This is a genomic window from Oerskovia sp. NPDC060287 (assembly GCF_042726775.1).
GTDB lineage: Bacteria > Actinomycetota > Actinomycetes > Actinomycetales > Cellulomonadaceae > Oerskovia > Oerskovia merdavium.
This window is the reverse complement of sequence record NZ_JBHXBO010000008.1, coordinates 1-42,414: the sequence shown is the minus strand read 5'-3', so window position 1 is coordinate 42,414 and position 42,414 is coordinate 1. Positions and strand designations below refer to the sequence as shown.

The following is a 42,414-nucleotide window of genomic DNA, read 5'->3' as shown; positions in this document are numbered from 1 at the left end:
GACCTCGAGGTCTCGGGTGCCGCCCTCCGAGGGATCAGGCCGCGCGGTCGGCGAGCGCCTGGGCGAACGAGACGAGCGCGTCCTTGACGGGGCCCGCCGGCAGGGGGTCGAGCTCGGTGATCGCTGCCCGGGCCCAGCCGACGGCGAGCGCCCGGGTCTCGGCCAGGACCTCGTGAGCACGGAGCGCGGCGACCGCCGACGCGAGCTCCTCGTCGCCGGACAGGTCCGAGTCGAGCAGGTCGACGATCGCGGCGTCCGCGGCGGTCCCCTTGCCGCTGCTCACGCGGGCGCGCAGCAGCAGCGCAGGCATGGTCGGGACCTTCTCCCGAAGGTCCGTCCCCGGCGTCTTCCCGGACTGCTCGCCCGAGGACGCGAGGTCGAGCACGTCGTCGGCGAGCTGGAACGCGACGCCCAGCTTCTCGCCGTACTCAGCGACGACCTCGACGACCGACGGGTCGCAGCCACCGAACATCGCGCCCAGGCGGGCCGAGGTCGACAGCAGCGACGCGGTCTTGTCCGCGAGGACCTCGAGGTAGTGCTCGACGGGGTCGTCGCTCTCCGAGGGGCCCGTCGTCTCGTGCAGCTGGCCGAGGCACAGCCGTTCGAACGTCCGCGCCTGGATGAGCACGGCATCGGGTCCCAGGGCGGCGACCGTCGACGCCGCACGGGCGAAGAGCAGGTCGCCGATGAGGATCGCGACGGAGTTGCCCCACACGGCGTGCGCCGAGGGAGCCCCGCGCCGCACGGGCGCGGAGTCCATGACGTCGTCGTGATAGAGCGAGGCCAGGTGGGTGAGCTCGACGACGACGGCCGCCTCCACCACCTCCGGCCGGGCGCCGTCGCCCAGCTCCGCGCACAGCAGTGCGAGGAGCGGGCGCAGGCGCTTTCCGCCGGCGTTCACGAGGTGGCGGGACGCGGTGTCCGCGAGCCCGTCGGAGTGCGCGACGGCGTCGCCCAGGCGCGCCTCGACGGTCGCGAGACGCGCGGTGAGCGTCGCCGAGAGCTCCGGATCGGTCAGGGGGATCGCCGTCGTTGAGACGGGTGGCACTGTGGTCACGGTCTGAACTTAGCCGCCTCGAGGGCCAGATCGAGAACCGAGGAGGGCAAAACGCCGAGAAGGATGACGCCTGTCACGCAGATCACGATCGCGACCGTGGTGAATCCTTCGGACCGGACGACCGTCACCCTGGCTGCGAGCGCGGCCGCGGCGGAGGTCCCCACGGGTCCCCCGGCCTCGTCCCCCTGGCTCCCCTGGGCGGCCCCGCCGGAGCCGCTCGAGGGCGACGGCGTGAAGAACATGAGCACGATGATCCGCACGTAGAAGAACACCGAGACCGCCGATGCCAGGACACCGATCAGGGCGAGCGGCCAGGCGCCCACCGCGACGGCGGCACCGAACGCCGTGAACTTCGCGATGAACCCCGCGGTCAGCGGGATGCCGGCCATCGAGAGCAGGAACAGCGCGAACGACCCGGCGAGCCACGGGCTGCGCCTGCCCAGCCCGGCCCACTCCGTCAGGTGCGTGGCCTCGCCGAGGATCGCTCCGCCGTCGGGCGTGGGCGCCTCCGCCGCTCCCCCACCTGCGGGCCCTGAGGCCCCCGCCGAGCCCGGCGCGCCACCCGAGCCCACCGCGGCGAGCACGGGGCTCTCCACGGCGGCCTGAGGCTGCGGCGACCGCTCGCGCACGAGCGTCACGACCGCGAAGGCCCCCACGGTCGCCAGACCGTAGGCGAGCAGGTAGAACACCACGGCCCGGACGCCGAAGCCGCTGAGCTCGCCGAAGCCGACCAGCGCCACCAGGAGGAAGCCCGCGTGCGCGATCGACGAGTACGCGAGAAGACGCTTCATGTCCGTCTGGATCACACCGATGACCGACCCGACGACCATGGTGAGGATCGCGACGACCCACAGCGCGACCACGAGCTTCTCCTGAAGGTCCGGCGGGAGCGCCGAGCCGATCAGGTAGAGCACACGCACCAGTGCGCCGAACGCCGCCGCCTTGGTGCAGGCCGCCATGAAGCCCGTGACGGGCGTGGGAGCCCCCTGGTAGACGTCGGGGGTCCACGAGTGGAACGGGGCCGCGCCGACCTTGAAGAGCAGGCCCGCGAGCACCATGACCAGGCCCAGGAGCACCAGGCCCGTCATCCCGTCGAGCCCGCCGCCGTCCAGCAGGGCCGCGCGCACCTCGGCGATCCGCACCGAGCCCGCGAAGCCGTACACGAGCGCCACGCCGAAGATGAAGATCGCCGACGCGAAGGCCCCCAGCAGGAAGTACTTGAACGAGGCCTCCTGCGACAGGAGCCGACGACGGCGCGCGAGCGCCGTGAGCACGTACAGCGGCAGGGAGAGCACCTCGAGCGCGACGAACATCGTCAGCAGGTCGCCCGTGGCGGGGAAGATCATCATGCCGCCCACCGCGAACAGCACGAGCGGGAAGACCTCGGTCTGCTCGAGACCACGGCGGCGCGCGAGGTCCTCGTAGGCCGAGCCGGGCACGGCCGCAGCCGTGGGCGCGAACGCGTCCTGCCCGGTCGAGGTGCGGTCGGCGATCACGAGCGTGGCCAGCAGCGCGAGGACCACGACGATCCCCTGGAGTGCCAGGCCGAACGGGTCGATCACGAGCGACCCGCCCAGCACCTGGATGCCGTTGAGCTCCTGCACGTCGCCCCAGAGCAGGACGATCGTCGTGAGGGCCCCGACGAGCGCGCCCAGGGCCAGGACGACCTGGACCGCCCGGCGGTGCCGGTCCGGCACGAAGGCTTCGACCAGGACGCCCAGGACACCGGCGCCCAGGACGACGATCACGGGGACGAGGTAGGCCCAGTCGATCGTGGGGGCCACGAAGGCGGCTGCGGTGCTCACGAGTCGCTCCCTTCAACGCTGAGGAGTTCGGGGTTCGGGGCAGGGTCCTCGAGACCGACGGCCGTCATGGTCGCCTGCGCGGGCTCGCGCACCAGGTCGAGCGCGGGCGCCGGGTAGAAGCCGAGGACCAGCAGGGCCACGATCAGGGGCGCGACGACCCACTTCTCGCGAGCTCCTAGGTCCGCGGTCCCCGTCAGGGCGTCCGGCGTCCTGCCCGTGAAGACCTTCTGGTAGGTCAGCAGCACGTACAGCGCCGCGAGGACCACGCCCAGGACCGCCACGAGCGCCGCCGGGTGGCTGCGCGAGAACGTCCCGACGAGGACCATGATCTCGGAGACGAACGTCGACAGGCCGGGCAGCGAGAGCGCCGAGAGACCCGCCACGAGGAACGTGCCCGCGAGGATCGGTGTCACCCGCTGCAGGCCGCCGTAGTCGGTCAGGCGCTGCGAGCGCGTCGGGTGCCGCGCGATCAGGAAGCCCGCCAGGAGGAAGAGCGCCCCGGTCGAGATGCCGTGGTTGAACATGTAGAACGACGCCCCGGAGATGCTGAGCGACGTGAACGAGAAGATCCCCAGCACGATGAACCCGAAGTGGGACACCGACGTGTAGGCGATGAGCCGCATGACGTCGGTCTGGCCGATCGCCATGAGCGCGCCGTAGAGGATCGAGACCACGGCCAGCACCACGATCACGGGGGCCGCCCACCGGCTCGCGTTCGGGAACAGCGGCAGGCACAGCGTCAGCATGCCGAACGTACCGACCTTGTCCAGGACGCCCACGAGCAGCGTCGAGGTACCCGCGGGGGCGTGCTCGGCGGCGTCGGGCAGCCAGGTGTGGACCGGGAAGAGCGGCGCCTTGATCGCGAAGGCGAGGAAGAACGCGAGGAACAGCAGCCGCTCGGTGCTCACGGGCAGCGGGTTCGCCGCCAGGTCGTCGACCAGGGTCTGGGTCAGGAAGCCCTGCTCGCCGCCCGGCCCGTTGAGGTAGAGCGCGATGACCCCGACGAGCATGACGAGCCCGCCCGCGAGCGAGAAGAGCAGGAACTTCACGGTCGCGTACCGCCGCTGCGCCCCGCCCCCGAAACCGCCGATCATGAAGTAGACCGGGATCAGCATGGCCTCGAACAGGACGTAGAAGAAGAACACGTCGCGCGCCACGAAGACCGCGACCATGAACGCCTCGAGGAGCAGCACCAGGCCCAGGTAGTGGCGGAGCTTGGAGAGGTCGCCGTCCTGCTCGCGCCACGCGGCGAGCACCACGAGCGGGACCAGCAGCACCGCGAGCCCGACCAGCAGGAGCGCGACGCCGTCTGCGCCGACCGCGTAGCTCACACCGAGCTGCGGGATCCACGCGTGCGTCTCGGTGAGCTGGAAGGTGCCTGCGTCCGCGGTGTCGAACGCGCTGATCGCGAGGCCGAGCAGCACGAGCTCGGCGAGCGCGAAGACGACCGCGACGGTCCGCAGGTGCTTGCGCGCGGAGGTCGCGCCCAGCCCCCAGACCGCCGCCGCGCCGACGAGCGGCAGGACGATCAGGAGTGTCAGCCAGGGAATCTCGGTGGTCATCGGTCCCTCAGCTCCCTGTTCCGGTGGTCACGGCGAGGACCACCGCGACGATCACGATCAGGCCAGCGAGCATCGTCGCCGCGTAGGACCTGACGAATCCGTTCTGCATGCCGCGCAACTTCTCCCCTGTCGCTCCGACGAGGCCGGCGAGGCCCATCCAGCCGCCGTCGACCATCTGCCGGTCCCCGTAGACCAGGGATCGTGTGAGGTACTGCCCGGGCCGCATGAAGACGGCCTCGTTGACGTCGTCCTGATACAGGTCCCGGCGCGCGGCCCGCGTGAGCGCCGAACCGTGCGGAGGCACGATCGGCACGCGGGACACCGCGTACTGGCGCCAGGCGAGCAGCACGCCCACCAGGACCAGCAGGAGGGTCAGCGTGATGAGCGCCCAGACCGGCAGGACCGGCTCCGCGTGCTCGGCGTGGCCCGTGACGGGCGAGAGCCAGTCGACGAACCCGTTGCCGATCGCGAGGAGCCCGCCGAGCGCGACGGACCCGACCGCGAGGACCACCATGGGGATCGTCATGAGCGCCGGGGACTCGTGCGGGTGCTGCACGGGGCCGTCGGTCGAGAGCGGCCCCGTGGGGCTGCCCGACCCGTCGTTCCAGCGCTTGTGCCCGTGGAACGTCATGAAGAACAGGCGCGACATGTAGAACGCGGTGATCCCCGCACCCAGCAGCGCCACGCCGCCGAAGACCCATGCACGCCACTCCTGGCCGTCGATCGGGACGAACGCGGCCTCGATGATCTTGTCCTTGGACCAGAACCCGGAGAACGGCGGGATACCCAGGATCGCGAGCCAGCCCAGACCGAACGTGACCCACGTGACCTTCATGTACCTCGACAGCGCGCCGAAGCGGCGCATGTCCACCCCGTCGTTCATGCCGTGCATGACCGAGCCGGCACCCAGGAACATCCCGGCCTTGAAGAAGCCGTGCGTCACGAGGTGGAAGATCGCGAACGCGTACCCGATGGGTCCCAGGCCCGCCGCGAGGATCATGTAGCCGATCTGCGACATGGTCGACGCCGCCAGGGCCTTCTTGATGTCGTCCTTGGCACAGCCGATGATCGCCCCGAACAGGAGCGTGACCGCACCGACGATGACCACCACGAGCTGCGCCGTCGGGGCCCCCTCGAACACCGGGGCCGAGCGGACCACCAGGTAGACGCCCGCGGTGACCATGGTCGCCGCGTGGATGAGGGCCGAGACCGGCGTGGGGCCCGCCATGGCGTCCCCGAGCCAGGCCTGGAGCGGGAACTGCGCCGACTTGCCGCACGCGGCGACCAGGAGCGCGAGGCCGATCGCCGTCAGCAGCGCGGTGCCCGCCGCGGGGGCGTCGGCGAAGACCGTCGCGAAGTCCACCGCGCCGAAGCCCGCGAACATGAGCATGAGCGCGACGATCAGGCCCAGGTCGCCCACGCGGTTCATGATGAACGCCTTCTTGGCCGCGACCGCGTTGGCCCGCTCGTGGTTCCAGAACCCGATGAGCAGGTACGAGGCCAGGCCCACGCCCTCCCACCCGACGAACAGCAGCAGGTAGGAGTCCGCGAGGACCAGGATCAGCATGGCTGCGACGAACAGGTTCAGGTAGGCGAAGAACCGGCGCTTGTCCGGGTCGTGCTCCATGTACGCGACCGCGTAGACGTGGATGAGCGTGCCGACGAACGTCACGAGCAGCACGAACGTCATGGACAGCGGGTCGATCCGCAGGCCCACGCCCACGTCCAGGCCGCCCGCGGCGATCCAGTCGAAGAGCCGGTGGTCGACCACCCGCTCGTCGGCCGGCAGGCCGAGCATCGAGAAGAAGACGACGAGGGCGACGACGAACGCGCCGCCCGACATCAGCACCCCGAACCACGCGCCCCAGCGGTCGCTGCGGCGCCCCGCGAGCAGCAGGATCGCGGCCCCCAGGAGGGGCAGCAGGATCAGCAGCGGGGCCAGCAGGAACGGGCCGGGCACGATCGTCGAGACGGGCACGATCTCCTGCGTCGGGAGGGCGGCCGGGAGCAGCGCGCCGAGCTCGCCGACGCGCGGGAGGGCTGAAAGCAGAGTCACCGTTGGCATGCCTGCCCTCTCAGTTCTTCAGCAGGTTGACGTCGTCGACCGAGGCCGAGCGGCGGGTACGGAAGATGGCCACGATGATCGCGAGCCCCACGACGACCTCGGCCGCGGCCACGACCATCACGAAGAACGCGATGACCTGCCCGTGGAGGTCTCCGTGCATGCGCGAGAACGTCACGAAGGTGAGGTTGGTCGCGTTGAGCATGAGCTCGATGCCCATGAACACGATGATCGCGTTGCGGCGCAGCAGCACCGTGGTCGCGCCGATCGCGAACAGGATCGCGGCGAGGATCAGGTAGTTGGTCAGCTCCATGTCAGCGTTCCTCGTCCTCGTCGGTGCCCGCGGCCAGCTCGGGGAACCTGCGGCCCGTGAGCTCCGGCTCGTGCTCGACCAGCACGTCGCGCTCGGCCGCGAGGATGCGGTCGGCCGACCTCTCCTGGCCGCGGATGCGCAGGATCCGCGAGACCGAGTGCTCGATGGGGCGACCCTGCGGGTCGAGCGCCGGGGTGTCCATGGCGTTGTTCTGCGCGTAGACGCCCGGGGCGGGCAGCGGCGTGAGGAGCCCGCCCTCGGCGAGGGCCGCGACCTTGGCGTCCGAGACCTGCCGCTGCCCGACGCGCGGCACGAGCCGGCGGCGGTGGGTCAGGACCAGGGCGGCGATGGCCGCGGTCACGAGCAGGATCCCGACGACCTCGAGGGCGAACACGTAGTCCGCGAAGAGGATGCGGGCGAGCGCCACGGGGTTGGTCTCGGCGTTCGCGGCCGTGAGCCCGACCGACGGCGGGAACGTCGCCTGCGCGATCACCCCGACCAGGACCGAGCCGAGCCCCAGGCCCAGCAGGATCCCGATGAAGCGCTGACCGCGGATGGTCTCGACGAGCGAGTCCGAGGCGTCGACGCCCACGAGCATGAGCACGAACAGGAAGAGCATCATCACGGCGCCCGTGTAGACCACGATCTGCACGACGCCGAGGAACGCGGCCTCCTGCGCGATGTAGAGGATCGCGAGGCTGATCATGACGAACACGACGCAGATCGCGGCGTGCACGGCCTTGCGGGCGAACAGCAGGCCGAGCGCGGCCAGGACCATGAGGGGGGCGAGGACCCAGAACAGGACGACCTCTCCCCCGCTGACGGTCACCGGACCACCTTGCGGACCTCGGGGCGCCGCGCGGCGGCGGGGTCCACGACGGGCGGCAGGGTCGGGTCGTCGGGCCGGTGCTCGCGCACCCAGTCGATCTGCTCGGGCACGGGCCCGGTCACCTCTCCCCGGTAGTAGTCGGTGTCGGTCGTGCCGGGCACCATGGGGTGCGGCGCGGCCAGCATGCCCTCGCGCAGCGGCGCGAGGAGGTCTTCCTTCTCCCAGATCAGCCCTTCACGGGTAGGTCCGGTGAGCTCGTACTCGTTGGTCATGGTGAGCGCCCGGGTGGGGCACGCCTCGATGCACAGCCCGCAGAAGATGCAGCGCAGGTAGTTGATCTGGTAGACGCTGCCGTAGCGCTCGCCGGGCGAGCGGTGCGCACCGTCGGGGAGCGCCGAGTTGTCCGCGCCCTCGACGTAGATCGCGTCCGCGGGGCACGCCCAGGCGCACAGCTCGCACCCGATGCACTTCTCGAGCCCGTCCTCGTACCGGTTGAGCTGGTGACGCCCGTGGTAGCGGGGCTTGGTCGGCACCTTCTCGAACGGGTACTGCTCGGTCACGGTCGGCTTGAACATCGAGGAGAACGTCACCCCGAACCCGGCGACGGGCGCGAGCAGCCCGCCGAGCCCCTTCCTCTGCGGGATCAACGACTCGTAGTCAGCCACGGGGGACCTCCTCGTCCTGGGCGTCGGGTGCTGCGGGACCGTCTCCCGCGGGCGGGCTGCCCTCGGGGACCAGGCGCCGCGCCCTGCGCGGTGCGCTGGGCAGGGTCTGTCCTGGCAGCGGCGGGACGGGGAAGCCGCCCGCGAAGGCGTCGAAGGGCTCGGGGGCCGCGGTGGCGCCCTTGCGGTAGGGCGAGGTGCCCGACGGCGCCGCTCGCCCGCCCGCGTCGGCGTCGGGCTGCTTCTTCTGCGGCCACAGGAAGATCGCGGCGATCGCGACCACCCCCAGGACGACGGCCGCCACGAGGATCGCGCGGTTGTCGACGTCACCGAAGCGGATCATGCCCTGGACGACCGAGAGCACGACGATCCAGGCGAGCGCGGCCGGGATGAGGACCTTCCACCCGAACTTCATGAACTGGTCGTAGCGCAGGCGCAGGAGCGTGCCGCGGACCCACACGAACACGAACATGAAGGCCCAGACCTTGACGAGGAACCAGAGGATGGGCCACCAGCCCTCGTTGAACATGCCGTCGTTGATCGCCGACAGGGGCCACGGCGCACGCCAGCCCCCCAGGAAGAGCGTGGTCGCGACGGCCGAGACGTTGATCATGTTGATGTACTCGGCAAGGAAGAACCACGCGAACTTCATGGACGAGTACTCGGTCATGTAGCCCGAGACCAGCTCGCCCTCGGCCTCGGGGAGGTCGAACGGCAGGCGGTTGGTCTCGCCGATCATCGCGATGATGTAGATCACGAAGCTCGGGATGAGGATGAGCGCCCACCAGACCTGGGTCTGGGAGTCGACGATCTGCGAGGTCGACATGGAGCCCGCCATGATGAAGACGCTCACGAGGGCCAGGCCCATCGCGAGCTCGTAGCTGATGACCTGGGCCGTCGAGCGGACCGCGCCGAGCAGCGGGTAGGTCGAGCCCGACGACCAGCCGCCGAGCACGATCCCGTACACGCCCACCGAGGCGCACGCCAGGATGTAGAGCACCGCGACGGGGAAGTCGGTGAGCTGTGCGGGCGTCGAGTAGTCGGTGAACGGGATCGTGACGTTCGGCCCGAACGGGATGACCGCGAACGTCAGGAGCGAGCAGAACACCGCGATCATGGGTGCGAGGATGTAGACGAACTTGTCCGCCGCCGTGACCGTGAGGTCCTCCTTGAGGAGCAGCTTCATGGCGTCCGCGAGCGACTGGAGCAGACCGAACGGCCCGTGCACGTTGGGTCCGGGACGGACCTGCATCCGGGCCACGACCTTGCGCTCGAACCAGATCGCGATGAGCACGCTCGTGAGCAGGAAGACGATGATCAGCACGGCCTTGACCAGGTAGGTCCAGCCGTTGTCCTGGGAGAAGTCGGCCGTGATCCCGGGCACGCCCGGGGTCTCGGTGACCGAGGCAGTGCCCAGGGCGAGGTTCAGCAGGCCGCTCATGATGCTCCCCCGTCGGTGGGCTGGACGCTCTGGCCGGGCCGCGAGGCTCCGGGAGCGGGCTCGATCCGTACGAGCGCTCCCTGAGCCACGCCGAGCTCACGATGGACCCGCGAGCCCTCGGAACCGAGCGGGAGCCAGACGACGTGCTCGACCATGTCGGTGATCACCACGGGCAGCTCGATCGAGCCGCGGTCGGTCGACACCCGGACCGCGTCCCCCTCGAACAGATCCGCGGCCGCCGCGGTCGTCGCCGACAGCCGGGCCACGGGCCGCTTGGCCGTGCCGGCGAGGAACCGCTCGCCGTCCTGGCCGCGGCCGCTGTCCAGCAGCAGGCGCCATCCCGCGAGCACCGCGGTGCCCGGGGCGACCGCGGGTGGTTCGGCCGCTGCGACCTCGGGGGCCGGCGGGCGGGTCCCGTCCCAGGTGCCGAGCTGGTCGATCTCCGCCCGGACCTCGTCCGTCGTGCGGGCCCCGAGCACGAAGCCCGCCGCGTCGGCGAGCGCGTCGAGCACGCGGTGGTCGGGCATCGCGGTCGTGGCGAGCGCGGCCTCGAAGGTCCGCGCGCGGCCCTCCCAGCTCACGAACGCGCCGGCCTTCTCGACCGGCGGCGCGACGGGCAGCACCACGTCCGCGAGCGCCGTGACGTCCGAGGCGCGTACCTCGAGCGAGACGACGAATCCTGCGGCCTCGAGAGCCCGGAGACTGTGCGCGGGGTCGGGCAGGTCGTCGGAGTGCAGGCCGCCCACGAGCACGCCGCCGAGCTGACCCACGGACAGCGCGTCGAGGATCTCTCCCGTGCTCCGGCCCGGCGTCCCCGGGAGGTGCTCGACGCCCCAGGCGACGGCCACGTCGACCCGGGCTGCGGCGTCGGTCACCGGGCGTCCGCCCGGGAGGAGGGCCGGCAGCGTGCCGGCCTCGACCGCCCCGCGCTCCCCCGCCCGGCGCGGGATCCACGCGAGGCGTGCTCCCGTGCTCGCGACGAGACGCACGAGCGCCGAGTACCCGCCGGGGACCCCGGCGAGCCGTTCGCCGACCAGAACCACGGCCCCGGGCTCGGCGAGCGCGTCGCGCAGTGCCGAGACCTCGGCCGGTTCCTCGACCGACTCGGGGGCGTCGGGGCCCACGGCCCCGTCGTGACCGAACAGCGTCTGGGTGCCCGTGGCGAGCACGTCGAGCCACTCGGCCTCGGTGCCCGGGGCCGCCCGCAGGAGCGTGCCGTCGAGGCGCTGCACGCCCCGGCTCGCGAACGGTGCGAGCGAGAAGACCCGCAGGCCGCGCTTCTGGACGCCCTTGCGCAGGCGCAGGAACGTCACGCCGGCCTCCTCCTCGGCCTCGAGGGCCACGAGGAGCACCGCGGGCGCGTGCTCGAGCTCGTCGAACGTCACGCCCAACCCGGTGCCGGCGACCGCGTGGGCGAGGAAGTCCGCCTCCTCGGTCGAGTGCGCGCGGGCGCGGTGGTCCACGTCGTTGGTCCCGAGGACGACGCGGGCGAACTTGCCGTACGCGTACGCGTCCTCGACCGTGAGGCGGCCTCCGGGGAGCACCCCGACGCCGCCCGCGGCACGGGCCTGCGCGAGGCCCGTCGCCGCGACCTCGAGGGCCTCGGCCCAGCTCGCGGGGCGCAGCTCGCCGCGCGTGACCCGACCCTCGGCGTCGACCTCGCGGTCGCGCACGAGCGGGTGCGTCAGGCGGTCCGGTGCGTCCTGCCACGCGAACGCGAAGCGGTCCTTGTCGGTGATCCACTCCTCGTTGACCTGGGGGTCCTCGCCCGACAGGCGACGCAGCACCACACCGCGGCGGTGGTCGATGCGGATCGCGGACCCGCACGCGTCGTGCTCGCCCACGCTCGGGGTCGAGACGAGGTCGAACGGCCTCGACCGGAACCGGTACGCGGCACCCGTCAGGGCTCCGACGGGGCAGATCTGCACGGTGTTGCCGCTGAAGTACGAGGCGAACGGGCGTCCCGACTCGTCCTCGAGCGCGGCCCCCACGGGAGCCTCGAACCCGGCCTGCGCGCCGTACGGCAGCGAGCCTGCGGGCGCTGCGGGCTCGGACTCGCCGTCGGCGAAGCCCAGGACGCGCGCGTCGAACCGGCCGATCTGCTGCTGCGCCCCACGCTTCTGCAGGTCGATGAACGCGTCGCCCGCGATCTCCGCGGAGAACCGGGTGCAGCGCTGGCACAGCACGCAGCGCTCGCGGTCGAGCAGGATCTCGGTCGAGATCGCGATGGGCTTGGGGAACGTGCGCTTGACGTCGACGAACCGGCTCGTCGCGCGCCCGTTGCTCATGGCCTGGTTCTGCAGGGGGCACTCGCCGCCCTTGTCGCAGACCGGGCAGTCGAGCGGGTGGTTGATGAGCAGGAGCTCCATGACCCCGTGCTGCGCCTTGTCCGCGACGGCCGACGTGTGCTGGGTCTTGACGACCATGCCGGGCGTGGCCTCGAGCGTGCAGGAGGCCTGCGGCTTGGGCATGGGGCGGACGTTGCCCTCGCGGTCGGGCGTCGCGACCTCGACGAGGCACTGGCGGCACGCACCGGCGGGGGCGAGCAGCGGGTGGTCGCAGAACCGCGGGATCTGGATGCCGACCTGCTCGGCAGCCCGGATCACCAGCGTGCCCTTGGGCACGGCCATCTCGATGCCGTCGATCGTGAACGTCACCTCGTCGCGGCGCGCGGGGGGCTGTGCGCCCCCTGCCGCCGCGGCGGGCGACGTGCCGGCGGACGTCGTGGTCGTCATCAGTGCGCTCCTGCCGTCAGGGCCTGCGGGGCACGCCGGGGCGTGTAGTCGAACAGTGCGGCGGCCGAGGGGTCGAACGGGCAGCCGCGGCCGGTGATATGCGCCTCGAACTCCTCGCGGAACAGCGCGATGCTGCTCGTGACGGGCGACGTCGCGCCGTCGCCGAGCGCGCAGAACGCGCGGCCGAGGATGTTGTCGCACGTGTCGAGCAGGACGTCGAGGTCGCTCTCGGTGCCCTCGCCGTGCTCGATGCGGCGCAGGATCTGCTTGAGCCAGTACGTCCCCTCGCGGCACGGCGTGCACTTGCCGCACGACTCGTGGGCGTAGAAGTCCATCCACCGGCTCACGGCCCGCACCACGCACGTGGTCTCGTCGAAGATCTGCAGGGCACGCGTGCCGAGCATCGAGCCCGCCGCGGCGACCGACTCGTAGTCGAGCGGTGTGTCGAGGTGGGCGTCGGTGAACAGGGGCGTCGAGGACCCGCCGGGCGTCCAGAACTTCAGCCGGTTGCCGCCACGGATCCCGCCGGCCATGTCGAGCAGCTCGCGCAGCGTGATGCCGAGCGGCGCCTCGTACTGGCCCGGGCGCACGACGTGCCCCGACAGCGAGAACAGCCCGTGGCCCGACGACCGCTCGGTCCCCATGGACCTGAACCAGTCCGAGCCCTCGTTGACGATCGCCGGGACGCTCGCGATCGACTCGACGTTGTTGACCACGGTGGGCCGTGCGTACAGGCCCGCGACCGCGGGGAACGGAGGCTTGAGACGCGGCTGGCCGCGCAGCCCCTCGAGCGAGTCGAGCAGCGCGGTCTCCTCGCCGCAGATGTAGGCGCCGGCGCCCGCGTGGACCGTGACGTCGAGGTCGAAGCCCGAGCCCTGGATGTTCTTGCCCAGGTACCCCGCCGCGTACGCCTCCTCGACCGCGCGCAGCAGGCGGCGGTACACGTGCAGCACCTCGCCGCGCACGTAGATGAACGCGTGGTCGCAGCCGATCGCGTAGGACGTGATGGCCACGCCCTCGATCAGGAGCTGCGGGCTCGCGAGCATGAGCGGGATGTCCTTGCACGTGCCGGGCTCGGACTCGTCGGCGTTGACGACGAGGTAGCGGGGCCCGCCGTCGGGCGCGGGCAGGAAGCCCCACTTCATGCCCGTGGGGAACCCGGCGCCGCCGCGGCCGCGCAGGCCCGAGTCCTTGACGACCTGCACGACGTCCGCGGGCGGCTGCGCGAGGGCCTTCGCGAGGCCCTTCCAGCCCCCCTGCGCGACGTAGGCGTCGAGCGTCCAGGAGCGCCGGGCGTCCCAGGTCTCGCTGAGGACCGGGGTCAGGGGGTCGATCGTCTGCTCGCTCACGGCTGCTTCCCCTTCGAGGCGTCGGGCGTGGCGCCCGTGGCGTCGGCGGGCGTGGTGGGCTTGCGCTCGGCCGAGGACTGCTCGTGCCCGACGGCGGAGGCGCCCTGAGCGGCCGCCTCGCCCGTGTCCGTGGCCGACCCGTCGACCTGGTCCGGAGCCGCGCCGCCCGGCGCGGTCCAGTCGTGCTCGCGCGCGAGCCGCAGCCCGGCGAGCGTGGGCTCCCCGGCACCGACCCCCTCGTCAGCGCGCCCGTCGGAGAACCCGGCGAGCACGCGGCTCATCTGCTTGAAGCTGCACACCGAGGCGGCACCGCGCGTGGGGGCGACCTGCTCGCCGGCCCGCAGGCGGTCCGCGAGCTGCGTGGCGCCCGCCGGGGTCTGGTTGTCGAAGAACTCCCAGTTGACCATCACGACGGGCGCGTAGTCGCACGCCGCGTTGCACTCGACACGCTCGAGCGTGATCGCCCCGTCCTCGGTCGTCTCGTCGTGCCCGACCCCCAGGTGCTCGGAGAGCTCGTCGAAGATCTCGTCGCCCCCCATGACCGCGCACAGCGTGTTGGTGCACACCCCCACGGTGTAGGTGCCGTTGGGGTGGCGCTTGTACTGCGTGTAGAAGGTCGCGACGGCCGACACCTCGGCCGCCGTGATGCCGAGCTGCTCGGCGCAGAACGCGATGCCGTCGCGCGAGACGTACCCGTCCTCCGACTGCACCAGGTGCAGCATGGGCAGCAGCGCCGAGCGCTTCTGCGGGTACCGGGCGACGATCGCCGCGGTGTCCTGCGCGAGGCGCGCGTACGTCGCCTCGTCGTATCCGGACCTGTGAGCCTCGAGCGTCATCGGTCCACCCCTCCCAGCACCGGGTCGAGCGAGGCGACCGCGACGACGACGTCGGCGACCTGGCCGCCCTCGCACATCACGGCGACCGCCTGCAGGTTGTTGAACGAAGGATCACGGAAGTGCGCCCGGTAGGGGCGCGTGCCGCCGTCGGACACCAGGTGCACGCCGAGCTCGCCGCGCGGGTGCTCGACCGACTGGAAGACCTGGCCCACGGGGACCCGGAAGCCCTCCGTGACGAGCTTGAAGTGGTGGATCAGGGCCTCCATCGAGGTGCCCATGATCTCCCTGATGTGGTCGAGCGAGTTGCCCATGCCGTCGCTGCCGATCGCGAGCTGGGCGGGCCACGCGATCTTCTTGTCGCCGACCATGACGGGCTGGCCCGCCGTGGCCTCGAGCCGCTCGAGGCACTGCTCGACGATCCGCAGCGACTGGTAGCACTCCTCGAGCCGCAGCACGACACGCGAGTAGCAGTCGGCGTCGTCCGAGGTGGGCACGTCGAAGTCGTACGTCTCGTAACCGCAGTAGGGAGCGGCCTTGCGCACGTCGTAGGGGAGCCCGGTCGAGCGCAGCACGGGCCCCGTGATCGCGAGCGCCATGCAGCCCGAGAGGTTGAGGTGACCCACGCCGACCAGGCGGGACTTGAAGATCGGGTTGGCGAGCATGAGGTCGCCGAGCTGGCCGAGGTAGCCGCGGATCAGCGGGTCGGCCTTGCGGATCTGGGCCACGACGTCCGGCGGGACGTCCTGCACCACGCCCCCCGGGCGCACGTACGCGTGGTTCATGCGCAGCCCCGTGACGGCCTCGAAGATCCGCAGGATCTCCTCGCGGGCCGTGAACGAGATGGTCATGACCGTGGTCGCGCCCATCTCGTTGCCGCCCGTGCCGAGGCACACCAGGTGGGACGCGATCCGGTTGAGCTCCATCATGAGGACGCGGATGATGCTCGCGCGCTCGGGGACGTCGTCCGTGATGCCGAGGAGCTTCTCGACCGCGAGGCAGTAGGCCGTCTCCTGGAACAGGGGCGCGAGGTAGTCCATGCGGGTGCAGAACGTGACCCCCTGGGTCCACGTCCGGAACTCCATGTTCTTCTCGATGCCCGTGTGGAGGTAGCCCACGCCGCAGCGGGCCTCCGTGACGGTCTCGCCGTCGATCTCGAGCATGAGCCGCAGCACACCGTGGGTCGAGGGGTGCTGGGGGCCCATGTTGACGACGATGCGTTCCTCGCCCAGCTGGGTCGCCTCGGCCGCGATGTCGGCCCAGTCGCCGCCCGACGCCTCGTAGCTGGGGATCGACGCGTCGAAGTCGCCGTACGGCGCCTTCGTGGCGTGGGGTGTCGCGTGCGGGGTGGTGGGGCTCACGAGTACGACCTCCTCTGGTCCGGCGGGGGCACCGTGGCGCCCTTGTACTCGACCGGGATGCCGCCGAGCGGGTAGTCCTTGCGCTGCGGGTGACCCGGCCAGTCGTCCGGCATCTCGATGCGGGCCAGGGCCGGGTGGTCGTCGAAGACGATCCCGAAGAAGTCCCACGTCTCGCGCTCGTGCCAGTCGTTGGACGGGTACACCGACGTGGTCGAGGGGATGTGCGGGTGCGCGTCCGGGACCGCGACCTCGAGGCGCAGGCTCCGGCCGTGCGTGATCGACGTCAGGTGGTAGACGGCGTGCAGCTCGCGGCCCACGTCGTGGGGGTAGTGCACCCCGCTCACGCCCATGCTCAGCTCGAACCGCAGGTCCTGCTCGTCGCGCAGCGCGCGGGCGACCGTGACGACGTGCGGGGGCCGGACGTGCAGCGTGAGCTCGGCGTGCGGCCCCGGCGGGTCGACGACGACCTGCTCGACGGCGTCCTCGAAGCGCACGCCCGCCTCGGCGAGCACCTCCGCCAGGACGTCCACGGCCTCGTCGAACCACCCGCCGTACGGGCGCGCGCTCGGCCCGGGCAGCACCACGGGGCGCACCAGCCCCCCGTAGCCCGAGGTGTCTCCCGAGCCGTGGGCCCCGAACATGCCCGTGCGGACCTCGACGACCTCGAGCGGCTCGCGCCCACCCGGGCCCGGTCCCGCCACGAGCTCCTCGCCGGGCACGTCGCCCTGGGCGACCTCGTCCCGCTGGACGGCGTCCGCCGGGCGGCCCGTCGTCCCGTCGTTGGTGCTCGTCACCGCAGCAGCCCCTTCATCTGGAACGTCGGGGTCGCCTCGAGCGCCGCGGCCTCGGCGGCCTTGGCCGCCTCCCGCCGGTTCACGCCCAGCGGCTCGGCCTGGATCTGCTCGTGCAGCGCGAGGATCGCGTTGATGAGCATCTCGGGGCGCGGCGGGCAGCCCGGCAGGTAGATGTCGACCGGCACGATGTGGTCGACCCCCTGGACGATCGCGTAGTTGTTGAACATCCCGCCGCTCGACGCGCACACGCCCATCGACAGCACCCACTTGGGCTCGGACATCTGGTCGTAGACCTGGCGCACCACGGGCGCCATCTTCTGGCTCACGCGACCCGCGACGATCATCAGGTCGGCCTGCCGCGGCGAGGCCCGGAAGACCTCCATGCCGAAGCGGGACAGGTCGAAGCGCGACGCGCCGGCCGCCATCATCTCGATGGCGCAGCACGCCAGGCCGAACGTCACCGGCCACAGCGACGCCTTGCGGAAGTACCCCGCGAGGTTCTCCACGCTCGTGAGCAAGAAGCCCGAGGGAGCCTCTTCGATCCCCATCTGCGTTCTCCCTATCTGGTTCCGGCTAGTCCCACTCGAACCCGCCACGGCGCCATTCGTAGACGAACGGCACGGTGATCAGGGCGAGGAAGCTCAGCATGGCGACGAGCCCGAAGGTGGCCAGGACCGTGAAGTCCACCGCCCACGGGTAGAGGAAGACCACCTCGATGTCGAAGATGATGAAGGTCATCGCGACGAGGTAGTACTTGATCGGGAAGCGCCCTCCGCCGATCGCGTGCGGGGTGGGCTCGATGCCGCACTCGTACGCGTCGAGCTTGGCGCGGTTGTATCTCTTGGGGCCGATCACGGCGCTCGCGGCAACTCCGCCGAGGGCGAGCACGGCTCCGATGCCCATCAGGACGAGCACGGGCACGTAGGGGTTGGTCATCGGTCTGCTCTCCGGGGGGCGCGCTGGGGCATGTCGGGAGTGCTGCCGCCGGGCGTCCGCGCGAAGCTGCGGGCACCCGGGTCTGACGGGGGTAGGGGTGGTGACTGCGTGAACAGCGGTGACGGCCTCTTTGCCGCCTCACCAAGGTTTCTCATGCCGATGGCACCACCCTCGTCAGTCCCGCGATGACCCGGTCGACGACGTCGCCACCACGTGGTTCGTAACAGTCGGACAACAGCTTGAGGACGAAGCGCATGACGAGCGGCCGCGGCAGCCCGTACCGGGTGCACAGCCGCATGATCTCGGGGTGCTCGATGAGGCGCACGAAGTACCGGCCGAGCGTGTAGTACCCGCCCAGGTCGCGGCGCATGATCTCGGGGTAGGTCGCGAGCGTGCGCTCGCGTGCGGCGTCGGTGCTCCGGGCACGCGACTGCGCCACGACGTCCGCCGCGACGCGCGCGGCCTGCATGGCGTAGGCGATGCCCTCGCCGTTGAACGGGCTGACCATGCCGCCCGAGTCTCCGACCAGCACCACGCCGCGCGAGTAGAGGGGCTTGCGGTTGAAGCCCATGGGCAGGGCCGCCCCGCGCACGGGTCCGGTCTGGTTCTCCGGGGTGAACTCCCACTCGGCGGGCGCGTTGGCCATCCACCGGGCGAACAGGTCCTTGTAGTCCACGTTCGCGGCCGACTGCCGTGCCGGGGTCGAGTTGACCGAGCCGAGGCCCACGTTCGCGGTGCCGTCGCCGAGCGCGAAGATCCACCCGTAGCCGGGCAGGAGGTTCGACTTCCCGGCCGGCCCGTCCCAGAGCTCGAGGTGGGACTCCATCCAGGCGTCGTCGTGGCGCGGGGTCTTGAAGTAGGTCCGCACCGCGACGCCCATGGGCCGGTCCTCGCGCTTCTCGAGCCCCAGGGCGAGCGCGAAGCGGGACGAGACGCCGTCCGCGGCGATGACGACAGGGGCGCGCAGCTCGTACTCGTCCCCGGCGCGGCGCCCGTTCTCGTCGAGCGGGCGTGCCGTGACGCCCACGACGCGGCCCGTGCGCTCGTCGAGGAGCGGGCCGGTCACGTTGGTGCGCTCGAGCAGCTTGGCGCCCGTGCGCTGCGCGTGCTCGGCGAGCGTCTGGTCGAGGTTCATGCGTGAGCGGGCGAGGCCGTAGGACGGGTAGGCCTTGAGCTCGGGCCAGGGCAGCTCCCACGAGCGTCCGCTCGCGACGACCCGCAGACCCTTGTTGCGGATCCAGCCGTCCTCGGCGCGCGTGGGGACGCCCATGCGGACGAGCTCGCCCACCGCCCGCGGCGTCAGTCCGTCGCCGCAGATCTTGTCGCGCGGGAACGAGGCCTTCTCGAGGAGGAGGACGTTCAGGCCGGCGGAGGCACAGTAGTGCGCCGCCGTGGCCCCTGCCGGGCCCGCGCCGATGACGATGACGTCCGCGTCATCACTCCTGCTACGCACGTTCTCACCTCGCTCGGCAAGCTCGAACACACCTCGGAAAGCCCCTTGTGAAGTCGCTCACAATGGACATCGCCACTCTAGTCACAGACGCGGGCGGATGTGTAGCAAGGCAACCCTTCCCTCGCGGCCGAACCGGCAGGTCAGGCGCCCGACGCGCCGCGTCCCGCCCGCGCGCACCACGCACGGTGCGCCGCGGGCCACGGGCCGCGGGCCGCGACGGACCCGAGCGCGACCGCCGGGGCGAAGACCCCGCTCAGGCGGGGCGCACGGCCCGGTGCAGCGCGACGAGGCCGCCGCTGAGGTTCCGGTAGGCGGCACCCTCCCACCCGGCGTCGATCATGAGGTGCGCCAGGTCGGCCTGCGCGGGCCAGTCCTGGATCGACTCGACGAGGTACTCGTACGAGCTCTTCTCCTTGGTCACGAGCCCCGCCATGACGGGCAGCATCTTCATGAAGACGCCCGTGTAGAGCGCGCGGAAGGGCTTCCACGTGGGGCGGGAGAACTCGCAGATGACGATCCGGCCGCCCGGGCGTGTCACACGCAGCATCTCGCGCAGCGCGGCGTCGGTGTCCACGACGTTGCGCAGGCCGAACGAGATGGTCACGGCGTCGAACGACGCGTCGGCGAAGGGCAGCGCCGTGGCGTCCCCCGCGACGAACGGCAGGTCCGGGCGCCGGCGCTTGCCCACCTGGAGCATCCCGACCGAGAAGTCGCACGGCACGACCTCGACGCCCTCGTCCGCGAACGGCTCGCTCGACGTGCCGGTGCCGGCCGCGAGGTCCAGGACCCGCTCTCCGGGCAGCGCAGCGACGGCGTCGACCGTCTGCTTGCGCCACCTCCGGTCCTGCCCCAGCGAGATGACGTCGTTGGTGAGGTCGTAGCGGGAGGCGATCCCGTCGAACATCGAGGCGACCTCGGTGGGCTTCTTGTCCAGGCTTGCTCGCGACATGAGCCCATCGTTTCACGCCTACGCTGGAGGCGATGACTGCGCACGCTCACCCCCGCAGGGACGCCGACGACCTCGGCGCCCCCGACACGGAGTCCCCTCGCCCCGGGTCCGCCGACTTCCTGGCCTCCCCCCGCCTGGTCGTGCGGACGACCCGCCTGCCCGACGGGCTGCCGGGCGACCTGACGGCCCTGCTCGACCTCCTGCCCGACGCGCGCCCCCTGGCCTGGGTGCGACGCGGCGACGGGATCGTGGGGTGGGGCGAGGCGCTGCGCCTCGAGGCGTGGGGTCCCGGGCGGTTCGCCGACGCCGAGGCGGCCTGGCAGGAGGTGCTGGGTGCCGCCGTCGTGCACGACGAGGTGGACCTGCCCGGCTCCGGCCTGGTCGCGTTCGGCTCGTTCGCGTTCGACGACGCGTCCGGCACGGCCGGGGACGCCCGCCCGGGCGGGACGATCGTGGTGCCCCGCGTCGTCGTCGGGCGCCGGGGCGGGCCCGAGGGCACGGCCTGGGTCACGAGCATCACCCAGGGCGACGCCCTGCCCGACGACGTCGCGTCCGTCCTCGACCCGGCTCGCCGCGAGCCCGTGGCCGGGCCGGGCGTGGTCACGACCGTGGACGGCTCGCTGAGCGCCGAGGATTGGACCGCGGTGGTCGCCGAGGGCGTCGAGCGCATCCGGCGCGGCGACCTCGAGAAGGTCGTGCTCGCGCGCGACGTCCTCGCCACGGCCGAGCACCCCGTGGACCCCCGCTGGATGCTCCGTCGCCTCGCGGTCACCTACGACGCGTGCTGGACCTTCTCGGTGGACGGCATGGTCGGCGCGACCCCCGAGCTGCTCGTGCGCAGCGAGAAGGGGCTCGTGACCTCGCGCGTGCTCGCGGGGACCATCCGCCGCTCGGGCGGGGCCGAGGCCGACGACGACTCGCTGCTGCGTGCCGCGCACCTCGCCCGCTCGTCAAAGGACCTCGAGGAGCACGAGTACGCCGTGGCCTCGGTCGCCGACGCGCTCGCCCCGTTCTGCTCGTCGATGAACGTGCCCGACGCACCGTTCGTGCTGCACCTGCCCAACGTCCTGCACCTGGCCTCCGACGTCACGGGCGTGCTCGCGGCCGGGACGGGCGGGTCTCCCGCGCCGACGAGCCTCGCGCTCGCAGCCGCGCTGCACCCGTCGGCCGCCGTGTGCGGCACCCCGACGCTCGCGGCGCGCGACCTCATCCGCGAGATCGAGGGCATGGACCGCGCCCGCTACGCGGCCCCGGTCGGGTGGTTCGGCGCGGACGGCGACGGCGAGTGGGGCATCGCGCTGCGCTCGGCGGAGCTGTCGCCGCAGGACCCGCACCGGGTGCGCCTCTTCGCCGGCTGCGGGATCGTCGCCGCCTCCGACCCGGGGGCCGAGCTCGCCGAGTCCGAGGCCAAGCTCGAGCCCATGCGGTACGCGCTCGAGGACTGAGACGAGCCGATCGACCGCACGCACGCCACCCCTGGCAGAGCCCGACCTCTGCAACTCTCCTGGTGGTTTTGGTGAGTTACGCGACGTATAGCCCGTTCGACGGACATCTCCGGACAACGCCCAGGTCGGCCTGTTAAATTCGCCCGGTGCCCGATGCGACGATGACGATGACTCTGGATCCCACGCAGCGCGACGTCACCGTGCGCCGCGCCACGACCGCGGACCGCGAGGACCTCTGGCTCCTGGTGCTCCGTCTGCAGCCCGACGCGCCGGACCGGGCGACGTACGACCGCGTCGTGGGCCCCCTGCTGCGCGCGCTCGACACCCTCCTGCTGGTCGCCCAGGACGCCACGGGGGTCGTCGGCTACCTGCTCGCGAGCCAGCGCCTGACCTTCAGCGGGAACGGCGCGGTCGTCGAGATCGACGAGATCGCGCTCGCCCCCGAGGCCGACCAGGGCCTGGTCGCGGCCGAGCTGATCGGCGCGGTCCAGGCGTGGGGCCAGGAGCAGCGCGCGACGCGCGTCACGCTCGCCGACGTCCTTCCCCGCGAGACCGCCGAGGAGCTCGGGTTCGTCACGACCGAGGTCCGCTCCACCAAGGCGCTCGACCTGCTCGACGCCGACCCCGTGCTCACCTCGCCCTGGGACGGCCCGGCCGTGCCCGCGAGCGACGCCGACGAGGCCCTGCCGGTCCGCGACTGATCCTTCCCAGGCACGACGACGCCCGGTCCGTGCGGGGAACCGCACGAACCGGGCGTCGGTGCCGAGGGGCACCTGCAGGGGAACAGGGCCTCGCCTCGGCTCGGTCTCGCCGGTCACGGGGGACGCGTCCCGGCGGGACCGTGAAGGACCGCAGCGGCACCGGCTCACGTCGGTGGGCACAGGGGGGAGGTCCCCACCGGTGCAGCCGGTACCGCCGGGTCCGGCCTGTGGTGTGCTCAGCCCTGACCGTTGAACCAGTCGAAGGGGTTGGGCACGTTGTTCGGGTTCGTCTGGTCGGACCCGTCCTGGCTGTTGCCCGGGACCTGACCCGAGCCCGGGACCTGACCCGAACCGTCCTGACCGCCAGAGCCCTGCTCGGAACCCGAGCCCGAGTCGGTGCTCGTTTCGGTCGGCTTGGCGGCGAGCGTCACGTCGACGTCGATCGCCTTGCCGTCGCGGACGACCGTGAGCTTCGCGACGTCGCCGGTCGCGCGCTCGCGCACGAACCCGGTCAGCGACTCGGCACCGCTCACGGCGTCACCGTCGATCGCGACGATCACGTCACCGGCCTTGATGCCGGCCTCGGCGGCCGGGGAGCCGTCCGAGACCTCCTTGACCTCGGCGCCGCGGCGCGTGACGCCGTCGGCCGTGGCCGTCGCGTCGGTCATGCTCACGCCCAGGAAGGCGTGCTCGGCCGTGCCGCTCTCGATGAGCTGCGCGCTGATGTTCTTCGCGAGGTTCACCGGGATGGCGAAGCCCAGGCCGATCGAGCCGGACTGGCTCGACGTCGTCGCGATCGACGAGGTGATGCCGATGACCTCGCCCTGCGCGTTGAACAGCGGGCCACCGGAGTTGCCCGGGTTGATCGCGGCGTCGATCTGGATCGCGTTGGTGACCACGGTGCTGCCACCGTCGGAGCCCGACGCGGCGACCGGGCGGTCGAGCGCGGAGACGATGCCCGTCGTGGCGGTGTTCGCGAGGCCCAGCGGGTTCCCGACGGCCAGGACGGACTCGCCGACCGTGACGTCGTCGGAGTCGCCGAACGACGCGGGGGTGAGGTTGCTCGGCGGGTCGACCAGCTTGACGACCGCGAGGTCGGTCGTCGGGTCGAGCCCGACGATCTTGGCCTCGTAGAGGCGTCCGTCGCTCAGGGTCACCTGGACGGTGTCGTCCTGCGCGCCCTCGACGACGTGGTTGTTCGTCAGGACGTGGCCGTCGGTGTCGATCACGACACCCGAGCCCTCGCCACCGCCCGAAGCCGTGGTGACCTGGATCGAGACGACGGACGGCGCGACGGCGCTCGTCACGGCCTGCCAGTCCGGGTTCTCCGACGTCGAGCTCGCCACGGGGACCGTGGAGTTCTCCTTGTTCTCACCGATCGAGGCCAGCGAGCTGGGCGCGGTGCCCGATCCGTCGAGCACGCTGAGCAGGCCGGCGGTCCCGGCGCTCGCGAGGACGGCCGCCGCGGCGGCCGCGCCGACCACGGGGATCCACGTCTTGCTCTTCTTCGGAGCGGCGGGCGCTGCCTCGGTCGCGACCGGGGCGGGCGGCATGCCCGCTGCGGAGTACGCGGTGCTCGTGGGCGCACCGTACGGGGCCTGGGCCCCGTGCTGAGCGGGCGCGACGTGCGGTGCCTGCTGAGCGGGTGCGACGTGCGGCGCCGGCGGCGCGGGCACGGGAGCCGGGTGCGGCGCGGCGAACTGCTGCGTGGGCTGCGCCTGCGGGGCCGGGGCCTCCGGGGTGGGCGTCTGCGGGGCGGCGGGCGCCTCGGGCGTCACGGGCAGCTGCTGCGTGGCCTGCGCGTCGATGCGCTGCGTGTCGCCGTCGCGGGGAGCCTCGGGCTGGGGGACGTTCGACTGCGGGGTGTTCTCGGTCATGGGGTGTTCCCTCCTCGGTTCTTTCTGAGGACTACTTCACACCCGGGCGCTGAAACGCTGCTTGAACGATCCTGTGAGTTTGCTGCGAGTTCCCGACGACGGCTGGGAGCCTTCTCAGGCGACCCCGGGCCGCTCCGGGTCGCTCGGAGCGAACCCCGTGGGCACCGCCCGCAGGACCGCTTCCCGCACGTCGTCCGCGAGGCGGGTGCCGTCGGTCCGGCGCGAGCCGCGCGCGACGCGGACCTCGAGCACCTCGACGCCCCGGGGGCGTCCCGCGAGCGCCTCGCGCAGCCCCTCGACGTCGGCCACCAGCCGGTGCCGCACGCCGTAGCCCGCGCACAGCGCCGCGAGGTCGGCCCCGTGCGGGGTCGCGAAGACCCGCTCGAACGTGGGGCTCGTCGAGGGTTCCTGCTCGGCGAGCGCCCCGTACTCGAGGGTCGCGAAGATCGAGCCGCCGTCGTCGTTGACGACGACGACCTGGAGGTCCACGGACGGCTCGAGGGGCCCGCGCAGGAGCCCGCCCGCGTCGTGCAGGAAGGTGAGGTCACCGACGAGCGCGCGCGTGCGGCGCCCGGCGCGCGCAGCGACGTGGGCGACGCCGGTCGCGGTCGAGACCGTCCCGTCGATGCCCGCGAGGCCGCGGTTGGCCAGCACGAGCGGTGCGACGTCCCAGTCGGCGACCAGGTCAAGGTCGCGCACGGGGTTGCTCGAGCCGACCACGAGCACGTCACCCGGCCCGCTCGCGTCGGCGACGGCCGCCGCCACGGCGAGCGCCGTCGTCGGGCCGGGTGCCGAGGCGTGGGCGGCGACGACCTTGCGCGCCGCCTCCCCCGCTCCCCGCCACGCGTCGAGCCAGGCCCGGTCCCCCGTCGGCTCGGTCCACCACCCGGCCGGGACGCCGGGCAGGACGGCGCTCGCCGACCGGGCCGCGTCGGGCCAGGGTGCCGCGCCGGGCGCGACGACGAGCACCTCGACGTTCTCTCGCCCGAGGAGCTGCTGGACGGGGCGCGAGAGCGTCGGGCGGCCCATGACCACGACGCGCTCGACGCGGCCGCCGAGGGCTCCCAGGACGATCCGGTGCGCAGCGACCGCGTGCGTCCCGGCCGCGGCTCCTGACGAGGCCTCGGCGAGCAGGGGCCAGCCGCGTGCCTCGGCGATGCGCCGCGCGTCGTCCCCCGCCCCGTCGCCGGCGACGAGCACGGTCGCGGGGCCGGGATCGAGCGGGTACGGCCCGACGTCGTCGGTCACCGCCTCCACGACGGTCCGGCGTGCGTCGGCGCGCGTCTCGCCCGATGCCTCGCCCGGCCCTGCGGACAGCAGGCCCGCGAGCGCCGCCGAGGGGGCGAGGGGCTCACGGAACGCGACGTTCAGGTGGACCGGGCCGGGGTACCGGGACCGTGTCCCGCGCGCGGCTGCGAGCGCCCGCACCAGGACCGCGCGGAGGTCGCGGGTCTCGCCCGGGCGGCCGTCGGGAGCCGGGACGTCGACGGCGTGGCGCACTGCTCCCCCGTAGAGGCCGACCTGGTCCGTCGTCTGGTTGGCGCCCGTGCCGCGCAGCTCGTGCGGACGGTCGGCGGTGACCAGGACGAGCGGCACCCCGGTGTGGTGGGCCTCGAGCACCGCGGGGTGCAGGTTGGCGGCCGCCGTGCCCGAGGTCGTGACCACGGCCACCGGACGCAGGTCCCGGCCCTCGGTGATCGCAGACCCGCGCGAGAGGCCGAGCGCGAGGAAGGCCGCGGTGCGCTCGTCGATCCGCACGTGCAGGGTCAGCCGGCCGGCCGCGTCGGCCGCGGCGAGCGCGTACGCGAGCGCCGCGCTGCGCGACCCGGGCGACAGCACGACGTCCGTCACCCCGTCGGCGACCAGGCTCTCCACGATCTCCCGGGCCGCGACCAGGGCGGGCGGGAGGACGGGCTGGTCGCCGGTCATGCTGCCGCTCCGTCGAGGAGGGCGCCGACGCGCTCGTACCGGGCGGTCCAGCGCGCACCGGTGGCCGGGTCCGCGACGGCACGCGCGAGCGCCCGGGCCGAGGGCTCGGGGCGGCGCACCGTGATCTCACCGCCCACGGGCAGGAGCGGCTCGTCGACCACGTCGTGAGCCAGGAGCTGGGACGTCGCGAGGCCGCACGCGTACGGCAGGTCCGGCAGGGCGGCCGCGAGCGCCAGGCCCGCCGCGAGGCCCACCGAGCTCTCGAGGGCCGAGGACACCACGACGGGGAGCCCGACCTGCTCGGCGAGGTCGAGGCAGGCCCTGACACCTCCGAGCGGCTGGACCTTGAGGACCACGACGTCCGCGGCGTCGGCGCGCAGGACCTCGAACGGGTCCTCTGCGCGGCGGATCGACTCGTCGGCCGCGACCGGGACGGACACCGCGCGCCGAACGGCCGCGAGCTCGGGGACGCTCGCGCAGGGCTGCTCGACGTACTCGAGGCCACCGGCCGCACGGTCGAGCAGCGGGATCCGGTGCAGGGCCTCGTCGAGCGACCAGGCACCGTTGGCGTCGACGCGGATGCGCCCGCCCGGCCCGAGCGCGTCCCGGACGGCCTCGAGGCGCGCGATCTCCTGGTCGACGGGCTCGACCCGCCCGTCGGGCCCGCGCTGGGCGACCTTGACCTTGGCGGTCCGGCAGCCGTCGGAGGCCAGGACGATGCCGTGCGCGCGCTGCGGGTCCGTCGCCGGGACCGTGACGTTGACGGGCACGCTCGAACGCACGGGCGCGGGCCACCCGAGGTGCGCGGCCTCCCGGGCCGCGCGCAACCACGCGGCCGACTCGGCGTCGTCGTACTCCCAGAAGGGCGAGAACTCGGCCCACCCGGCCTCTCCGTGCACGAGCAGCCCGTCCCGGACGTCCAGGCCCCGGAAACGGGTGCGCAGGGGCGTGGACCAGGCGACGAGCGGCGGGACGGGAGGTGTGGGGGGCACGGTCACAGGTTATCTCCGGACGCCGGGCCGGGCGGTCCGGCGCTGGTCCGGGCCCCGGCCCGCCCCGGACGTCGGGGCTCGACGACCCGCGGCCCGCGCGCCGCGGACGGCTCAGGCGCCCCCGAGCAGCTCGGTCACGCAGTCCACCGCGAGGTCGCGCACGGCGCGCCCCTCGCACAGCGCGGTCACCGCGGCGCCGTCGACCACGGCGATCAGCAGGACTGCGGAGAACCGCGCACCGAGCTGGTCGAGCAGCGCGTCGATCACGACGTCGAGCTCCCCCCGACCTTGCGCGAACGCGGCGGCCAGGACGGGGCTGCGGCCCGCGCTCACGACGTGCTCGTAGAAGCCGAGGAGCTCGCCGTGGTCCCCCGGGGGCAGGACCGCATCGACGAGCAGCAGGGCGCGCGAGCGCGTGCTCAGGGTCTCGACGCCGCCCTCCGCGACCAGCTCGGTCACCGAGTGACCGATCGCCTGGGCGCGCTCGGCCCAGCCGCGGACGATCTGCTCGCCCGCCGCACCCAGCAGGTCGTCGAGCCCCGTGAAGTAGTAGGTCGTCGCGGCGAGCGGGACGTCGGCCTGGGCGGCGACCGAACGGTGCGTCACGGCCCCGGGGCCGTCGCGGAGGATGAGCTCGGCCGCGGCCGTCACGATGCGGTCGCGTCGCTGGGTGCCGCGGGCCTGCCTGCGGGGGACGTGCTTGTCGGTCTCTGGAGCCATCAGTGACTTCCTCCGGACAGGTTGAGGCCGTCGGTCCCGCGCACTGCGGGGACCAACGGCAGGATCTTGAGCACAGACGTGGCCTCACCGAAGTACACGATCGAGAGCGTCGCCGTCAAGATCTCGCCGATCCCACCCTCACACCGTAGGCCACACCGACGGTGGACGGCGCCCGGGCGGCTAGGGTGGCCGTCGTGAGCAGCATCCCCGCACAGGTGTCCGAGACGTTCGATCCCCAGTCCTGGCGCACGGTCGCCGGGTTCGAGGGACTCACCGACATCACCTACCACCGTGGCGTCGAGCGCGGCCTGGTCGACGGTGAGCCCCGCGAGCGCGACCTCCCGGTCGTCCGCGTCGCGTTCGACCGGCCCGAGGTCCGCAACGCGTTCCGTCCCCACACGGTCGACGAGCTCTACCGGGTGCTCGACCACGCGCGCATGACCTCCGACGTCGGGACGGTCCTCCTCACGGGCAACGGTCCGTCGGCCAAGGACGGCGGCTGGGCGTTCTGCTCGGGCGGCGACCAGCGCATCCGGGGACGCGACGGCTACCGGTACACGACGAGCGAGGACGCCCAGACGGCCGACGCGATCGACCCCGCCAAGGCCGGGCGGCTCCACATCCTCGAGGTCCAGCGCCTCATCCGGACCATGCCCAAGGTCGTCATCGCCGTGGTCAACGGGTGGGCCGCCGGCGGCGGGCACTCGCTGCACGTGGTCGCGGACCTGTCGATCGCGAGCCGCGAGCACGCGCGCTTCAAGCAGACCGACGCCAACGTGGGCTCGTTCGACGCCGGCTACGGCTCGGCGCTCTTCGCCCGGCAGGTGGGGCAGAAGCGAGCCCGCGAGGTCTTCTTCCTCGCCCGTGAGTACTCGGCCCAGGACGCCTACGAGTGGGGCGCCGTGAACGAGGTCGCGGACCACGCCGACCTCGAGAGGCTCGCGCTCGAGCACGCGCGGATCATCGCGACCAAGTCGCCCCAGGCGATCCGCATGCTCAAGTTCGCGTTCAACCTGGCCGACGACGGGCTGGCGGGCCAGCAGGTCTTCGCCGGCGAGGCCACGCGGCTGGCGTACATGACCGACGAGGCCGTCGAGGGACGCGACGCGTTCCTCGAGCGCCGCGACCCGCAGTGGGACGCCTTCCCGTACTACTTCTGAAGGGCATCGGTGTTCCCGACGGGCGCAGGCGTTCCGACGGGCACCGGTGCCGACGCGGCGCCGCGAGCGCCGCGTCAGCCCGTGATGAAGCCGCTGAGCAGCCCGACGATCCCGCGGCCGGCGAACGCCGCGGTGACGGCCAGGCCGAACAGCAGCACGATCGACGCGACGACGGGGCCGATCGACCCGGCCGGCCGGGCGCCGTCCTCGTCGTCGTCCTCCTCGGCGCGCAGGACGGGCCGGACGGGGGTGATCGAGGGCGGGAACGGCGTGACCGTGGACGTGGGCTCGAACGGGCTCTGGGTGGGGTTGATCGTTGCCATGCCCCTACGTTCCCGCGGGCACAGGTGGCGGCACATCGGTCCAGCGGCTCGACCTGCGCGCCCACCGGTCCACCTCAGGGGTGAGCGGGTCCTCCTCCTCGGGGAGGACGTGCCTCGCGCAGACCTTGCCGCCCCCTCCGGAACATTGCTCCGACCTGCGGCGTTGCTCAGGGCATGACCTCTCGCACCGACGCCACGGTCGTCGCGCACCAGACCGTCCAGGAGCCGGCCCCGAGCCCGGCCCCCGCTCCCCCCGCGACCAGGATCGTGGTGGTGCACGGCCTGGGCGCCACCGCCGCCAGCCACTGGTTCGGTGCGCTCCAGGACCGGTACGCGCCGCGCGGGATCGAGGTCCTGGTCCCGGACCTGCCGGACTCGCAGGCCCCGGACCTCGACACCTGGCTCTCGACGCTCGCCGCGGTGGTCGGGGCGATCGACGAGCGGACCGTCCTGGTGGGTCACAGCCTCGGCTGCGTCAGCATCCTCCAGCACCTCGCCGCCCGTGACGACGACTGGCGGCTCGGCGGTCTCGCGCTCGTGGCCGGCTTCGTGGAGCAGGTCCCCGGCATCCCCGAGGTCGACCACTTCGTCGCGCACGACACCGACCCGGCGGGGATCGCCGCACGCACGGCACGTCGCCTCGTCGTCACGGCCGACGACGACCCGGTGGTCCCCCGGCGGCTGACCGAGGACCTCGCCCGGGTCCTCGACGCCGACCTGACCGTGGTCGACGGCGCAGGGCACTTCCTCGCACGAGGGGGCTTCGACCGGCTCGAGGTGCTCGAGTCGGTGCTCGACGGGTGGACGCTCACGGACCCGCCGACCGTCCGGCCCCGGATCAGCTGACCGTCCAGCTCCCGCCCTTGCGCGGGACGAGCTCGACCCACGTGACGCCCTGCTCGAGCAGGACGGGCTCGCCGTCGGGCCCCGTGAGGACGAGCGGCTCGTCGACCGACTCCTGCGACCACGTCACGGCCACGTGCTTCCCACCGCTGGCCACGAGCCCGTCCCCGGAGCCCACGAGCAGCGTCTCCGGCACGGGCGTCCCCGCCGGGTCCTTGAACTGCGTGTCGCGGACCTCGACGCTCAGCACCACGACGTTCTGCGCCGAGAGCCTCGTGCCGTCGGACGACACGGCCGGCGTGGTCCCCTCGTTGCGGAGGAAGGCCGCCTGCTCGGCGTCCCAGATCCACTGCGCCCGGCTCGCGAACGTCAGCTTCACGTCGAGCAGGCTCAGGGGTGCGCCCGTCGTGGTCGCGGTGCCCTGGCCCGGGATCCGGACGTGGCGGAGCTGGGTCGGCGGCGCCGTGCGGTCGTCGTCGGCCTGGGCCCAGAAGTCGGCCGGCGTCCCGTAGAGGTTGTGCGGGGCGCGCTTGCCCTTCTTGAGGAAGAAGCCGTCGTCGCCCTCGTCGTGGACCACCGTCTGGATGCCGGCCGCGCGGACCGCCTCGACGAACGGGGGCTGCCCACCGCTGAAGGCGAGCACACCGTGCGTCGGCCCGACGATGGCGGGGTCCATCGGACGCACCGAGCGGACGGGACCGACGGTCTCCGGCGACTGCGAGTGGTAGACCGCGACGAACCGCGTGATGCCGCCCTCGACGACCTCCTCCCACACCATGTCGGCCTGCTCGAGACCCGTCTGGGGGCGTGCCTGCGGCAGGTTCTCGATCTTGACCGCGAGCGCCGGGCGGTCGTCGACCTCGTCGACCGGGACACCGGTGAGCGGCCAGGCGAGCGGGATCGCGGGGTCCGGGGGGCCTGCCTTGTCCGACTCGACGGTCGCCGGGACCGTGCTCGTCGGGACGTCCGCCGGCCCCCCGCTGCATGCCGCGAGCACGAGCGCGACCGCGACCAGCCCCCCGACGCGCCAGAGGTCTCGCCCGAGGTGTCCTGGCGTCGCTGCCGTCACGTCTCCCTGCCCTTCGCCCTGCTGCGGTCCACGGTTCCCCGTCACCATACGACCCGATCTACGCTGGACGGATGTCACGCGCCGATGGTCCCTCCGACGCCCTCGCACTGCGTGCGGCGGTCGCCGACGCCCTCGCCGGCCGCGGCCCCGCGGTCGCCCCGGCTCCGCTCGCCTTCTCCGGGCCGCTGCCCGAGGGCACCGCCCTGGTGCTGCAGACCTCGGGTTCGACGGGCCTGCCTCGCGAGGTCGCACTGAGCGCGAGCGCGCTCGTCGCCTCGGCACGGGCCACGCACGAACGTCTCGGCGGGGACGCGCAGTGGCTGCTCGCGCTGCCGCCGTCGCACGTCGCGGGGCTCCAGGTGATCCTGCGCTCGGTCGTCGCCGGGACCCGTCTCGTGACCGCGGACCTCGACGCCCCGTTCTCGCCCGCGGGCTTCGCCGCGGACGCCGCGCGCATGGACGGCGACCGCCGCTACGTCTCGCTCGTCCCGACGCAGCTCCACCGCCTCGTGCACGCCCAGGGCACCGCGGACGGCGAGGCCGCGCTCGCCGCGCTGCGCTCGTTCGACGCGATCCTGCTCGGCGGGGCCGCGGCCCCGCCCGCGCTGCTGGCCGCGGCGCGCGCGGCAGGGGCCAGGGTCGTGACGACCTACGGGATGACGGAGACGTGCGGAGGCTGCGTGTACGACGGCGTCCCGCTCGCGGGCGTGCGGGTGCGGGTCGTCGAGCGCTCGTCCGGACATGTCCTGCCCCCGGGGGACGCGGGGGTCGTCGAGATCGGCGGACCCGTCCTCGCGACGGGATACCTCGGCGACGAGGCGCTCACGGCCGAGGTGTTCCGGCACGACCCGGACGGCTCGCGCTGGCTGCGCACCAACGACCTGGGCTCGCTCTCCCCGGACGGCACGCTGACGGTCCACGGACGGGCCGACGACGTCGTGGTCACGGGAGGGGTCAACGTCGCCCCGGCCGCGGTCGAGGCCGTGCTGGCCGACGCGCTCACGGGCGAGGACGGCATCGGCGAGGTGTGCGTCGTCGGCGTCCCCGACCCCGAGTGGGGGCAGGCCGTGGTCGCGGTCGTGACCCGCGGCGGCGCCCTCACCAGGGCCGTCGCCCCCGAGGGCGAGCCCGACGCCGGGCTGCTGTCCCGTGCCCGGCACGCGGTCGCGACTACGCTGGGACCGCCCGCCGCACCGCGGTACCTGCTCGTCGTGGACGACCTGCCGCGACGAGGACCGGGCAAGATCGACCGGGCGGCCGTGACCGCGCTCGCCGCCCGCACCGCACCTCGCACCACCCACTGATCGGAGCACCATGGCCACCTCTGCCGAATGGGTCGCTGGCGCGCGCCTGCGCACCCTCCCCGCGGCAGCCGCACCCGTCCTCGTCGGCTCGGGAGCCGCGGCGCAGATCGACGCGTTCGCGTTCTGGCCCGCGCTGCTCGCGCTCGGGGTCGCGCTCGCGCTGCAGGTCGGCGTGAACTACGCCAACGACTACTCGGACGGCGTGCGTGGCACCGACGTCGACCGCGTGGGCCCCATGCGGCTGACCGCGTCGGGGGCCGCGCTCGCCTCGCAGGTCCGCAACGCGGCCTTCGCGTGCTTCGGGGTCGCCGCGGTCCTCGGGCTCGGGCTCGTGGCGCTCACGGGGCACTGGTGGCTCCTGGCCGTGGGGGCGCTCGCGATCGTCGCGGCCTGGTTCTACACGGGCGGCAAGAACCCGTACGGCTACCGCGGCCTCGGCGAGGTCGGGGTCTTCGTGTTCTTCGGGCTCGTCGCGGTCCTCGGCACCACGTACACGCAGGCGGGTCGCATCACCTGGGTCGCGGGCGTGGGAGCCGTGGCCGTGGGCCTGCTCGCGTGCGCGCTGCTCATGATCAACAACGTGCGGGACATCCCCACCGACGTGCTCGCAGGCAAGCGGACCGTGGCCGTGCGCCTCGGGGACTTCCGGGCCAGACGGGCCTACGTCGCGATGATCTGGGTGCCGATCCTGCTGGCCGTGGTGTGCGCGTTCGCCGCCCCGTGGTCCCTGCTGGTGCTGCTCCTGCTGCTGCCGGCGGTGCTGCTGACGCTCCCGGTGCTCGCCGGGGCGCGCGGGCCCCTGCTGGTCCCCGTCCTCGCCGGGACGGGCATGTTCGAGCTCGGGTACGGCGTGCTGCTGGGGCTGGGGCTCGCGCTCTAGCCGTCGGTGCGGCGCACGGGCGGCTCGTCGGCGGAGGCCGCGTCGACCGCGGCGTCCTCGAACGCGGCGTCGTCCTCGACCGCCCGCGAGAACTGCTCACCCGTCGCCCGGCGGTGCGCAGCGCGGTCCGCGAGGTACTGCGCCGCGCGCTCGCGCGGGCCCCGCAGCGTCAGGTAGGAGACCAGCAGGGCGAGCACGGCCGCGATGACGGCGCACACGACCCAGTGGCCGAGGTCGAGGGCGTAGAGCACGGCGAAGAGCACCCCGAAGATCGCGAGGCGCAGGACGGAATAGATGACCATGGGCACTCCTCCAGGGTAGGCGCCCCGCAGACCTGGGGGCGACACGCCCCGGTATGTACGAGCACCGCCCCGGCCCCCGCCCCCAGAAGGTCGCAGGCTGGACACGTCCTGACCCGAGACGCATAGGCTGGGGGCATGTCCCGCGTCCTGCTGACCCTGCTCGCCGTAGGCCTCGCGGTCTACGCCCTCTCCGACTGCGCCACGAGCGACGAGAACGACCGGAGCGGGATCCCCAAGGGACTGTGGATCGTGATGATCATCTTCCTGCCGTTCGTCGGGCCGCTCGCATGGATCCTGGTGTCCCGCACGCAGCGCTCGCGTCACGCCGCAGCGGGCGGGGCCGGCACGCCCCGCCGCCCGTCGGGCGGAGGAGGGCGGCGTCGCAGCAGCGGACCGATCGCCCCCGACGACGACCCGGACTTCCTCTGGAAGCTCGAGCAGCAGCGACGTCGTGAGGCGCGCGACGAGGGTTCCACGCCCGGTTCGGGGACCGCATCAGGGGCGGCTCCCGGTCACACCCCGGGGACCCCGGACCACCAGGACGAGCGCGAGCAGGGGCCGCGGTCCCCGGGCAAGGGCTCGAAGGGCGAGACGGACAGCGCTCCGGACGCTCCGTCGTCGGGCAACAACGACCCGTCCTAGCGAGCCCGGGCCCGCACCGGGCTCGTCACCAGGAGGCCCGTCGGGCCCGCCTCAGCAGGTCTCCTTCGCATCGGCCGAGGTGATCGCCTCGCCCGGCAGACGGTCGGCGAGCGGGTCGACGGGGGCCACGGTCTCGGTGTCGGTCGGCGCACCCGTCGTCGTGTCGCCGGGCGGGATCGTGGCAGTGTCCGGGGTGGCCGGCGTCGTCGGCGTCCCGGTGGCCTCGTCCTCGACCACGGGCTGGTCGGCCGCCAGGCGCGCCCACACGTCCTGGGCCTCGTCCGCCAGCACGACACGGGCGGGGTTCGACGGCATGGGCCCCGACGGGATCGTCAGGAACGTGACCGCCTCCGGGCGCACCGAGCGCAACGAGAACGCGAGCCCCTTGAGGTCGACGCCACCGCTGATCGACAGCGAGCTCGTCGCGGCGTCCAGGAAGCGGATCAGGCTCGGGAGGTCCGTGAGGATGTTCTTGCTCAGCACGGACTGCGTGAGCGCGGCGAGCAACGCCTGCTGGCGCCCCATCCGGTAGGTGTCCGAACCGTCGCTCAGCCCGTGCCGGGCACGGGCGAGCGCGAGGGCCTCGGTGCCCGACAACACATGGTTGCCCGCCGTGAGGTGCAGGTTCGCGTCCTCGTCGTCCATGTCCTCGGGGATGCACATGGGGACGCCGTCGAGCGCGTCGACCATGGTCTGGAACCCCGCGAAGTCGACGACCATGAACCCGTCGGTGCGCACCCCGCTGATCTGCTCGACCGTCATCTGCGTGCAGGTGGCTGCCGACGCGAGGTCCTGCCCCGCGTCCCAGCCTCGCGAGAACGCCGAGTTGAACATCGCGCTCGACGACGCCTTGGTCGTCCCGCCTCCCGTGACCGTGCACTCGGGAACCGGGATCATCAGGTCGCGCGGGATCGAGACGAGCTCGACGCGCGTCCGGTCGGCCGAGATGTGCAGCAGCATGGTCGTGTCCGAGCGCATGCCGTCCTCGGCACCACCGATCGCCTCGTTCACCCCGGACCGGTCGTCCGAGCCGATGAGGACGAGGTTCACAGGGAGCCCCGCGAGGGGGTCCGCGGGGTCCGGGGTCGCGGCGGCCGGCCGTGACGCCTCAGGGGCGACGAGGGCCTGGTTGTCCACCTGGTCGACGTTCGACAGCGACTTCACGACGAGCGCCGCGGCGCCCGACACGCCGAGGGCGAGCACTGCTGTCATCACGAGCCCGACGACCCGCACCACCCTCCGGTCACGTCGAGCTCTCGCATGGCGCACGGTCGCGACCGCCTCGTGGTGCGGGGCCGGGCGCGCCTCGCCGCCCGGGCCTCCGCCGTCCGTGCTGCGCGCCCGGGCGCCCGACGGCACGTGCGCCTTGCGCCTGCTGGGTTCTTCGGTCACGAGCACCGACACTAGCGACGCTACCTGTGGGGGTGCCGGGCGGGGCACGTGAGCCGTGTCGAGATCCCGTGAAGAGTACGACGAGGGCCGCCCCGCACCGCGGGACGGCCCTCGCCCTCGCCCCGGGATCCGGGGCCGGCCGACTACTCCTGGGTCGTGATGCCCGAGTACGAGTGCTTGCCGTTGAAGATCAGGTTGACGCCCGTGAAGTTGAACAGCACGCACGCGTAGCCCACGATCACGAAGTAGGCCGCGCGCCGACCGGACCAGCCGCGCGTGGTGCGGGCGTGCAGGTAGGCCGCGTAGACGACCCACACGACGAAGCTCCAGACCTCCTTGGGGTCCCAGCCCCAGTAGCGCCCCCAGGCGTGCTCGGCCCAGATCGCACCACCGATGATCGTGAAGGTCCACAGCACGAACGCGACGGCGTTGAGGCGGAAGCTCAGTGCCTCGAGCTGTGCGGGCCTGGGGGTCGTGTCGAGCCAGCGCCAGGCCGGGTGCCCCAGGAAACCGTTGCCGTTCTCGCGCGAGTCGCGCAGGAGCTGGATCACGGACATGACGAACGCGACCGTGAAGATGCCCGTGGCGATGATCGCGACGCCCACGTGGATCACGAGCCAGTAGGACTGCAGCGCGGGCTGGACGCCCGTGGCGTCGAGGAAGAACGAGTTCTGGGCCACGACGAGGAACAGCACGGCGAGTCCCGTGACGAACGCGCCGATGAAGCGCACGTCCCGCTTGAGGCTCACCCCGAGGAACACCGCCATCGCGACGAACGCACCGACGAGGGTGAACTCGTACATGTTGGCCCAGGGTGCACGGCCCGCGGCGATACCGCGGGTCACGATCGCCCCGAGCAGCAGGATGGTGCCCAGCCATCCGGTCGAGATGCCGATGCCCGCGGCCTTGCGCGAGACGGGCTTGGCGGGGGTCGCGACCGCGACCGCGACCGGGGCGTCGGCATCCCCCTTGGCGGCCACCGGTTCGGCGACCGGCTCCTTGGCCCCCAGCCTGGACAGGTCGATCGCGAAGGCGACGAACGCGACCGTGAGCGCGGTCGCCGCCGCCCACACCAGGTCGGAGCTCAGCTCGGCAACGGTCATCGGTCAGCCTTTCGTGGTCGGTCGGCGCGAGCCGGCCCGGTGGGACGGGAAGCGGACGCGCGAGGCGTCCTGGTGGGACGTTCGGGTGGGGCAGGCAGGTCGGTGGCCTGCTCGGTCCCGGGGAGCGACTCGACCACGCGGTCGACCTCTCCCTGCAGTCCAGCGTCGTCGCCGCGGGCGAGTCCCGCCAGGGTGACGACGGTACGCGGCGCGGACGCCTCGCCGTCGGGCCCTTCCTCGCTCCACGCACGCAGCCACACGCGGCGGCGCGGGGTGAAGAGCGAGACGGCCAGGCCGCCGAGCGCGCCGAGCGCGAACACGAGGATCCAGACGAGCGCCGGGTCGTGCCGCATGTCGAGCGCCACGTAGCGTGCGACGGGCCCGTCGGCGAACGTGAGGGTGCCCAGACCGTCCGGCAGATCGACCGTCTCGCCCGGGGCGACGAGGAGCTGGACGCGGTCCCCCGCCTCGTCGACCGACGCCGTGAGCGTGTCGGTGTTGAGCCGGTAGACGTTCTGCGGCAGCCCGTCGTCGAGGCCCAGGTCTCCCCGGTAGACCTCGAGGACGAGCAGCGGGTTGGCCGGCTGCGGGAAGATCGAGCGCGCCCCGTCCTCGGTCACCTCTGCGGTGGGCAGGAAGTAGCCGACGAGGCCGATCTGATCGAGGCCGGGCGACGTGTCCGGCACCTTCACGACCCCGCGCGAGGTGTACATGGTGTCCTCGGGCAGGAACGGGACGCGGCCTGCGAATGCGACCTGTCCCTCGGCGTCGTGGACGGTGATCTCGGGGGCGTAGCCGTTGCCCTGAAGGTAGATCTTGGCCCCGCCGGCGACGATCGGGTGGTTGACCTTGATCTGCTCCTCCTGCGAGGAACCGTCGGGGTTGCGCACCGTGACGTTGGCCGTGAAGTCGCGCGACTGCGCGAACGCGACCTGGTCCATCGCGAACTCGGCGTCGAACGAGTCGAGCGTCATCGAGAACGGGACGAGCGAGCTCGGGCTGAACAGCGAGCCGCTCTCGAACGTGTCGTAGTCGACGACCGCGTTCGCGAAACCGCGCCCCTCGGTGATGATCGCCTGCCCGCGGAAGTGCAGGAGCTGTCCGGTGGCGACCGAGACGAGCAGGCCCAGGAGCGAGAGGTGGAACACCAGGTTGCCGGTCTCTCGCAGGTAACCGCGCTCGGCGGCGACGGTCCGTCGCTCGGGCAGGCCGCGGGCCACGTCGGCGGGTTCGGTCGAGACGTCCACGCGGAACGTGGGCAACCAGCGGAACCGGCCACGCAGGTGCGCTGCGGCCGCTTCGACGACCTCGTCGGGCGTCGCGGTGCTCGTGGTCTCGGCCTTGGCCGGGAAGCGGTCGAAGCGGCGCGGGGTGCGAGGCGGGCGGTTGCGCACGGCCTGCAGGTGCGCCTTGGTGCGCGGGAGGATGCAGCCCACGAGCGAGACGAACAGCAGGATGTAGATCGCGGAGAACCACACCGACGCGTACACGTCGAAGAAACCCAGCCGGTCGAGCCACTCGCCCGTGCGCGGGTTGTCCTGGAGGTAGGTCAGGACCGCGGCCGGGTCCTGCGGGCGCTGCGGCAGCACCGAGCCCGGGACGGCCGCGACCGCGAGCAGCATGAGGAGCATGAGCGCGACGCGCATGCTCGTGACCTGGCGCCAGGTCCACCGCAGGGTGCCCTTGAGCCCGAGCGAGGGCAGCTGCGGAGCGCCGGCCTCCCCCGCGCTCGGGGTGCTGGGCGAGTCCGGGGTCGCGGTGCCGGGTCCGGTCGCGCGCGGGGCGCGCTCCGAGCTGCCCGACGGCGTCGCTCGCGTCTCGGCGGGCGCCTCGCCCTCGGCGGTGCGAGCCTCGGGCTCGGGGTGGCTGAACGCGTCGTCGATGCCCTCGGGGCGGTAGAGGTCCTTGTCGCTCATCAGATCACCGTCTCGAAGCCCGTGATGAGCCCGCCGAGGCGTGAGGTCCAGGTGCCCCAGACCCCGGTCACGAGCGCCAGCCCGATGAGGATGAGCATGCCGCCCCCGATGCGCATGATCGCGAGACGGTGGCGACGCAGGAAGGCCACGGCCTTCTTGGACCGCTCGAGACCGATCCCGATGAGCAGGAACGGGATGCCGAGGCCCAGGCTGTAGGCGATGCCCAGGATCGCCCCGCGACCCGCGGTGGCCTCGTCGAGGGAGAGCGCCATGACGGCCGTGAGCGTCGGGCCGATGCACGGCGCCCAGCCCAGGCCGAACACGATGCCCAGGAGCGGTGCACCCCAGATTCCCGCGGTGGGGCTCAGGTGCAGGCGACGATCCCGCTGGAGGAAGGGCATCGCGCCCATGAACGCGAAGCCCATGAGGATCACGAAGACCCCGATGACCCGCGTGATGACGTCCTCCCACTGCTTGACGTGCACGCCGACGGCCCCGGCGGCGACCATGAGCAGGACGAAGACGAGCGTGAAGCCCGCCACGAAGAGCCCCACGCCGGTCGCGACGCGCCACCGGCCGGGGGCGCGCACCGTCCGGACGGCCGTACCGCCACCGGTGCTGCTGCCCCCCTGCCGGGACGTGGCCCCCGCGTTGGCCGCCGCGAGACCGCTCACGTACCCGACGTAGCCGGGGACGAGGGGCAGCACGCAGGGGGACGCGAAGGACACGAGCCCCGCGAGGAGCGCGACGGGCACCGCCAGCAGCATGGAACCGCTGAACGCCGTGATGGCGAACGTGGAGCCGACGTCACCGGCGAAGGAGAGAGGGGTCACGGTCAGGCGTCCTCTGCGAGGACGTCGTCGACGAGCCCGGTGAGGGTCGAGCCCTCGGCCCGACCGATGATGCGTGCGGCGACGCGGCCCTCGCGGTCGAGGACGACCGTCGTGGGCACCGCCTGGATGGGCACCGAGCCCTCGAGCGTCGCGATCGCCTCGCCGCGCGTGTCCTCGATCGAGGGGTAGGGCACCTCGAACGTCCGCTCGAACGCGAGCGCGGCGCCCGCGTCGTCGGTGCTGTTGATCCCGAGCAGGCGCACCCCCTCGTCGGCGCGGTCGGTCGCGAGCGCGACCAGGTCCGGCGCCTCGGCCCGGCACGGCGCGCACGAGGCGTACCAGGTGTTGAGCACGACGACGTCGCCGACCCAGGCGCTCGTGTCGATCGCGTTGCCCTCGAAGTCCGTACCGGTCAGGACGACGGGGTCGTCACGGTCCGACACGTCCCACGTCTTGACCGAGCCGTCGCCCGAGACGAAGCCCTGACCCACGACGTCGTCGGGGCTCGTGGCCCCCGACTCCTGGGCGCAGCCGGTGAGGACCAGACCGAGCGAGACGATGGCGACGGGGACGAGAGCAGGACGACCGGCGGCACGACGCCCGGGTGCGGGCGCGCGACCGTGCCGGGCACGGAAGGGGTGGATCATGGCAGCACTGTCTCCCACCTGCCTGGGCACAACCTGAGAAACCCCTGGTGGGTCACGCTCCGGAGACCTTCGCGGCCCCCGGCAGCAGGTCGGCGACCGGCTCGGTGTAGTGGATCCCGACGAGGCGGTCCCCGTCGAAGCGCAGGGACGTGAGGGACGCGAGCGAGCACTGGCGGTTGCGGGGGTCGTGCCACAGGCGCTTGCCCTCGAACGCCAGGCGCGAGATCCAGATGGGGAGCTGGTGGCTCACGAGCACGACCTCGCGGCCCTCGGCCTGCTCGCGCGCGTCGTGGACCGCGGCGTGCATGCGCGCGACCTGCTCCTTGTAGGGCTCGCCCCACGACGGGCGCAGCGGGTTCCACAGGTAGGGCCAGTGCCCGGGGTGGCGCAGCGAGCCGTCGCCCACACCGAACTTCATGCCCTCGAAGTGGTTGCCCGCCTCGATGAGCCGCTCGTCGGTGCCGAGCGGCAGACCGAAGGCCTCGGCGACGGGCGTCGCGGTCTCCTGCGCGCGCTGGAGCGGGGACGCGATGACCAGGGCGACGTCGAAGGGCTCGTGCGCGCCGTCGTCGGGCAGCGCGGGCGCGCCCTCCGCGGGCTTGCCCGACAGGTGCCCCGCGACGCGGCGCGCCATGGTGTGCCCGAGCTCCGAGAGGTGGTAGCCGGGGATTCGCCCGTAGAGGATGCCGTCCGGGTTGAAGACTTCACCGTGACGCATGAGGTGGACCGTGGTTGCAACCATGCCGACCAGTCTCCCAAAGATCTGGCCCGCGCGGTGCACGTGCCCGGGGTGCTCCGGACCACACCTCGCGACGCGCGAGTCTCCAGGCGCTGCCTACTGCTCGCGCGGCTCCACGACCCGGCACGCCTCGGCGATGGCGTCCATGGCCTCGCCGAGGTTGCGGAGCTGTGCCGGGGTCAGGACGTCCACCAGGTAGCGACGGACGGCGGTCACGTGACCCGGGGCCGACGCCTCGAGCTCGGCGTAGCCCGCCTCGGTCATGACGCAGTTCACACCTCGGCCGTCGCCCACGCTCGCGGCGCGGCGCACGAGCCCGCGCTGCTCCATGCGGTGGACCGTGTGCGTGACCCGGCTGCGGGAGCGGGCGAGACCGTCGGCCAGCGCCGACATGCGCATGGTGTGGTCGACGGCCTCGGACAGCCGGACCAGGAGCTCGTACTCGCCGAGTGTCAGGCTCGAGCGCTCCTCGTGCTCCTTGCTGAGGGCCTCGACGAACCGCGCCGAGCCGTCGAGGAACGAGCGCCAGTAGCGCTGCTGGTCGTCGTCGAGCCAGGGGGCGTCGTGCACCGTCGTGGCGTGCTGGTCCTGCTGAGCCGTCATCTCTTCCTTCATCCGTCACGCCCCTCCGGGTGGACAACGGCACCATTCTCCCATCGTCGGGGGTGGTGGCCGCTCCGGGGAGAACTCGTGCCCTCCTCGTGGAATAGAGGGCGGTGGGCTTGCGTTGATGCGTTCGTATGAAGTTGAATCTTCAACTAATGGCACGTCGACGGCGCGCCTGACGCAACGCAACACGACCATTCAGGAGACACCCATGGCCACGAACCTCCCCACCGGACTCACCGCGGGCACCTACGCGATCGACCCCTCGCACTCGCAGGCGACCTTCACGGTCCGCCACGCAGGCATCTCCAAGGTCCGCGGCTCGCTCGCGATCGCCGACGGCAACATCACGATCGGCGACGACGTCGAGTCCTCCAACGTGGTCGCGGCGATCGACGCCAAGTCGGTCAACACCGGTGACGCGGGCCGCGACGGCCACCTCCAGTCGGCCGACTTCTGGGACGCCGAGAAGAACCCGACCTGGAACTTCGTCTCGACCGCCGTCGAGGCCGACGACGACGACTTCGTCATCGAGGGTGACCTGACCATCAACGGCGTCACCAAGCCGGTCAAGCTCGAGACCGAGTTCACGGGCACCGCCGTCGACGCCTACGGCAACTCGCGCGCCGGGTTCGAGGCCAAGACCGAGGTCTCCCGCAAGGAGTTCGGCCTGACCTGGAACGTGGCCCTCGAGGCCGGTGGCGTGCTCGTCGGCGACAAGATCAAGATCGCGCTCGACCTCTCGGCGATCAAGCAGGCCTGAGCCTCTCTCCCCCGCCCGGCCCCCGCGTCCTGACGCGGAGACCCGGTACCCGGTGGTCTCGTCGGCGACGACCTCCACCGGGACACC

Annotated in this window: 39 protein-coding genes; 8 read left to right on the top strand and 31 right to left on the bottom strand. The window is 72.6% G+C overall.

Annotation, left to right across the window (positions count from 1 at the left end):
* Window positions 1–34: 34 nt before the first annotated feature.
* The 17 genes from ACFWFR_RS01645 to ACFWFR_RS01565 all read right to left on the bottom strand — a co-directional run bounded on the left by ACFWFR_RS01645 (window position 35) and on the right by ACFWFR_RS01565 (window position 20,141).
* Window positions 35–1,057 (bottom strand): polyprenyl synthetase family protein, encoded by a 1,023-nt coding sequence (locus tag ACFWFR_RS01645; protein WP_377620757.1) that lies wholly within the window; start codon window positions 1,055–1,057, stop codon window positions 35–37.
* Window positions 1,054–2,862 carry an NADH-quinone oxidoreductase subunit NuoN gene (nuoN, locus tag ACFWFR_RS01640; RefSeq protein ID WP_377620755.1) on the bottom strand — a complete coding sequence of 603 codons (1,809 nt, stop codon included), beginning with the start codon at window positions 2,860–2,862 and terminating at the stop codon, window positions 1,054–1,056. The genes ACFWFR_RS01645 and nuoN overlap by 4 nt, the downstream gene beginning before the upstream one ends.
* Complete coding sequence (locus tag ACFWFR_RS01635) at window positions 2,859–4,424, bottom strand: NADH-quinone oxidoreductase subunit M (RefSeq protein WP_377620753.1); 1,566 nt, start codon at window positions 4,422–4,424, stop codon at window positions 2,859–2,861. The genes nuoN and ACFWFR_RS01635 overlap by 4 nt, the downstream gene beginning before the upstream one ends.
* Before the next feature lie 7 nt (window positions 4,425–4,431).
* Window positions 4,432–6,489, bottom strand: coding sequence for an NADH-quinone oxidoreductase subunit L (nuoL, locus tag ACFWFR_RS01630; protein WP_191804579.1), 2,058 nt, complete (start codon window positions 6,487–6,489; stop codon window positions 4,432–4,434).
* Between the two features lie 10 nt (window positions 6,490–6,499).
* A complete protein-coding gene (nuoK, locus tag ACFWFR_RS01625; protein ID WP_056649827.1) occupies window positions 6,500–6,799 on the bottom strand; it encodes an NADH-quinone oxidoreductase subunit NuoK in 300 nt (99 codons plus the stop codon).
* Between the two features lies 1 nt (window position 6,800).
* Complete coding sequence (locus ACFWFR_RS01620) at window positions 6,801–7,628, bottom strand: NADH-quinone oxidoreductase subunit J (protein ID WP_056649825.1); 828 nt, start codon at window positions 7,626–7,628, stop codon at window positions 6,801–6,803.
* Window positions 7,625–8,293 carry an NADH-quinone oxidoreductase subunit NuoI gene (nuoI, locus tag ACFWFR_RS01615; protein WP_056649822.1) on the bottom strand — a complete coding sequence of 223 codons (669 nt, stop codon included), beginning with the start codon at window positions 8,291–8,293 and terminating at the stop codon, window positions 7,625–7,627. The genes ACFWFR_RS01620 and nuoI overlap by 4 nt, the downstream gene beginning before the upstream one ends.
* The gene (nuoH, locus tag ACFWFR_RS01610; protein WP_377620751.1) at window positions 8,286–9,731 is read right to left on the bottom strand and encodes an NADH-quinone oxidoreductase subunit NuoH; all 1,446 of its coding nucleotides are present in this window, start codon (window positions 9,729–9,731) and stop codon (window positions 8,286–8,288) included. Before nuoH ends, nuoI begins: the two co-directional genes overlap by 8 nt.
* The gene (locus ACFWFR_RS01605; RefSeq protein ID WP_377620749.1) at window positions 9,728–12,466 is read right to left on the bottom strand and encodes an NADH-quinone oxidoreductase subunit G; all 2,739 of its coding nucleotides are present in this window, start codon (window positions 12,464–12,466) and stop codon (window positions 9,728–9,730) included. Before ACFWFR_RS01605 ends, nuoH begins: the two co-directional genes overlap by 4 nt.
* The gene (gene nuoF, locus ACFWFR_RS01600) at window positions 12,466–13,800 is read right to left on the bottom strand and encodes an NADH-quinone oxidoreductase subunit NuoF (protein ID WP_191804642.1); all 1,335 of its coding nucleotides are present in this window, start codon (window positions 13,798–13,800) and stop codon (window positions 12,466–12,468) included. The genes ACFWFR_RS01605 and nuoF overlap by 1 nt, the downstream gene beginning before the upstream one ends.
* Window positions 13,801–13,811: 11 nt before the next feature.
* The gene (nuoE, locus tag ACFWFR_RS01595; RefSeq protein WP_191804572.1) at window positions 13,812–14,651 is read right to left on the bottom strand and encodes an NADH-quinone oxidoreductase subunit NuoE; all 840 of its coding nucleotides are present in this window, start codon (window positions 14,649–14,651) and stop codon (window positions 13,812–13,814) included.
* Window positions 14,648–16,009, bottom strand: a complete 1,362-nt coding sequence (locus ACFWFR_RS01590; protein WP_191804570.1) for an NADH-quinone oxidoreductase subunit D — start codon at window positions 16,007–16,009, stop codon at window positions 14,648–14,650. The genes nuoE and ACFWFR_RS01590 overlap by 4 nt, the downstream gene beginning before the upstream one ends.
* Window positions 16,006–16,728: an NADH-quinone oxidoreductase subunit C gene (locus ACFWFR_RS01585; RefSeq protein ID WP_377616318.1), complete on the bottom strand. Its 723-nt coding sequence runs from the start codon at window positions 16,726–16,728 to the stop codon at window positions 16,006–16,008. The genes ACFWFR_RS01590 and ACFWFR_RS01585 overlap by 4 nt, the downstream gene beginning before the upstream one ends.
* Before the next feature lie 71 nt (window positions 16,729–16,799).
* The gene (locus tag ACFWFR_RS01580) at window positions 16,800–17,351 is read right to left on the bottom strand and encodes an NADH-quinone oxidoreductase subunit B family protein (protein WP_056649804.1); all 552 of its coding nucleotides are present in this window, start codon (window positions 17,349–17,351) and stop codon (window positions 16,800–16,802) included.
* Between the two features lie 25 nt (window positions 17,352–17,376).
* Entirely contained in the window at window positions 17,377–17,739 is a 363-nt protein-coding gene (locus ACFWFR_RS01575) for an NADH-quinone oxidoreductase subunit A (RefSeq protein WP_056649801.1), read from the bottom strand.
* Window positions 17,740–17,890: 151 nt separating this feature from the next.
* A complete protein-coding gene (locus ACFWFR_RS01570; RefSeq protein WP_377620747.1) occupies window positions 17,891–19,192 on the bottom strand; it encodes a geranylgeranyl reductase family protein in 1,302 nt (433 codons plus the stop codon).
* Between the two features lie 253 nt (window positions 19,193–19,445).
* A complete protein-coding gene (locus tag ACFWFR_RS01565; protein WP_191804565.1) occupies window positions 19,446–20,141 on the bottom strand; it encodes a demethylmenaquinone methyltransferase in 696 nt (231 codons plus the stop codon).
* Window positions 20,142–20,173: 32 nt separating this feature from the next.
* Here ACFWFR_RS01565 and ACFWFR_RS01560 point away from each other — a divergent pair, with 32 nt between their 5' ends.
* Both ACFWFR_RS01560 and ACFWFR_RS01555 read left to right on the top strand, forming a co-directional pair.
* On the top strand, window positions 20,174–21,586 hold the full coding sequence (locus ACFWFR_RS01560) for an isochorismate synthase MenF (RefSeq protein ID WP_377620745.1): 1,413 nt from the start codon (window positions 20,174–20,176) through the stop codon (window positions 21,584–21,586).
* Between the two features lie 167 nt (window positions 21,587–21,753).
* Entirely contained in the window at window positions 21,754–22,287 is a 534-nt protein-coding gene (locus tag ACFWFR_RS01555) for a hypothetical protein (protein ID WP_377620743.1), read from the top strand.
* 236 nt (window positions 22,288–22,523) lie between these two features.
* Here ACFWFR_RS01555 and ACFWFR_RS01550 read toward each other — a convergent pair whose 3' ends face one another.
* From ACFWFR_RS01550 to ACFWFR_RS01535, 4 genes are all read right to left on the bottom strand, one after another.
* The gene (locus ACFWFR_RS01550; RefSeq protein ID WP_377620742.1) at window positions 22,524–24,164 is read right to left on the bottom strand and encodes a trypsin-like peptidase domain-containing protein; all 1,641 of its coding nucleotides are present in this window, start codon (window positions 24,162–24,164) and stop codon (window positions 22,524–22,526) included.
* 114 nt (window positions 24,165–24,278) lie between these two features.
* Window positions 24,279–26,093: a 2-succinyl-5-enolpyruvyl-6-hydroxy-3-cyclohexene-1-carboxylic-acid synthase gene (gene menD / locus ACFWFR_RS01545; protein ID WP_377620740.1), complete on the bottom strand. Its 1,815-nt coding sequence runs from the start codon at window positions 26,091–26,093 to the stop codon at window positions 24,279–24,281.
* The gene (locus ACFWFR_RS01540) at window positions 26,090–27,085 is read right to left on the bottom strand and encodes an o-succinylbenzoate synthase (protein WP_191804555.1); all 996 of its coding nucleotides are present in this window, start codon (window positions 27,083–27,085) and stop codon (window positions 26,090–26,092) included. Before ACFWFR_RS01540 ends, menD begins: the two co-directional genes overlap by 4 nt.
* Before the next feature lie 111 nt (window positions 27,086–27,196).
* Window positions 27,197–27,805, bottom strand: a complete 609-nt coding sequence (locus ACFWFR_RS01535; protein ID WP_191804553.1) for a TetR/AcrR family transcriptional regulator — start codon at window positions 27,803–27,805, stop codon at window positions 27,197–27,199.
* Between the two features lie 194 nt (window positions 27,806–27,999).
* On the opposite strand from ACFWFR_RS01535, the gene ACFWFR_RS01530 reads away from it, so the two are divergent.
* Entirely contained in the window at window positions 28,000–28,965 is a 966-nt protein-coding gene (locus ACFWFR_RS01530; RefSeq protein WP_191804551.1) for a 1,4-dihydroxy-2-naphthoyl-CoA synthase, read from the top strand.
* A gap of 74 nt (window positions 28,966–29,039) precedes the next feature.
* Here ACFWFR_RS01530 and ACFWFR_RS01525 read toward each other — a convergent pair whose 3' ends face one another.
* A complete protein-coding gene (locus tag ACFWFR_RS01525; RefSeq protein ID WP_377620738.1) occupies window positions 29,040–29,288 on the bottom strand; it encodes a hypothetical protein in 249 nt (82 codons plus the stop codon).
* 174 nt (window positions 29,289–29,462) lie between these two features.
* Between ACFWFR_RS01525 and ACFWFR_RS01520 the strand changes: the two genes are divergently transcribed.
* Window positions 29,463–30,134 (top strand): RBBP9/YdeN family alpha/beta hydrolase, encoded by a 672-nt coding sequence (locus ACFWFR_RS01520; RefSeq protein ID WP_377620736.1) that lies wholly within the window; start codon window positions 29,463–29,465, stop codon window positions 30,132–30,134.
* Here the strand turns inward: ACFWFR_RS01520 and ACFWFR_RS01515 are convergent.
* Complete coding sequence (locus ACFWFR_RS01515; protein ID WP_318244572.1) at window positions 30,127–31,200, bottom strand: DUF3048 domain-containing protein; 1,074 nt, start codon at window positions 31,198–31,200, stop codon at window positions 30,127–30,129. The two genes, ACFWFR_RS01520 and ACFWFR_RS01515, sit on opposite strands and share 8 nt — an antisense overlap.
* Window positions 31,201–31,271: 71 nt before the next feature.
* Between ACFWFR_RS01515 and ACFWFR_RS01510 the strand changes: the two genes are divergently transcribed.
* Both ACFWFR_RS01510 and ACFWFR_RS01505 read left to right on the top strand, forming a co-directional pair.
* The gene (locus tag ACFWFR_RS01510; RefSeq protein ID WP_377620734.1) at window positions 31,272–32,504 is read left to right on the top strand and encodes an AMP-binding protein; all 1,233 of its coding nucleotides are present in this window, start codon (window positions 31,272–31,274) and stop codon (window positions 32,502–32,504) included.
* 10 nt (window positions 32,505–32,514) lie between these two features.
* Window positions 32,515–33,384 carry a 1,4-dihydroxy-2-naphthoate polyprenyltransferase gene (locus ACFWFR_RS01505; protein WP_377620732.1) on the top strand — a complete coding sequence of 290 codons (870 nt, stop codon included), beginning with the start codon at window positions 32,515–32,517 and terminating at the stop codon, window positions 33,382–33,384.
* On the opposite strand, the gene ACFWFR_RS01500 is transcribed toward ACFWFR_RS01505, so the two are convergent.
* A complete protein-coding gene (locus tag ACFWFR_RS01500) occupies window positions 33,381–33,686 on the bottom strand; it encodes a DUF4229 domain-containing protein (protein WP_377616208.1) in 306 nt (101 codons plus the stop codon). The genes ACFWFR_RS01505 and ACFWFR_RS01500 overlap by 4 nt on opposite strands.
* 135 nt (window positions 33,687–33,821) lie before the next feature.
* Between ACFWFR_RS01500 and ACFWFR_RS01495 the strand changes: the two genes are divergently transcribed.
* Window positions 33,822–34,328 carry a PLD nuclease N-terminal domain-containing protein gene (locus ACFWFR_RS01495; protein WP_191804539.1) on the top strand — a complete coding sequence of 169 codons (507 nt, stop codon included), beginning with the start codon at window positions 33,822–33,824 and terminating at the stop codon, window positions 34,326–34,328.
* A 51-nt stretch (window positions 34,329–34,379) separates the two neighbouring features.
* Here ACFWFR_RS01495 and ACFWFR_RS01490 read toward each other — a convergent pair whose 3' ends face one another.
* The 7 genes from ACFWFR_RS01490 to ACFWFR_RS01460 form a co-directional block, all read right to left on the bottom strand.
* The gene (locus ACFWFR_RS01490; RefSeq protein ID WP_377620730.1) at window positions 34,380–35,720 is read right to left on the bottom strand and encodes an LCP family protein; all 1,341 of its coding nucleotides are present in this window, start codon (window positions 35,718–35,720) and stop codon (window positions 34,380–34,382) included.
* 143 nt (window positions 35,721–35,863) lie between these two features.
* Window positions 35,864–36,823, bottom strand: a complete 960-nt coding sequence (ccsB, locus tag ACFWFR_RS01485; RefSeq protein WP_191804537.1) for a c-type cytochrome biogenesis protein CcsB — start codon at window positions 36,821–36,823, stop codon at window positions 35,864–35,866.
* Entirely contained in the window at window positions 36,820–38,739 is a 1,920-nt protein-coding gene (locus ACFWFR_RS01480) for a cytochrome c biogenesis protein ResB (protein WP_377620728.1), read from the bottom strand. Before ACFWFR_RS01480 ends, ccsB begins: the two co-directional genes overlap by 4 nt.
* Window positions 38,739–39,506, bottom strand: coding sequence for a cytochrome c biogenesis CcdA family protein (locus tag ACFWFR_RS01475; RefSeq protein WP_377620759.1), 768 nt, complete (start codon window positions 39,504–39,506; stop codon window positions 38,739–38,741). The genes ACFWFR_RS01480 and ACFWFR_RS01475 overlap by 1 nt, the downstream gene beginning before the upstream one ends.
* A 68-nt stretch (window positions 39,507–39,574) precedes the next feature.
* Window positions 39,575–40,219, bottom strand: a complete 645-nt coding sequence (locus tag ACFWFR_RS01470; protein WP_191804533.1) for a TlpA disulfide reductase family protein — start codon at window positions 40,217–40,219, stop codon at window positions 39,575–39,577.
* 52 nt (window positions 40,220–40,271) lie between these two features.
* Window positions 40,272–40,961, bottom strand: coding sequence for a histidine phosphatase family protein (locus ACFWFR_RS01465; protein WP_191804531.1), 690 nt, complete (start codon window positions 40,959–40,961; stop codon window positions 40,272–40,274).
* A 93-nt stretch (window positions 40,962–41,054) separates the two neighbouring features.
* Complete coding sequence (locus tag ACFWFR_RS01460) at window positions 41,055–41,573, bottom strand: MarR family winged helix-turn-helix transcriptional regulator (protein ID WP_225220448.1); 519 nt, start codon at window positions 41,571–41,573, stop codon at window positions 41,055–41,057.
* 202 nt (window positions 41,574–41,775) lie between these two features.
* Here ACFWFR_RS01460 and ACFWFR_RS01455 point away from each other — a divergent pair, with 202 nt between their 5' ends.
* A complete protein-coding gene (locus ACFWFR_RS01455; RefSeq protein WP_191804529.1) occupies window positions 41,776–42,327 on the top strand; it encodes a YceI family protein in 552 nt (183 codons plus the stop codon).
* The last annotated feature ends 87 nt before the right edge of the window (window positions 42,328–42,414 follow it).

Bases quoted from the DNA above. Each gene is read 5' to 3' on its own strand.
- ACFWFR_RS01635 (WP_377620753.1), bottom strand. From the start codon at position 4,424: ATGACCACCGAGATTCCCTGGCTGACACTCCTGATCGTCCTGCCGCTC.
- nuoL (WP_191804579.1), bottom strand. From the start codon at position 6,489: ATGCCAACGGTGACTCTGCTTTCAGCCCTCCCGCGCGTCGGCGAGCTC.
- nuoK (WP_056649827.1), bottom strand. From the start codon at position 6,799: ATGGAGCTGACCAACTACCTGATCCTCGCCGCGATCCTGTTCGCGATC.
- nuoH (WP_377620751.1), bottom strand. From the start codon at position 9,731: ATGAGCGGCCTGCTGAACCTCGCCCTGGGCACTGCCTCGGTCACCGAG.
- ACFWFR_RS01605 (WP_377620749.1), bottom strand. From the start codon at position 12,466: ATGACGACCACGACGTCCGCCGGCACGTCGCCCGCCGCGGCGGCAGGG.
- nuoE (WP_191804572.1), bottom strand. From the start codon at position 14,651: ATGACGCTCGAGGCTCACAGGTCCGGATACGACGAGGCGACGTACGCG.
- ACFWFR_RS01580 (WP_056649804.1), bottom strand. From the start codon at position 17,351: ATGGGGATCGAAGAGGCTCCCTCGGGCTTCTTGCTCACGAGCGTGGAG.
- ACFWFR_RS01575 (WP_056649801.1), bottom strand. From the start codon at position 17,739: ATGACCAACCCCTACGTGCCCGTGCTCGTCCTGATGGGCATCGGAGCC.
- ACFWFR_RS01565 (WP_191804565.1), bottom strand. From the start codon at position 20,141: ATGTCGCGAGCAAGCCTGGACAAGAAGCCCACCGAGGTCGCCTCGATG.
- ACFWFR_RS01560 (WP_377620745.1), top strand. From the start codon at position 20,174: ATGACTGCGCACGCTCACCCCCGCAGGGACGCCGACGACCTCGGCGCC.
- ACFWFR_RS01555 (WP_377620743.1), top strand. From the start codon at position 21,754: ATGACTCTGGATCCCACGCAGCGCGACGTCACCGTGCGCCGCGCCACG.
- ACFWFR_RS01550 (WP_377620742.1), bottom strand. From the start codon at position 24,164: ATGACCGAGAACACCCCGCAGTCGAACGTCCCCCAGCCCGAGGCTCCC.
- menD (WP_377620740.1), bottom strand. From the start codon at position 26,093: ATGACCGGCGACCAGCCCGTCCTCCCGCCCGCCCTGGTCGCGGCCCGG.
- ACFWFR_RS01535 (WP_191804553.1), bottom strand. From the start codon at position 27,805: ATGGCTCCAGAGACCGACAAGCACGTCCCCCGCAGGCAGGCCCGCGGC.
- ACFWFR_RS01525 (WP_377620738.1), bottom strand. From the start codon at position 29,288: ATGGCAACGATCAACCCCACCCAGAGCCCGTTCGAGCCCACGTCCACG.
- ACFWFR_RS01520 (WP_377620736.1), top strand. From the start codon at position 29,463: ATGACCTCTCGCACCGACGCCACGGTCGTCGCGCACCAGACCGTCCAG.
- ACFWFR_RS01510 (WP_377620734.1), top strand. From the start codon at position 31,272: ATGTCACGCGCCGATGGTCCCTCCGACGCCCTCGCACTGCGTGCGGCG.
- ACFWFR_RS01505 (WP_377620732.1), top strand. From the start codon at position 32,515: ATGGCCACCTCTGCCGAATGGGTCGCTGGCGCGCGCCTGCGCACCCTC.
- ACFWFR_RS01500 (WP_377616208.1), bottom strand. From the start codon at position 33,686: ATGGTCATCTATTCCGTCCTGCGCCTCGCGATCTTCGGGGTGCTCTTC.
- ACFWFR_RS01495 (WP_191804539.1), top strand. From the start codon at position 33,822: ATGTCCCGCGTCCTGCTGACCCTGCTCGCCGTAGGCCTCGCGGTCTAC.
- ccsB (WP_191804537.1), bottom strand. From the start codon at position 36,823: ATGACCGTTGCCGAGCTGAGCTCCGACCTGGTGTGGGCGGCGGCGACC.
- ACFWFR_RS01480 (WP_377620728.1), bottom strand. From the start codon at position 38,739: ATGAGCGACAAGGACCTCTACCGCCCCGAGGGCATCGACGACGCGTTC.
- ACFWFR_RS01475 (WP_377620759.1), bottom strand. From the start codon at position 39,506: ATGCTGCTGGCGGTGCCCGTCGCGCTCCTCGCGGGGCTCGTGTCCTTC.
- ACFWFR_RS01470 (WP_191804533.1), bottom strand. From the start codon at position 40,219: ATGATCCACCCCTTCCGTGCCCGGCACGGTCGCGCGCCCGCACCCGGG.
- ACFWFR_RS01465 (WP_191804531.1), bottom strand. From the start codon at position 40,961: ATGGTTGCAACCACGGTCCACCTCATGCGTCACGGTGAAGTCTTCAAC.
- ACFWFR_RS01460 (WP_225220448.1), bottom strand. From the start codon at position 41,573: ATGAAGGAAGAGATGACGGCTCAGCAGGACCAGCACGCCACGACGGTG.
- ACFWFR_RS01455 (WP_191804529.1), top strand. From the start codon at position 41,776: ATGGCCACGAACCTCCCCACCGGACTCACCGCGGGCACCTACGCGATC.